Origin of the sequence: Binatus soli (SeqCode), assembly GCF_050015535.1 — a bacterium.
GTDB lineage: Bacteria > Desulfobacterota > Binatia > Binatales > Binataceae > Binatus > Binatus soli.
On the sequence record NZ_JBEKBF010000010.1, the window covers coordinates 56,369 to 114,039 of the forward strand.

51 protein-coding genes (2 of these 51 running past the window's edge) are annotated in these 57,671 nt (G+C 62.6%); 27 read left to right on the forward strand and 24 right to left on the reverse strand.

Annotated features, from left to right (window positions below; genetic code table 11):
- The 7 genes from ABR989_RS09320 to ABR989_RS09350 all read left to right on the forward strand — a co-directional run.
- A protein-coding gene (locus ABR989_RS09320; RefSeq protein ID WP_428127810.1) for a PD-(D/E)XK nuclease family protein crosses the window boundary here: on the forward strand, window positions 1–2,719 show its 3' portion. 557 nt of this gene lie to the left of the window's left edge; 2,719 of the gene's 3,276 nt are visible here — the last part of the coding sequence; its start codon lies off the left edge, out of view; the stop codon is at window positions 2,717–2,719.
- Between the two features lie 4 nt (window positions 2,720–2,723).
- A complete protein-coding gene (locus ABR989_RS09325; RefSeq protein WP_428127812.1) occupies window positions 2,724–6,200 on the forward strand; it encodes a UvrD-helicase domain-containing protein in 3,477 nt (1,158 codons plus the stop codon).
- 86 nt (window positions 6,201–6,286) lie between these two features.
- A complete protein-coding gene (locus tag ABR989_RS09330) occupies window positions 6,287–7,192 on the forward strand; it encodes a hypothetical protein (RefSeq protein ID WP_428127814.1) in 906 nt (301 codons plus the stop codon).
- Window positions 7,193–7,208: 16 nt separating this feature from the next.
- Window positions 7,209–7,715, forward strand: coding sequence for a 6-pyruvoyl trahydropterin synthase family protein (locus ABR989_RS09335; RefSeq protein ID WP_428127816.1), 507 nt, complete (start codon window positions 7,209–7,211; stop codon window positions 7,713–7,715).
- Window positions 7,716–7,863: 148 nt separating this feature from the next.
- Window positions 7,864–8,901, forward strand: a complete 1,038-nt coding sequence (locus ABR989_RS09340) for a sigma-54 interaction domain-containing protein (RefSeq protein ID WP_428127818.1) — start codon at window positions 7,864–7,866, stop codon at window positions 8,899–8,901.
- Between the two features lie 16 nt (window positions 8,902–8,917).
- The gene (locus ABR989_RS09345) at window positions 8,918–9,370 is read left to right on the forward strand and encodes a response regulator (protein ID WP_428127820.1); all 453 of its coding nucleotides are present in this window, start codon (window positions 8,918–8,920) and stop codon (window positions 9,368–9,370) included.
- A 173-nt stretch (window positions 9,371–9,543) separates the two neighbouring features.
- Window positions 9,544–9,912 carry a DUF4870 domain-containing protein gene (locus tag ABR989_RS09350; protein ID WP_428127822.1) on the forward strand — a complete coding sequence of 123 codons (369 nt, stop codon included), beginning with the start codon at window positions 9,544–9,546 and terminating at the stop codon, window positions 9,910–9,912.
- Window positions 9,913–9,954: 42 nt separating this feature from the next.
- Here ABR989_RS09350 and ABR989_RS09355 read toward each other — a convergent pair whose 3' ends face one another.
- The 3 genes from ABR989_RS09355 to ABR989_RS09365 all read right to left on the reverse strand — a co-directional run bounded on the left by ABR989_RS09355 (window position 9,955) and on the right by ABR989_RS09365 (window position 13,993).
- Window positions 9,955–12,096, reverse strand: coding sequence for a hypothetical protein (locus ABR989_RS09355; protein WP_428127824.1), 2,142 nt, complete (start codon window positions 12,094–12,096; stop codon window positions 9,955–9,957).
- A gap of 107 nt (window positions 12,097–12,203) precedes the next feature.
- The gene (locus tag ABR989_RS09360) at window positions 12,204–13,283 is read right to left on the reverse strand and encodes a hypothetical protein (protein ID WP_428127825.1); all 1,080 of its coding nucleotides are present in this window, start codon (window positions 13,281–13,283) and stop codon (window positions 12,204–12,206) included.
- 305 nt (window positions 13,284–13,588) lie between these two features.
- Window positions 13,589–13,993 (reverse strand): hypothetical protein, encoded by a 405-nt coding sequence (locus ABR989_RS09365; RefSeq protein ID WP_428127827.1) that lies wholly within the window; start codon window positions 13,991–13,993, stop codon window positions 13,589–13,591.
- A gap of 64 nt (window positions 13,994–14,057) precedes the next feature.
- On the opposite strand from ABR989_RS09365, the gene ABR989_RS09370 reads away from it, so the two are divergent.
- Window positions 14,058–14,756: a hypothetical protein gene (locus ABR989_RS09370; RefSeq protein ID WP_428127829.1), complete on the forward strand. Its 699-nt coding sequence runs from the start codon at window positions 14,058–14,060 to the stop codon at window positions 14,754–14,756.
- 85 nt (window positions 14,757–14,841) lie between these two features.
- Here the strand turns inward: ABR989_RS09370 and rpsU are convergent, their stop codons facing one another.
- Window positions 14,842–15,039, reverse strand: a complete 198-nt coding sequence (gene rpsU, locus ABR989_RS09375; protein WP_304820716.1) for a 30S ribosomal protein S21 — start codon at window positions 15,037–15,039, stop codon at window positions 14,842–14,844.
- A gap of 292 nt (window positions 15,040–15,331) precedes the next feature.
- On the opposite strand from rpsU, the gene ABR989_RS09380 reads away from it, so the two are divergent.
- From ABR989_RS09380 to thiE, 5 genes are all read left to right on the forward strand, one after another.
- Window positions 15,332–16,111 (forward strand): SDR family NAD(P)-dependent oxidoreductase, encoded by a 780-nt coding sequence (locus ABR989_RS09380; RefSeq protein WP_428127831.1) that lies wholly within the window; start codon window positions 15,332–15,334, stop codon window positions 16,109–16,111.
- Complete coding sequence (locus ABR989_RS09385; RefSeq protein WP_428127832.1) at window positions 16,111–17,229, forward strand: CehA/McbA family metallohydrolase domain-containing protein; 1,119 nt, start codon at window positions 16,111–16,113, stop codon at window positions 17,227–17,229. Before ABR989_RS09380 ends, ABR989_RS09385 begins: the two co-directional genes overlap by 1 nt.
- A gap of 464 nt (window positions 17,230–17,693) precedes the next feature.
- A complete protein-coding gene (gene thiS, locus ABR989_RS09390) occupies window positions 17,694–17,912 on the forward strand; it encodes a sulfur carrier protein ThiS (protein ID WP_428127834.1) in 219 nt (72 codons plus the stop codon).
- A gap of 40 nt (window positions 17,913–17,952) precedes the next feature.
- On the forward strand, window positions 17,953–18,729 hold the full coding sequence (locus ABR989_RS09395) for a thiazole synthase (RefSeq protein ID WP_428127835.1): 777 nt from the start codon (window positions 17,953–17,955) through the stop codon (window positions 18,727–18,729).
- A 6-nt stretch (window positions 18,730–18,735) separates the two neighbouring features.
- Complete coding sequence (gene thiE, locus ABR989_RS09400) at window positions 18,736–19,425, forward strand: thiamine phosphate synthase (RefSeq protein WP_428127837.1); 690 nt, start codon at window positions 18,736–18,738, stop codon at window positions 19,423–19,425.
- On the opposite strand, the gene ABR989_RS09405 is transcribed toward thiE, so the two are convergent.
- From ABR989_RS09405 to ABR989_RS09445, 9 genes are all read right to left on the reverse strand, one after another.
- Window positions 19,373–20,284 (reverse strand): redoxin domain-containing protein, encoded by a 912-nt coding sequence (locus ABR989_RS09405; RefSeq protein ID WP_428127838.1) that lies wholly within the window; start codon window positions 20,282–20,284, stop codon window positions 19,373–19,375. The two genes, thiE and ABR989_RS09405, sit on opposite strands and share 53 nt — an antisense overlap.
- Window positions 20,285–20,316: 32 nt before the next feature.
- On the reverse strand, window positions 20,317–21,222 hold the full coding sequence (locus ABR989_RS09410; protein ID WP_428127840.1) for a cation diffusion facilitator family transporter: 906 nt from the start codon (window positions 21,220–21,222) through the stop codon (window positions 20,317–20,319).
- 15 nt (window positions 21,223–21,237) lie between these two features.
- Window positions 21,238–21,759 (reverse strand): adenine phosphoribosyltransferase, encoded by a 522-nt coding sequence (locus ABR989_RS09415; RefSeq protein WP_428127842.1) that lies wholly within the window; start codon window positions 21,757–21,759, stop codon window positions 21,238–21,240.
- 54 nt (window positions 21,760–21,813) lie between these two features.
- Entirely contained in the window at window positions 21,814–22,533 is a 720-nt protein-coding gene (locus ABR989_RS09420) for a peptidoglycan DD-metalloendopeptidase family protein (protein ID WP_428127843.1), read from the reverse strand.
- 116 nt (window positions 22,534–22,649) lie between these two features.
- Window positions 22,650–23,309, reverse strand: a complete 660-nt coding sequence (locus tag ABR989_RS09425; protein WP_428127845.1) for a protein-L-isoaspartate(D-aspartate) O-methyltransferase — start codon at window positions 23,307–23,309, stop codon at window positions 22,650–22,652.
- A 207-nt stretch (window positions 23,310–23,516) separates the two neighbouring features.
- Complete coding sequence (locus ABR989_RS09430; protein WP_428127847.1) at window positions 23,517–24,518, reverse strand: phosphatase PAP2 family protein; 1,002 nt, start codon at window positions 24,516–24,518, stop codon at window positions 23,517–23,519.
- Window positions 24,519–24,769: 251 nt separating this feature from the next.
- Window positions 24,770–24,925 (reverse strand): DUF3309 family protein, encoded by a 156-nt coding sequence (locus ABR989_RS09435; protein ID WP_428127959.1) that lies wholly within the window; start codon window positions 24,923–24,925, stop codon window positions 24,770–24,772.
- A 21-nt stretch (window positions 24,926–24,946) separates the two neighbouring features.
- Entirely contained in the window at window positions 24,947–25,126 is a 180-nt protein-coding gene (locus ABR989_RS09440) for a CsbD family protein (protein WP_428127849.1), read from the reverse strand.
- A 48-nt stretch (window positions 25,127–25,174) separates the two neighbouring features.
- Window positions 25,175–25,576: a hypothetical protein gene (locus ABR989_RS09445; protein ID WP_428127851.1), complete on the reverse strand. Its 402-nt coding sequence runs from the start codon at window positions 25,574–25,576 to the stop codon at window positions 25,175–25,177.
- Window positions 25,577–25,920: 344 nt separating this feature from the next.
- Here ABR989_RS09445 and alr point away from each other — a divergent pair, with 344 nt between their 5' ends.
- From alr to ABR989_RS09475, 6 genes are read left to right on the forward strand one after another with little or no spacing between them, the layout of a single operon-like run.
- Entirely contained in the window at window positions 25,921–27,048 is a 1,128-nt protein-coding gene (gene alr, locus ABR989_RS09450; protein ID WP_428127853.1) for an alanine racemase, read from the forward strand.
- Window positions 27,049–27,054: 6 nt separating this feature from the next.
- Window positions 27,055–28,623: a bifunctional phosphoribosylaminoimidazolecarboxamide formyltransferase/IMP cyclohydrolase gene (purH, locus tag ABR989_RS09455; protein ID WP_428127855.1), complete on the forward strand. Its 1,569-nt coding sequence runs from the start codon at window positions 27,055–27,057 to the stop codon at window positions 28,621–28,623.
- 14 nt (window positions 28,624–28,637) lie between these two features.
- Entirely contained in the window at window positions 28,638–29,975 is a 1,338-nt protein-coding gene (gene purD / locus ABR989_RS09460) for a phosphoribosylamine--glycine ligase (protein ID WP_428127857.1), read from the forward strand.
- Between the two features lie 27 nt (window positions 29,976–30,002).
- Entirely contained in the window at window positions 30,003–30,659 is a 657-nt protein-coding gene (locus ABR989_RS09465; RefSeq protein WP_428127859.1) for an L-threonylcarbamoyladenylate synthase, read from the forward strand.
- A complete protein-coding gene (locus tag ABR989_RS09470) occupies window positions 30,656–31,951 on the forward strand; it encodes a DUF1015 domain-containing protein (RefSeq protein WP_428127861.1) in 1,296 nt (431 codons plus the stop codon). The genes ABR989_RS09465 and ABR989_RS09470 overlap by 4 nt, the downstream gene beginning before the upstream one ends.
- A gap of 26 nt (window positions 31,952–31,977) precedes the next feature.
- Window positions 31,978–32,625, forward strand: coding sequence for a histidine phosphatase family protein (locus ABR989_RS09475; RefSeq protein WP_428127863.1), 648 nt, complete (start codon window positions 31,978–31,980; stop codon window positions 32,623–32,625).
- 3 nt (window positions 32,626–32,628) lie between these two features.
- Here the strand turns inward: ABR989_RS09475 and ABR989_RS09480 are convergent, their stop codons facing one another.
- Window positions 32,629–33,417, reverse strand: coding sequence for a class I SAM-dependent methyltransferase (locus ABR989_RS09480; RefSeq protein WP_428127865.1), 789 nt, complete (start codon window positions 33,415–33,417; stop codon window positions 32,629–32,631).
- A gap of 318 nt (window positions 33,418–33,735) precedes the next feature.
- Between ABR989_RS09480 and eno the strand changes: the two genes are divergently transcribed.
- Together eno and gpmI are read left to right on the forward strand one after the other, a co-directional pair.
- Window positions 33,736–35,043 (forward strand): phosphopyruvate hydratase, encoded by a 1,308-nt coding sequence (eno, locus tag ABR989_RS09485; RefSeq protein WP_428127867.1) that lies wholly within the window; start codon window positions 33,736–33,738, stop codon window positions 35,041–35,043.
- On the forward strand, window positions 35,043–36,581 hold the full coding sequence (gene gpmI / locus ABR989_RS09490; protein WP_428127869.1) for a 2,3-bisphosphoglycerate-independent phosphoglycerate mutase: 1,539 nt from the start codon (window positions 35,043–35,045) through the stop codon (window positions 36,579–36,581). The genes eno and gpmI overlap by 1 nt, the downstream gene beginning before the upstream one ends.
- 131 nt (window positions 36,582–36,712) lie before the next feature.
- Here the strand turns inward: gpmI and ABR989_RS09495 are convergent, their stop codons facing one another.
- Window positions 36,713–38,797 carry a nitric oxide reductase activation protein NorD gene (locus ABR989_RS09495; protein ID WP_428127870.1) on the reverse strand — a complete coding sequence of 695 codons (2,085 nt, stop codon included), beginning with the start codon at window positions 38,795–38,797 and terminating at the stop codon, window positions 36,713–36,715.
- Window positions 38,798–39,200: 403 nt separating this feature from the next.
- Here ABR989_RS09495 and ABR989_RS09500 point away from each other — a divergent pair, with 403 nt between their 5' ends.
- Entirely contained in the window at window positions 39,201–40,322 is a 1,122-nt protein-coding gene (locus ABR989_RS09500) for a beta propeller repeat protein (RefSeq protein WP_428127872.1), read from the forward strand.
- Window positions 40,323–40,452: 130 nt separating this feature from the next.
- Here the strand turns inward: ABR989_RS09500 and ABR989_RS09505 are convergent, their stop codons facing one another.
- The 4 genes from ABR989_RS09505 to ABR989_RS09520 all read right to left on the reverse strand — a co-directional run bounded on the left by ABR989_RS09505 (window position 40,453) and on the right by ABR989_RS09520 (window position 42,847).
- Complete coding sequence (locus ABR989_RS09505; RefSeq protein ID WP_428127874.1) at window positions 40,453–40,866, reverse strand: nitroreductase family deazaflavin-dependent oxidoreductase; 414 nt, start codon at window positions 40,864–40,866, stop codon at window positions 40,453–40,455.
- Window positions 40,867–41,845: 979 nt separating this feature from the next.
- Complete coding sequence (locus ABR989_RS09510; protein ID WP_428127876.1) at window positions 41,846–42,274, reverse strand: helix-turn-helix domain-containing protein; 429 nt, start codon at window positions 42,272–42,274, stop codon at window positions 41,846–41,848.
- Entirely contained in the window at window positions 42,264–42,539 is a 276-nt protein-coding gene (locus ABR989_RS09515; protein WP_428127877.1) for a hypothetical protein, read from the reverse strand. Before ABR989_RS09515 ends, ABR989_RS09510 begins: the two co-directional genes overlap by 11 nt.
- 161 nt (window positions 42,540–42,700) lie before the next feature.
- The gene (locus tag ABR989_RS09520) at window positions 42,701–42,847 is read right to left on the reverse strand and encodes a hypothetical protein (RefSeq protein ID WP_428127879.1); all 147 of its coding nucleotides are present in this window, start codon (window positions 42,845–42,847) and stop codon (window positions 42,701–42,703) included.
- A gap of 114 nt (window positions 42,848–42,961) precedes the next feature.
- Here ABR989_RS09520 and ABR989_RS09525 point away from each other — a divergent pair, with 114 nt between their 5' ends.
- Window positions 42,962–44,386 carry a M16 family metallopeptidase gene (locus ABR989_RS09525; RefSeq protein ID WP_428127880.1) on the forward strand — a complete coding sequence of 475 codons (1,425 nt, stop codon included), beginning with the start codon at window positions 42,962–42,964 and terminating at the stop codon, window positions 44,384–44,386.
- Window positions 44,383–45,777, forward strand: coding sequence for a M16 family metallopeptidase (locus tag ABR989_RS09530; protein ID WP_428127882.1), 1,395 nt, complete (start codon window positions 44,383–44,385; stop codon window positions 45,775–45,777). The genes ABR989_RS09525 and ABR989_RS09530 overlap by 4 nt, the downstream gene beginning before the upstream one ends.
- Window positions 45,778–45,884: 107 nt before the next feature.
- On the opposite strand, the gene uvrA is transcribed toward ABR989_RS09530, so the two are convergent.
- The 5 genes from uvrA to ABR989_RS09555 form a co-directional block, all read right to left on the reverse strand.
- A complete protein-coding gene (gene uvrA, locus ABR989_RS09535; RefSeq protein ID WP_428127884.1) occupies window positions 45,885–48,719 on the reverse strand; it encodes an excinuclease ABC subunit UvrA in 2,835 nt (944 codons plus the stop codon).
- 6 nt (window positions 48,720–48,725) lie between these two features.
- Window positions 48,726–49,775, reverse strand: a complete 1,050-nt coding sequence (gene pdxA, locus ABR989_RS09540; protein ID WP_428127885.1) for a 4-hydroxythreonine-4-phosphate dehydrogenase PdxA — start codon at window positions 49,773–49,775, stop codon at window positions 48,726–48,728.
- A complete protein-coding gene (locus ABR989_RS09545; protein WP_428127886.1) occupies window positions 49,776–50,984 on the reverse strand; it encodes a peptidylprolyl isomerase in 1,209 nt (402 codons plus the stop codon). It abuts the gene before it with no gap.
- 4 nt (window positions 50,985–50,988) lie between these two features.
- Window positions 50,989–54,564, reverse strand: a complete 3,576-nt coding sequence (gene mfd / locus ABR989_RS09550; RefSeq protein ID WP_428127888.1) for a transcription-repair coupling factor — start codon at window positions 54,562–54,564, stop codon at window positions 50,989–50,991.
- 150 nt (window positions 54,565–54,714) lie between these two features.
- Window positions 54,715–55,506 carry a PDZ domain-containing protein gene (locus tag ABR989_RS09555; protein ID WP_428127890.1) on the reverse strand — a complete coding sequence of 264 codons (792 nt, stop codon included), beginning with the start codon at window positions 55,504–55,506 and terminating at the stop codon, window positions 54,715–54,717.
- A gap of 131 nt (window positions 55,507–55,637) precedes the next feature.
- Here ABR989_RS09555 and ABR989_RS09560 point away from each other — a divergent pair, with 131 nt between their 5' ends.
- The 3 genes from ABR989_RS09560 to ABR989_RS09570 form a co-directional block, all read left to right on the forward strand.
- Window positions 55,638–56,645 carry a D-2-hydroxyacid dehydrogenase gene (locus ABR989_RS09560; RefSeq protein ID WP_428127891.1) on the forward strand — a complete coding sequence of 336 codons (1,008 nt, stop codon included), beginning with the start codon at window positions 55,638–55,640 and terminating at the stop codon, window positions 56,643–56,645.
- A 114-nt stretch (window positions 56,646–56,759) separates the two neighbouring features.
- The gene (locus ABR989_RS09565) at window positions 56,760–57,104 is read left to right on the forward strand and encodes a hypothetical protein (RefSeq protein WP_428127893.1); all 345 of its coding nucleotides are present in this window, start codon (window positions 56,760–56,762) and stop codon (window positions 57,102–57,104) included.
- Window positions 57,105–57,351: 247 nt separating this feature from the next.
- A protein-coding gene (locus ABR989_RS09570; RefSeq protein ID WP_428127895.1) for a TonB-dependent receptor crosses the window boundary here: on the forward strand, window positions 57,352–57,671 show its beginning. The gene runs 2,011 nt beyond the window's last position; only the first 320 of its 2,331 coding nucleotides appear in the window; it begins with the start codon at window positions 57,352–57,354; the stop codon falls past the right edge of the window.

The window sequence follows — 57,671 nt, forward strand, 5'->3', positions numbered from 1 at the left end:
GCGCTTCGTTGGACTGCCGGTTCTGCTGCTCGATCCATCTGTGGACAGCGTGCTCGACCGCGACTTTATTGCGGCCCTTGCCGCGCGTTCGCCGTCAATTCTCGCGACGATTCCCGCCGGCGACTCTCCCGTTCAAATGCTCCTTGAAGATGCGCTCGGCGTGCGCGCAACTGCATTGTCGCCGACGGTGAACGAAAACATCGCGCCCTCGCTCAAGCGTCTGCAGGCGCATTTGTTTGCCGACACCGCACCGCCTAAGCGCGACGTGGACGAAACCGTGACGGTGGTTTCGGCCCCGGGCGAGATGCACGAGTGCGTCGAGATCGCGCGGCGAATCGCCGCCGAGGCCAGGCGCGGCGTGCCGTTCGATCAAGTCGCCGTGCTGCTGCATGACCCGCTCCGCTACGCGCCGTACTTGCAGGAAGCGCTCGCCCGCGCGGGCATCCCGGCTTACTTTGCGCGAGGTACGCGGCGGCCTGAGCCGGGAGGACGCGCCCTGCTCGCGCTGCTCGCGTGCGCCGCTGAAAATCTTTTGGCCCGCCGCTTCGCGGAATATCTCTCGCTGGCTCAAGTGCCCGACCCTGATCGCCCGCGTGAGGATGAGCCGGCGATCAGTGCGGACGCGGAACTCGCGCCGGCCTCGCTGGAGTCGGATCTTGAAGCTGAAGGCAACGCCACTTTGGTTGACAACATTGACGCCTCCGATCCCGTTCCGATCATCGATGGAACTGCGCGGGCGCCGTGGCGATGGGAACGGTTGCTCGTCGATGCGGCGGTTATCGGCAGCGCGCAGAGATGGAAGAAACGGCTGGCGGGGTTGGGCAACGAGCTCAGGGCGCGGCGCTCGGAAATTGCCGACGACGACGCGCGCGCGGCGGGTCTGGAGCGGCAAATTCTCGACCTTGCGCATCTCGGCGAGGTGGCGATGCCGATTCTTTCGATGCTCGACGCGGCGCCGCGCGATGCGGCCTGGGGCGACTGGCTCAAATTTCTTCGCGCGCTGGTTGAGCTGGCGATTCGCGATCGCGAACCGGTTCTAGCCGCGCTGGCGGAGCTTGAACCGATGGCGCCGGTCGGTCCGGTCGGACTCGACGAGGTGCGTTTGGTGCTGAACGATCGGCTCGGGCGGCTGGAAGCTCCGCGGCGCGTTCGCCGCTATGGCGCGGTGTTCGTCGCGCCGCCCAGTCGCGCGCGCGGCATGGAGTTCGACGTCGTTATCGTCCCGGGTCTTGCCGAGCGCATGTTTCCGCGCAAGCTGACCGAAGATCCGATCCTTTCCGATTCAGCGCGCGCGCGGCTGAGTCCGTATCTCGCGCGGATTGAGCGGCGGGTCGGCGCGGAGCGGCTCGCATTGAGAATCGCGGCGGGCGCGGCGCGCGAGCGTGCGATGTTTTCCTATTCGCGGGTGGACCTTGACCAGGGCCGTCCGCGAGTGCCGTCGTTTTACGCGCTTGAAATTCTGCGTGCTGCGGAGGGTCGCCTGCCCGGCTTCGATGAGCTGGCCGGTCGCGCGGCGTCGCAGCCGGTGACAACGGCACGGCTTTCGTGGCCGGCGCCGGCGAATCCGGCCGACGCGATCGATGACGCGGAATTCGATCTGGCGGTGCTGGACAAACTGGTGGACTCCGATCCCCAGACGACGATCGGCGCGGCGAACTATCTGCTCGGCGCCAACGTGCATCTCGCCCGCGCGCTGCGCGCGCGGGCGCGGCGCTGGCGCAAGCTTTGGACCCCCGTGGACGGGCTGGTCGATCCGGACCCGGCGGCGCTGGCGGCGTTGAGCAAGCATCAGCTCTCCGCGCGTTCATACTCGCCGACCGCGCTGCAGAATTTCGCCGCATGTCCGTATCGTTTTTTTCTGCAAGCGGTCCATCGGCTGGAGCCGCGCGAGGAACCCGAGGCGATCGAGACGCTCGATCCGCTCACCCGCGGCAGTCTGTTTGCGGAGGTCCAATACGAAATCCTGACGGCCCTCAGAGAGCTCGACGTGCTGCCGGTCACGCCGGAAGACCTGGAGGACGCCTCTGCGCTGCTCGACGAGCGGCTCGACGAAGTGGCCGCGCGATGGCATGAGGATCTCGCGCCGGCGATCGAGCGCGTGTGGCGCGACGGAATCGACGGTATCCGCGCCGACTTGCGCGAATGGATGCGGCGCGCGGCCGAGGATCCGCAGCACTGGCGCCCCGAATGGTTCGAACTCGGCTTCGGGCTGAGCGATCGCGCGCAGGCGGATCCGCACAGCTCGGCACAGCCGGTGGCGATCGACGGCGGGCTGAGCCTGCGCGGGTCGATCGACCTGCTCGAGCGCGATCCGGCCGGGCGAATTCGCGTGACCGATCACAAGACCGGGAAAGTGCGCGCCGCCAAGGACTTCGTGATCGGCGGCGGCAAGACGCTGCAGCCGGTTTTATATGCGCTCGCGGCTGAACGCGTGCTGGGCGAGCCGATCTACGCCGGCCGGCTTTACTACTGCACCGCGACCGGCGGCTACGAAGAGCGCGTGGTTGAAATCAACGACGAGGCGCGGCGCTCGGCGCGCGAATTCGTCTCGATCATCAAGGAGTCGCTGGAAGCGGGGTTTTTGCCCGCCGCACCGGACGATCGCGAATGCGATTGGTGCGACTACAAGCGCGTCTGCGGCCCGTACGAGGAGCGGCGCTCCCGAATCAAACCGAAAGCCCGGCTTAAATCGCTGAACCGGCTGCGCGAGATGCGATAACGCCGTGGCCGATACCGTCATATCCGACCAGGCGATCCGCGATCGGATTCGCGACGACCTCGGCGTCACGCTCGTAATCGAGGCCGCCGCCGGTACCGGCAAGACCATGGCGCTGGTGAATCGAATCGTGTCGGTGATCGGGTCGGGGCGCGGCGAGCTGGCGCGGATCGTCGCGGTGACGTTCACCGAGAAGGCTGCCGGCGAGCTGAAGCTGCGGCTGCGCGGCGAAATTGAACGTGCGCGCCATAACACCGAACTTTTAAGCGAAGCGCGCTCGCGCTTCGACGAGGCGCTCAAGCAACTCGAAGAAGCACGAATCGGAACGATTCATTCGTTTTGCGCCGACCTGCTGCGCGAGCGGCCCGTGGAAGCGCGGGTCGATCCGATGTTCGAAGTCGCGCCCGAGGACGTTGCGGGCGAGATGTTCGACGCCGCGTTCGAACGATGGTTCGAGCGAGTGCTGGACAATCCGGGCGAGGGGATGCGCCGCCTGCTGCGGCGGCGCGATCTGTCGGAGCGCACGGGGCCGCGCGCGATCGCGCGCCGCGCGGCGCTCGAGCTGCTGAACTGGCGGGACTTCGATTCGCCGTGGCGCCATTCGCCGTTCCAGCGCGACGCCGAGATCGACGCGATCGTCGCGGAGATCGAAGCGCTGGGCAAACTTTCCGAACTCGGCGAGCCTGACGACTGGCTGGCCAAGGGCCTCGACGCGATCGCGCGCCCTGTTGCCGAGGCGACGCGGCTGGAGGCGGTGCGCGGACGCGACTACGACGCGCTCGAGTCGGTGCTGATCGGGCTTTGCGGCGGGCGGCGCTGGGACTGGAAAGGATACGGCGGCGGCTTTGGCGAGGCGACGCGCGACGAAGTTTTTCGGCGCCGCGCCGAGCTGCACGCGCGGCTGAAGAAGTTTCGCGACGATGCGGGTGCGAATCTCGCGCCTATCCTGCGCGACGAACTGTGGCCGATCGTTGGTATCTACGAGGACCTGAAGCGCCGCGCGGGGCGTTTGGACTTCCTGGACCTGCTGCTGGTCGCGCGCAACCTGGTCCGCGACAATCCGGCGGTGCGCGCCGAGCTGCAAAATCGCTTCACGCATATTTTCATCGATGAGTTCCAGGATACCGATCCGCTGCAGGCGGAAATTCTGCTGCTCCTTTCGTCGGCCGATCCCGCCGAATCGAACTGGCTGAAGGTCAAGCCGATCGCCGGGAAATTATTTATCGTCGGCGATCCGAAACAATCGATTTACCGTTTCAGGCGCGCCGACGTTTCTCTTTACCAGGACGTGAAAAAAAGGCTCTTGGAGAATGGCGCGCAGCTCGAATATCTGACGGTGAGCTTTCGCGCGACTCCCGCGATTCAAACAATGGTCAATGCCGCGTTCGCGCCGCTGATGAGCAAGGAATCGGGCACGCAGCCGGCGTACGCGCCGTTGATGCCGTATCGCGCCGAGCTCGGGACACAGCCTTCGATCGTCGTGTTGCCGGTGCCGGAGCCGTACGGCGACTACGGGCGAGTGGTCGATTGGAAAATCGACGAGTCGATTCCCGATGCGATTGCCGCGTACGCGCGATGGCTGGTTTACGAAAGCGGATGGACGGTGACCGAGCGCGAGGCGCCCGAAGTGCGTGTGCCGATTCGTCCGCGCCATATATGCATTCTGTTTCGCCGCATGAATTCGTTCGGGCGCGACGTAACGAGGCCGTATTTGCGCGCGCTCGAAGCGCGGCATCTCCCGCACGTGTTGGTCAAGGGCGGCTCCTTCAACGAGCGCGAAGAAGTGATCGCGATCCGCAATATCCTGGGTGCAATCGAGCGGCCCGATGACGAGTTGACGGTGTTCGCTGCCCTGCGCGGGCCCGTGTTCGCGCTGACGGATGCGGCGCTGCTCGAATTTCGCATGACGCAGGGGCGCCTGCATCCGTTTCGCAAGCTGCCCGACGATATCCCCGACAGTCTCAAGGAAGTGAAGGCCGCGCTCGACGTGATCAAGGGATTGCATCGCGGGCGGAATCGAAGGCCGATTGCGGAGACGATTGCGACGCTGCTGGCTGTCACTCGCGCGCATGCGGGAATCGCCATTTGGCCGACCGGTGAGCAGGCGCTGGCCAATATCATGCGAATCATGGACCAGGCGCGGCGTTACGAAGCGCGCGGCGGGATGACATCGTTTCGGGCTTTCGTCGATGAGCTCGAAGCGCGCGCCGATCGCGACCAGGCGAGCGAGACGCCGATCGTCGAGGAAGGCACCGAGGGCGTGCGGATAATGACGGTGCATCGCGCGAAGGGCCTCGAATTTCCGATCGTCATCCTGGCCGATATCACCTGCAACGAAACTCGCGCCGACGCGTCGCGATATATCGAGCCCGCGTCGAAGCTGGCCGCGATGGAGCTTGCGGGATGCGCACCGCGCGAACTGCAGGAACATGCCGCGAAAGAGCATGACCGCGACGAAGAGGAGGCAATCCGCCTGCTGTACGTGGCTGCCACTCGCGCGCGCGATCTCATAGTGGTGCCGGCGGTTGGCGACGAAGAGTGCGACGGATGGCTCGCGCGGCTGAATCCCGTCGTCTATCCGGCGGAGCCGGATCGGCGGTCGCCAATTGCCCGACAGCCGCCGGGATGCCCCGAGTTCGGCGACGACAGTGTCCTGACCCGCCCCGCGAAAGCGCCGACCAAAATAAAATCGGTCGCGCCGGGATTACATCGGGCGCAGCAGGGAGAGCATCGGCCAGAGCATCAGCAAGAGCATCAGATAGTTTGGTGGGATCCCCGGCTGCTCATCCTGAACGTTGAGGAGAAGATGGGGCTTCGGCAGGACAAGCTGCTGCAAGCCGACGACAACAAACTCGTATCAGACCGCGGGATCAAGCTGCACGAAAAGTGGAGCGCGAGCAGGGCGGCGATGCTCGAAGCCGGAATGGCGCCGAGGATAAACGTCGCGACGGCGACCGAACTTGCGCTTGCAGCGCCGGCGGCCGGACCGGCGTACCCCGAAGCGATCGCGATCGAAGAGACGCGTCGCGATCGCGGACGGCCGCATGGCAAGCGATTCGGCACGCTCGTGCATCTTACGATGCTGCGTGCGCCAATCGACGCGGACGCGCGCAAGATCGGCAAGATCGCGGCGAGCGCGGCCAAGATGATCGGCGCGCCGCAGCAGGAGGTTGCCGCTGCTGCGTCTGCGGTAAAAGCTGCGCTTATGTCTCCGCTGATGCTTCGGGTGAAGGCCGCGGATACGGTAATGCGTGAATGTCCGCTGATGATCCGGCTCGAAGACGGCACCGCAGTTGAAGGGATCGCGGATCTCGCGTTCGCAGAGAACAGCGTCGCTGGCGCGGTTTGGACGGTGGTCGATTTCAAGACCGACGTAGATGTAGCGTCGCGGCTCGACGAATATCGCGCGCAAATCAGGTTCTATGTGCGGGCGGTCAGGGAGAGCACGGGGCGTCCGGCGAGCGGCGCGATTTTGTGGATCTAGGGGGATAAAGATGCGGGAGGTCATCCCTGTTAGAATAGGTAAAAGGGAGAGAGGTGGTTCATCTCCCTTGGTTGGATTGGACGATTTTGGACAATCGCGAAATTTTAGTTGTCGGATACGGATCGTTGCTTAGCGGCTATGGGTTGCTGGCCGAGCGGCGCGGCGGCGCGAGCCGGCTGGTGGCGCGTGACGTGCATCCGGTTTCGATTCGAAATGCGCGGCGTGGACTGGCCAAGCCTTCGAGCCATGGCAGGTACCTGGCGATGGATATCGAGGCTGTCGATAGCAGCCTGCCAATTGCTGCATCAACAGCGGCGGACCACCATGACGGCGGGATCGGCGGGCTGCTGCTGACGTTCGATCGCGAATACGCGCCGACGATCGCGCGGCGCGAGGACTACGATGCTTATGCGTTCGAGCGGTTGATCGGGCTTGCGGATCGCGCGGGCAAAGCGCTCGGCGAGTACCTGATGAAGATCGCGAGCGGGACGAATTTCGACCTGCTCACATACCGGATGGCGCTGCGCTCGATGCTCGACTACACGTCGCCGGGATATATATTCCATCCGATCGAAATCGACGACGGCCGTATCGCGATAATTGCGATCGGTTCGGGATTCGAAGGCAGCGGAGATCCGAGGATTGTCTCGCGACGCCGGCAATTCGGGATGGACCGGCTGCTGTCGCTCGAGGAATCGGTGCGGGTCGAAATTCCCGGTTTCGATCGCGCGGGACAGATAGGATATTACGCGGAGTGCATTCTCGGCGGATTGCATGGGCTGGAGGTAGGCGACCTGGAGCCGCGATTCGATCCGGATGCCGGATTGGTGCGCGAACTCGCAGCGCATCTCGGGCCGATCGCCGTCGGCGAGCGGGAGCGGTTTATCGAGGCGACCTCGCTCGACGCGGCGCGCTACGGCGAGCGGTTTTCGTTCTTATCGCGGCGCACGTCGAGCTTGACGGCGATCCTGGCGCTGGCTGGCGTCGTATAGTGACAGGGACGAGTCGATGGCCGCGAGAGCGAATTTTTCAATTCATGTAGCGAAAGAGAATCTGAAATTTTCGGCCGCGCATTTTATCGCCTACCCGGGGTTTCGCGAACCGCTGCATGGCCATAACTACCAGGTCGGCGTGTACGTCGAGGGGCGGCTGGCGAAGACCGGCTACGTGATCGATTTCGGGCTGATCAAAAAGCTCACCAAGGAGATCGTCGATCGGCTCGACGAGCGTACGATCGTTCCGGCCAACAGCGATTGCCTGACGATCGACGGACCCAAGGACGGGGTGGTGCGAATCCGCTACGAGAACGACGAGTTCGTGTTGCCGGCGGCCGACGTGTGTATCGTGCCTATCGTGCATAGCTCGGCGGAAGAACTCGCGCGCTACATTTGGGAGGAGTTGGCGGCGGCGCTGGGCGCGCGCGGTGCGCTGAAACTCGTGACGACGATGGAAATCTCGGTGGCCGAGGGGCCGGGTCAGTCGGCGCACTATCGCAACTCGACGGGCGGCATCTGATCGCGTTCTTTCCGTAACAATTTCCGCGATTTTAGGGCGTCTGATCCGCTCACTTGCAGTCATCGTCCTGTCAACTGTGTGCCCGGCGTGAGAGGATTTCGTAAGTAAGGGGAGATCTCTCATCGTCGGTTACGGAGCGAAAACAGGGGTGGCGTCGCAAGCGAAATTCGCGGAGCCGGAGGCACCTTTTGCGGTCGAGCGGGTACTGCTCGGGGCGCATCCGGCGATCGTGAAACTGCGCGCGTTGGTCGAGCGCGTCGCGCCGACCGAGGTGACGGTGCTGATCACGGGCGAGAGCGGCACCGGCAAGGAAGTGGTTGCGCAGGCGATTCATGCGCTGTCGCCGCGCAGCCGTCAGCCGTTCGTGCCGGTGAACTGCGCGGCGATTCCGCACGAGCTGCTCGAGTCCGAGATGTTTGGCCATGAGCGGGGCGCATTCACGGGCGCCGCAGCGTCGCGTCACGGGCTGCTGACGACGGCCGATCGCGGCACGATCTTCCTGGACGAAATCGGCGAGATGGTCAACGGGTTGCAGGCGAAACTTCTGCGCGTGCTCGAAGACGGCGTGGTGCGGCCGGTTGGCGCGGACCGGGCGACGCGGATCGATGTGCGCGTGATCGCGGCGAGCAACGTCGATCTGGCCGAGGCGGTGGCGAAGGGCGCGTTTCGCAAGGATCTTTTCTATCGTCTGCAGGTGGTACCGATCGTGATTGCGCCGTTGCGCGAGCGGCGTTCGGATATCCCGCTGCTGACGGAACACTTTCTCGGGCGCATCCGCGATCGCACTCCCGGGCGCGAAATCGCAATCAGCCGGGAGGCGATGGTGGCGCTATGGTCGTACGATTGGCCGGGCAATGTGCGCGAGCTCGAGAATATGGTCGAGCGGCTGGCGATTCTGTGCGAGGGCTCGATTATCGACACGTCGATTCTGCCAGAGTACCTGGTGGCAGGCGCGCGGCCTGCGACGGCTCCGATTGCAGTCAAGCTGAGTGACGGCCCAGTGAACCTGAACAACTTGGTACGGGAATTGGAAGGTAGATTGATAAACGATGCGCTAAAGCAAACCGGAGGGAACAAACAGGCGGCGTCGCGGTTGCTGGGACTCAAGCGGACGACATTTTCCGCGAAGCTAAGGCGCTGCGGTGTGATAGCTCCGGCAGCTTTGGACGACGGCGAGGAAGACTAGACGAGCAAGGAATTCTATGGATGAAGCAAACAGAGCGCCTCAGATAATGGTGGTTGACGACGATCAAGACACCGTCGTAATCCTTGCCCACCATTTGCGGCGCGAAGGCTTTGTCGCGATAGAGGCCAACTCTGGAGCACAGTGTCTCAAACTGGTTCATGAAAACGAAGTTGACGTAATTCTGCTCGACCTGATGATGCCCGAAATGGACGGCTTCGAGGTCGTGAAGGCGCTTCGGGACGATCCCATGACCGCGGAAATCCCAATCATCATGATTACTGCGCGCGACGATTTGGATGCGCGGGCCGAGGGGATGCGCCTGGGAGTCAGCGACTTCCTGGCCAAGCCGGTATTCCGGCGCCAGCTCGCCAGCCGCGTCCGTGCACAGCTCGAAGTGGTCGAGACGGCGCGCAATGCGAGCGCGGCGATGGATCGCCTCGAAGCGGTGAGGAATCGGCCGCAGCATTAGGCTGGTTGGCGAGATCGATTGGAGTGCCGGGGTCACGGTTCGGTAGTTCCGTCTTGCCGCAGTGCGCGGGCTGCACGCGAGCGCATTGCGATCCCCTGACGCGTTCGACTACAAATTAGTGGGCAAGGATCGCTTCCAGGATCATCGTTCGAGATGAGAAGGAGAAATTCGCGATGAACGGTGAGAGCCGAAAACCGCAAGCTAACATAATTGCGGCGCTGACATACCTGCTGGGCTTCGTCACCGGCCTGATTTTTCTTTATCTCGAACCGTACAATCGGGACGAATTCGTCCGCTTTCACGCGCGTCAGTCGATTGGCTTCTCGGTTGCGTGGTTCGCTATCGGCGTCGTGTTCGGCGTATTTATCGCGGTACTGCCCCATGGATTGGGAGCGCTGCTTAATTTTCTTCTGACGCTAATCGACATCGCACTCGCGGTGTTCTGGCTTTTCCTCATGTACAAGGCCTACAACGGCGAGCGCTACCGGATTCCCGAGCTGGCCGACATCGTCGATAGCATCGCGGGAACTCCGACCGCGTAGCATCGCGCATCGCGCTCACGGCGCGCGGCCAATTTCCGAAATCTACTTATCCGCGGCGTCGTCGGGCGGCTGATCGGTCCCGTCTTCGTTTTCGGCCGTCGCAGGCGGTGGAACCTGCGACTCGATGTTCGCGGTACCCTGCGGCGCCATGCGCAAGCTCGGCTCGCGATCAATCGCGTCGAGCACGCGGCGCGAAATTTCGTCGGTGATCTGCGGCGCGGAGTAAGTTTCGGCGGGATAGCGAATGACTATTTCCAGGCCGGCCTTGCTCAGATACAAGCGGCTTTGGGGCTTGGGCGTCTCGAGCATGATGTTGAGGTCGCGCTCCAGATGCCGATAGTCGCGCATCACGCGGTCGCGATAGCGTGCGAACACTTCATCGACAACCTCGAGCAGGCGTTTCTCGGCCAGCCGGTAGTCGATATTGGGGGCGAGCGTGAGCCGCACCTCGTTCCATACGAAGCTGGTGCCGGGCGCCTGCTTGAAGAAGTTGCCCGACGGCTGAAACACGATCGCGTTGGAAAACACTGCCACGCGGCCGGTGGGCTCGTGATGCGTCCCGGCGCCGCCGAGCTCCATCAGCGAAAGTTTCACCAGCCCGATATCGATCACGTCGCCGGTCACGCCGCCGATTTGGACGCGGTCGCCGGCCTTGATTCCGAATCGCCCGATTAGAAAGAAGTAGCCGGCGATCGACAAAATCACATTCTGCAGAGCGACGGCGATACCGGCGGCCGCGAATCCCACCACGGTGGCGGCCGATCCGATCTCATCGGAGAAATTGATCAGCACGACGACCAGGACGATCAGCCCGAGCACGAGACGGCGCGCCGCCATCACCTGCCCGCGGCGGCGAATATCGGTCACGTAGCGGTTGGTGATCCATCGCCACGCCATCGCACCGAGAAAGATCAGCATGAAAGCGGCGCCCAGCCCGATCATGCGGATGACGAGGCTTCTGAATTCCTTGTTCCAGCGCTGTTCGATCGCGGCGTGCCACCTGCCGACGTTGTTGGTGTAAATCCCCAGCAGCACGATCTGCTTGCTGAGCGGCAGCGCGGCGTCTCTTGCGAGTTGGTACTCTTCGAGCAGGCTCTCGAATGATTTCGTGCGGTCTTTGAGTGTTGCGACGTCGGCGGTGGCGGTGCCCTGCGAGAGTGCGTTTCCGCGCGCGTTGAGGTCGGCGATCAAGCTGATGATCGACTGGCGGACACCGGCGGCGCGCACGGCCAGCGCTTGCGCGAGCGCGCTGTTCTGATCGAGGGCCTCGAGTTTGTTGCTGAGCGCGATCAGTTCGGTGGTGAGGCCGAAAATCCCGGTGGGCTCGGCTCTCGCCACGAAGGTGCTCTCGGCCGGGAGGGCAGTCGGCCGTTTGCCGCTGCTATCGGAAATCGAATGCTCGAGCTCGTCTATTTGCGCGGCCAGTCCGCCGCTCTGATCGGGCGACGAGCTGCCGCTTTTGAACTGCGCGAGTGCCTTGAGCGTATTGACGCGCTCCTGTTTGAGATCGAGTTCGCTCTGCGATTCTTGAATTTCGGATGCGATCGCCGCGCGCTGGCGGGCAGGCGCTTTGGCGAGCCGCGCCTGCAAATCCTTGATGCGCGCGCGGATCGCATTCGCGGCGGCGTCGAGCGCCTGGTAAGTTTGCGTGACGTTGCCCAGCCCGGCAGTGTCCGCGCCCGTGGCGACCGACGGTGAACCGGCGGATCCAGCGGCGGCGCGGGCGTTTGGGTTGGTCTTGGCAATGAACTTCGCTTGCTTGCGCGCGTAGTCGAAAGCCAGCCGCAGGACTTCGCCGGCTACCTGGCGGTCATCGGCGAAAAAAAGTGTTTCGTCAGGATCGCGCACCAGCTGCGCTTCGACGCTTAGATGCCCGTACCAGCTGATCACGTCGCTCAGATACGAAATCACGGTCTGCGCGTCGGGAGGCGACGCGGCCGCCGATGTGTTGCGTGATGCGGGACTCGACGCGGATGCCGGCTGGGGCGCGGCGGTTACCAGGACGGTCGGCGCCACCGATGCGGTTTGGGAATCGGTCGCGGGCTTCGGACTCTGGGCGAATGCGGGCGCGGTAGTCCCGCCGGGAAATCCGGCAATCGCGATCGAAAGTGCAATCGCGAACGCGCCTTCAATTCGAAGGCGCATGCCGGCTGACGGAATCGAAGTCTTACCGTGGGGACGCATCGCGATTAGTCCGGACCCGGGATGCGCACGCCCGCGCCGAGTCAAAACAAACCCTACCACTGAGGCGAGAAGAAATCCTGACTCGGGTGCAGGGGCTGGCCCCTGTCTCAGTTGCCGACGCGGGCGGCGCCGCGCTCGGGCGCGAGATCTGCGTAGCGCGCGGGAGGCGTCCAAGGCGTGTCGAGCGCGTCGAACTCACGCATCAACCCGTCGATGTCTTTGACGTTGGCGGTTTTGCGGATCAAATCACGGACCATCACGGGCCGCTCGTTCAGCCGGTGACGAAGCATCCCGCGAATCGCGCGTTCCGCCAGATCGTTCACGACCTTGCGGCCGGATACGGGCTTGCCGTCAACGGTGAGCAGCGTGCGCGCCTGAATTTCAGAGAGCGCGGTGCGCAGGTACTCGACGTGCGGCGATTCGTCGGAGCGGATGAAGCGCACGAGGTTGGCGGCGTCGATCGGAGCGTCGGAAACTTCGGGGTCGGACAGGATTTCCTCGGCCCACGCGAACGTCGAGGTGGCGAAGACTTCGATCGCGAGCACGTTGGCCATGAAGCGAATCAGTCGCTCTACCTGCTGGCCAAGCTCCGGGAAAAGGGCGACGGGCTGGGAGGATCCGCGCTGTGCGATGAGGTTCGCGTAAATTTCAGATGAGATCGCGGGATTGGACAGCGCCGCATCGCGGGCTGCGTCCCACATCTGGCGATGGCCGCCCTCTTCGGTCCATCCCGCTTCGTCGCGCGCGTGCGCTTCGAACAGGCCGCCGGTGAGATGGGCGATCGCGGTGCCGGCGGTGTTCTCGCGGATGAAGGTGGCGAGAGGCGGCACGGGCAGCTCGCGAATCATCGCGCCGAAGCCCTCGACGATCGCGATTTCGGACAGCCATCGCACCATCGGCTCGCGCACGCCCGAGCGGAGGATGAATTTTACCTGCGCGACGTTGGGCGCCTGCGGCGAGATAGTGTCGGCGGGAATCTCGAAGAGCGGAGTTCCCGAGGTCGCGACGTGCTGCTCCTGCCAAGCCTTGATAGCCGGCACGCGGAACGCGGTCCGCGGGGAGCGGTAGTGACCGTCGGCGTCGAAACCGCCGTGGCATTTCACGCCCTTGACGATAAGCGGCTCACGGGTGGGAACGTTGGCGAGAATTTCTTCTTTCGAGAAGTTCAGTTGCGATTCATGAGGCATCGAAAGGTCCCCTGGATTCCTGCGTAAATGCGCCGCCGCAAGCGTTCAGGAGCACGCGACTACTTGCCTAACATACGTTAGGGTCTCCAAATGAGTCAACGCCGTCGAGTGTGACTAAAAATCGCCATCATTGATCCCCGCCGCCGCAAGCGCGCCTCATTTTGCGGCTGTGGGCGCGTGCGGATCGCGCGTAAAGAGGGCACGGGGGCCATCGGTTGTCAAGTTTCGATTCGGATCTTAATCGATCGCTCAATGTTGCCCGGCCTCTGTACGCGCGCTAGTTAAGATCCCGTCTGTATTGATCGTTACTCTTGATGGCCTGAAAACGTCGCGCGGATTGCAACGGCAAAGTCGGGGGATTTGACCACCGAGCCAACGCGCGCATATCCATCGAGCCGCTGCTTGGATTGAGAAGTGGTGTGGGCAGGCGGGTGGGCATCGCGGATGCTGAGCGGGCTGATGGTCCGATGAAAAGAGCCGGTGCGCATGGCGCAAGTTTGTTTTGGCGCTTTTCGATCTCGGAGCCCTGAAGTCCGCGCCGTCGGGCGCTGCGGCTGGCGTTGTTGGCGCGACGCGACGGCTATACGACGCATTCCCGGCATCTCCCGAATCGATTTTTCCCCCATCACTCGCAGTTCCAATTCGAATTTTGAAATATCTGTCCAACGGCCCCTGACGGTGTCCGGCGGTAAGGCCTCGCGCCGATGCACGTGCGTTCGCACGTCCTCGACCGCGGCACGCCGACCGGAACTCGAAGCCTTGGGAGGTTGAGTTGTGCGAAACGGACGCCTGGTTCATCGACGCGCCCACGCATCGCGATTTGCTTACGGCGCGCCGTCGCCGTTGGAGCGTCTGCAATCGTTGTCAGCATTCGGCAGCCCGCGGGCGTTTTCACGCGTGGCGCGCAGCGCGCAAGTCGAGGCCGCGCCGTGGAAGATGCAGCGTTTGCAGCTCGGCAGCCGCCTGCCGATCAATCTGCGTCATTTCCTGGCCGAGCACCTGGGGTCCTCGATGCGTGTCGAGGACGACTCGATCGTCGCGCTCGAACCGCGCTCGAATGAAACCCTGATGCGCGAGCTGGCTCGGGCGATTCGGCGCTTTTCCGCCGAGCGCGCGCGCGAAGCATGGTGTGAATGCGCGATGGGACTGGATCGGCTCGAGCGCGAGTTCTTCGCCGCGCCCAGCGACGACCGCGGACCCGTCGTGTTGTGCCTGCGATGCTCGTGCGTGGGCGCCGGTCCTCTCGATCAGCATTGCGGGAGCCGATGCATCCCCGTCCACCTGGGCGCCGAGGTGCGCGCGCAGCAACTCGAGGGCGAGTGCGTGGATGGGGCGCTGAGGCCCGACGCGCTGCGTCGCGCGGTCGAGAATTTCCGCCTCCGCCGGACCGAAGGCGGCCTGCCTCATTATGATTTGGACTGCTACGTGGCGGGCGGACAGGTGATTTTCACCTGGCGTCCGTTGCAGGCATAGGGCAACGAAAACGATTCACTGAAAGAAAACGGGCGCCGGATTTCTCCGTCGCCCGATTGGCAATCAGAATTTCAGTTCTTGGGATTTACATCGCGGACGCCCGACGGCGGCGCTGTTCCTTACGGCGGCGGCGCTGGGCCTCGGAACGCTTGCGCTTGCGACGGACGCTGGGCTTCTCGTAAAAAGCCCGCTTCTTCATCTCCTTGAATACGCCCTCCTTGGCCAGCTTGCGTTTGAGTACTCGCATCGCCTGGTCAAGAGAGCCTTCGACCCGAATTTCCATAGTCCTCCGTCCGTCCGGTGATTAGCCTATCGAGCTTAGGTCCGCCCTTGGTCTGAGTCAACCAGCGCAGGTGCATCGGTGCATCCAGGTGTTCTCCGCGGATCCCATAATTGCTCTTCATGCGCACAACCCGCGTCTGGTAAAGGAATGGAATCGGCAGGGGTGACCCCTGCACCCAGTATTAGGAGGGACGGATGCGGCGCTTCGTGCCTGTTCGAAAGGTTAGGGCGCGGAGGAGCGTCAGCTTGTTCGCGGGACTGCGAAGCGCGATGCGTACAAAAGGAGCTTCGAGATGGATTTGGGTTTGACGGGAAAAGTCGCGATGGTGACGGGCGCCAGCCGCGGTCTGGGCCGCGCGATGGCTCACGCGCTCGCGGACGAGGGGATGTACCTCAGCGTTTGCGCGCGAACCCAGGATACGCTGACCGAAGCAGTCGCCGCGCTGACGCAGACCGGGTCGGCGCCGCGACCGGCGATGGGGTTGGTCGCCGACGTGACGAAGCCCGAGGACGCGCAAAAGTGGGTGGATGAAACCGTCAGGAGATTCGGCGGAATCGACGTGCTCGTCAACAATGCCGGCGCGGCGCGGCCGGGGGCGCTCGCGGAAATCCCCGAGTCGGCGTGGCAGGAGCAATTCGATCTGAACCTGTTCGCGCCGGTGCGGTTGGCGCGGCTGTGCGCCCCGCACATGGAAAAGCGCGGCGGCGGTTCGATCATCAATATCGGTTCGATCTACGGGCGCGAGTCGGGCGGGCCGCTCACCTACAACGCGTCGAAAGCAGCGCTGCATTCGTTCACCAAGATGCTCGCGCGCGAGTACGCGCCGAAAAATATCCGCGTCAACACGATCGCTCCCGGCTCGATACTCACGGCCGGCGGAAACTGGGAGCAGCGCTTTCGCGAGAATCCAGCCTTCGAGAAGGATTTCATCGGCCATGAGATGCCGGCCGGGCGCCTGGGCCGTCCCGAGGAAGTCGCGTACGCGGTCGTGATGCTCGCGTCGCCGCGCGCGAGCTGGATTATGGGCGCCAGTATCCCGGTGGACGGCGCGCAGGGACGATCGATCCTGTGATGATGCGGCTGCGCTTTTTCTTCCGATTCTGCTTCCCGATTGTCGCGGCGCTTATCCTCGCGGGATGCAGTGCGCCGCTGCCGAGCACCGAGCTTCCGCCGGCACGGTTCGTCTCGGCAGCGCCGGAGTTTCCCGGCTTTGAGGACTACCGCGGAATCATCAATCTGCCGATCAAAACGTCGGGGATGGATCAATCGGAAATCGCGGACCTGGCCAAGGCTGCGCAAATCGATTTCATTTTTCTTGCCGATCGCGTCCAACCCGGTGAAAGCGAAAGCGACTCCGACTTCGGAATCGCAGGATTCTCGAACGGCATTCTTTTCATTCCGGGCGGCGCGTTCGAAATCGGCGGCAGCGAGATAATCGGCGTGAACATCCACGAACCGATCAAACCCAACCTCGCGCCCAACGATTTGATTTCGGCGATTCACGACCAGGGCGGACTTGCGATTGCGGCCGACCCCGCGAAGTTTGCGTCGTCGGCAGACTATGCACTGGCGGACGCGATGGAGGTTTACAACCAGCGCTCGGCCTGGACGGCGCAAAATCCCGCCGCGCTCTACTTTCGCGCGATTTTTCTCGGCATCGATCATTTCCTGTCCGGGCTGGACCTTCGCCCCGATGCGAACCTCGCGCTTTACGACCGAATGACGGCCGGCGCGCGGGTCCCGATGCTCGCGGGAATGGGCGCGCCCGACAACATGAACGTGCTCGGCGCGAAGGTCGGCACGTTGCCGCAGCTTTTTCTGTTCTGCACCACCCATCTGATTGCGCGCGAGCGCGATTCGGCGCCGATGCTCGAGGCTCTCCGGCTCGGACATTCGTATGCGAGCTTCGACTATCTGGGCTACGTCGGCGCGTTCGCGTTCTTCGCACGCGTGGCAGACACAACGACAATGATGGGCGATGAAGTGCGCCTCGCGCCGGGACTGGCGCTCAAGACCGAACTGCCCGGCGCGGCCGATCGAATCGCGATGTATCAGAACGGCGCTGAAGTGGCGTCGGCCGAGAATGCGTCGATGCTCGAGTTCGCGCCGAAGTCGCCGGGCGCGTACCGAATCGAGGCCTATCGCAGCGGCAAGCTATGGATCCTGTCGAATCCTGTGTACGTGCGCTGAAGCAGGGGTGAGCAGGGCTGAGCCCTGCACCCAGTGTTAAGGCCGCGCTCCGTTGTCGCGCGCAGTCTCTTAATACCGGCCTCCCGTGCCAACGGGTCTCAATACTGCGCTGCAGTCGCCACGGCCAGGGGTGACTCCTGCACCCAACCTTGCTGCCTCCGCCACATTGGCTCCAATGAACGGCCGTCGTGGCCGGGCAGGGCGTCTAGTTTATACGGCGATTCCCGAACTCATACCGGCTCGCGCAGCGCGCGCATTTTTGACAGGCTCCCGGTCGTGATCGTATAGTCAGATCGGGCTGTGGGCGTGCATAGTGCGCACTGAGAGAGCTCCTGCGGCAGAACAAAAAACAAAAACCCCGCGAACCTGATCCGGATAATGCCGGCGTAGGGAAAAAAACCGACGGCGCGACGTTCGCGGCTGCGCCCGGGCCGCTTCCCCAATACCAGGGAAGCGGCTCAAAAATGCTGGACTCCATCGCAACCTCAATTACACTCAACGGCGACCCGTACCCGCTCGACCGTGACACGGCGCTGACTGCGCTGTTGGAACGCCTGAACATGCGCCGCGGCCGCGTGGCCGTCGAGATCAATCACGAGATCGTGCCCAAGGCCAGATACGACGAGACGATGGTAAGGGCGGGCGACCATGTCGAGATAATCAACTTCGTCGGCGGCGGATAGCCGCCCGCCCGCAAGGCGGTGAAAAGGTGAAAAGTAAAATATGCAGGACACGTCATTTGAATTAGGCGGAATAAAATTCCACTCGCGTCTGATCGTCGGCACCGGCAAGTATCGCGACTTCGCCGAGACCAAGGCTGCCGTCGAAGCAAGCGGCGCCGAAATAGTGACGGTCGCGGTGCGACGCGTGAACATCACCGATCGCGGCAAGGAAAATCTGCTCGACTATCTCGATCCCAAGCGCTACCAGATTCTTCCCAACACCGCGGGATGCTTCACCGCCGACGAGGCGATTCGGACCTGCCGCCTCGCGCGCGAGGTCGGCGTGGGCGAGCTGGTGAAGCTCGAGGTGATCGGCGACAACCGGACGCTGTTTCCCGATGTCGCCGCGACGATCGAAGCGGCCAGGGTGCTCGTCAAGGAGGGATTCAAGGTGATGCCGTATGTCACCGACGATCCGGTGACTTGCCTGAGGCTCCAGGAGATCGGATGCGTGGCGGTCATGCCGCTGGCGGCGCCGATTGGCTCAGGCCTGGGAATCCGCAATCCATACAATCTCGCGATCATCATCGAGCAGGCGAAGGTCCCGGTGATCGTCGATGCGGGCGTGGGGACCGCGTCCGATGCCGCCGAGGCGATGGAATTCGGATGCGACGGCGTGCTGATGAACACCGCGATCGCGGGCGCGAAGGACCCGATTGCGATGGCGCGTGCGATGAAGCTTGCGGTCGAGGCGGGGCGCCTGGCGTATCGCGCGGGCCGGATCGAGCGCAAGCTCTACGCGACCGCCTCCAGCCCGCTGAGCGGCCTGATAGGGTAGGCCGCCTTGTCGCCGCGGCCGCGCGTCAGCTTTAGACTTTATCTGATCACCGATCGCCGCGTCGTAAAGAACGGCGATCTCATCTCCGCGTGCGAAACCGCGCTGACGGTGGCGCGGGAAGCCGCGCCGCCCGGAACCGTCGCGTTGCAACTCCGCGAAAAAGATTTATCCGCGCGCGCGCTCTACGAACTGGCGCTCCGCCTTCGGGAAATTTGCACGCGCGCCGGTGCGCCGCTGATAGTGAACGATCGCGTCGATGTAGCAATTGCCGCGGATGCCGACGGTGTTCATCTTCCCTTCGATTCCATCGGCGTCAGCATGGCGCGCAAGCTGCTCGGGCCCGATCGACTCATCGGAGTGTCGAGTCACTCGCCCCCCGATGTAGCCGGCGCCGCGCGCGAGGGCGCCGACTTCGCGGTTTTCGGTCCCGTCTTCGATCCGCTATCCAAGCCGGCCACCGCGTCCGCGCGGGGTGCGAGCGGCCTTCGGGCGGCGTGCGGCGCGGGCGCGATCCCGGTCTTCGCACTCGGCGGCATCACGCCCGATCGCACGCGCGAACTGTTCGCATCTACCGACCCGGCCGCGCGACCGGCAGGAGTCGCGTCGATCGGAGCGATATTTGCCGCCGACTCGCCGGCCATGGCTACCGCGGCGATGCTGTCGGCGCTCGACCCGTCGTGGACTCGCCGGCGATGACTGACTTTGCCGCGTCGAGGAGAGTATCCGGCCGCGGCAGTTCACGATAATAGGGCGACGTAAAAACCCATCGCACGACACCATCTCGATCGACGACAAAAAACGCCGGTATCGCGTTGTCGGGCTCGGCATTGCGATGATGTTGCACAAGACCGAGCGGTGCGAGGACGGTCTCGGCGGTATCGCTCAGCAGCGGGATTTTCGTGCGGAGAAATCCCGCGAGCATCTTCGATCTTTCGATGGGATCGGTGCTGATCGCAACCGTATCAATGCCGGCGCGGCGAAAATCGCCGGCACGCGCGGTCAGTTCAGCGAGCTCGAACCGCGCGAACGGGCAATAGTCTCCGCGATAGATGTAAACTAAAGTTGCGCTCGCATCGGAAGGCGCCGGTCCACGGCGGATCGAGTCGTTCTGATCGACGAGCGCGAAGCTTGGGAATCGCTGTCCCACCGCGAGCTTCAGCTTAAACGGCGGATTCATCGTCCCGCGCATCGCGTAGCTGACGAATCGGCCGCCGCCCGCTCCAACGACGATGCACGCCATGAATGCGAGCAGACCGAATCCGAGTTTGGCGTGCGGCGAATCGAGTCCCAGTGCGAGTCGCAACCCCACAATCGAGAACACAATCGCAGCTGCCGCGATCGCGAACGCGGGCCACGGAATTCGTTCGTGAATGCCCATCCACGGCGCCGACCAGAACGACACCAGAACATATTCATAGAGCGCGAAGCCGCACGCGATCAGGATGACAGCACCGATCGCTCGGATTGGCTGAAATGGCGGAATAAGCCAGGGCTCGTCGTACAACTCCGGCGCGCCCTCGTCCAAGCCCGGACCGTCCGGTTCCGAGGTGGCCATCAGTTGAGCATGCCGGCATTCATCGGGTTGAATCAGAAATGTTCCGGCTCGCGTTCGCGGCGATTGTCGCATTCAAGCTGCAAGGTTAGATGGTGGATGTCGAACTTGGTCTGGAGCAGATGGCACATCTCGGCGAGCACTCGATCGCGATCCACATCCGGGGCGACCACCGCGTGCGCCGAAAGCGCGATCTGCCGGGTCGTCAGACACCAAACGTGAAGGTCGTGAATCTCTTCGGTGCCGCTGACGGCCAGCAGGTCGTTGCGCATTTCGTCCAGGTCAATATGCGACGGCACCGATTCCATCAGGACGTCCACGCCCTCGCGCACCAGACCCCACGAACCGTACAGCACCAGGCCTCCGATCAATATGCTCACGGCGGGATCGGCCTGCATCCATCCGGTGAAATAATTAAGCGCGCCGGAAGCGAGCACGCCCACCGAGCCAACGAGATCGGAGATGACGTGCACGAACACCGCGCGCATCGCCATCCCACGCCTTGGGCCGCCGGCCGTGTCGGTCGAGGTCATCCACGCGGAGAAGGTGTTCACGCCGATTCCGACGATCGCGACAGCCATCACGCCCAGCCCTGAAACCGAACGGGGGTTTCGCAGCCGGCCGACCGCTTCGATCCAGATGAAGACCACCAGCAGCCAGAGGAAAAGGCCGTTGAGCAACGCGCCGAGGATTTCCGCGCGAAGGTAGCCGTAGGTTTTCAACGACGATGCGGGCCGCGTCGATATCCACAGCGTCAGCAGGCCCAGGCACAACGCTGCGATGTCGGTGAGCATGTGGACGGCGTCGGAAAGCAGAGCCAGGCTGCCCGTCAGATAGCCGCCGACGAGTTCGGTGACGAGATAGACCGACGTGACGCCGAGGACGGCTAGCAGGCGGCGCCGATCCGAATCCGCAGTCGCACGCGGTTCGCGATTGTCCATCGGGCTCCGCATCGCTTAATCATAGTGGATTAGCGAGAAGCAGTTGACCGGCGCCAGGCGCTCGCGTCCCTTGAGCGCGTCGAGCTCGACCACGAACGCGCATCCGATCACATTGCCACCGATCTTTTGCACCAGTTGCAGCGCCGCGGCAGCCGTGCCGCCCGTCGCCAGCAGGTCGTCGACCAGGAGCACGCGACCCAAGCCTTCGAGCGCGTCCCGATGCATCTGCAGCGACGCGCTGCCGTACTCGAGGTCGTAGGCCTGATCTACAGTATTGGACGGGAGCTTGCCGGGCTTGCGAGCAATCGCGAAGCCGACGCCCAATCGATACGCCACGGGCGCTCCGACGATAAAGCCGCGCGACTCTATTCCGAGCACGACGTCCACTTTACCGAGGTAAGGCTGCGCCAACTGATCGACCACCGCGGCGAAACCGCGCGCGTCGGCGATTAGCGGCGTGAAGTCCCTGAATACTATTCCGGGCTTGGGAAAGTCCGGGACGTCACGAATCAGTTTTTTAATTTCTTCGGTGGTCATCGTTGATTCCATCGCACAGGTTTCGGGCAATCCCGCGGGCGACGGTCAAAGATACTAGCTGCCGCCGGCCGCGGCAAAGCTAATCGCGCCGGAGGATGTCGGCTCGGGCAGATAGGCGAGCGGGTCTTTGGCGACGTTGTCGCGGCGCACCTCGAAGTGGAGATTCGCTCCGGTGGTGCGCCCGGAGCGCCCGATCTCTCCGATCTCCTGTCCGCGCGCGACCCGATTGCCCTCGCTGACCAGGTTGCGCTCATTGTGGCCGTAAACCGTCGCGTAATCGTCGTCGTGCCGAATGATCACGGTGTTGCCGTAGCCGTGAAGCGTGCCCGAAAAAATCACGACGCCGCTGTCGGCGGCATAAACCGGAGTGCCGGCCGGCGCCGCGATATCGACGCCGTCGTGCATCGCGCCGTTGCGGATTCCGAATCCCGACGACACCACTCCTTTTGACACCGGCCACTGGAATTGGCGCGACGCCCGCTCGCCGGTGTACGGATGCACACCGCTCGAGGCAGTCCCGATCGACGCGGCCCGATACGCGCCCGGAATCGTCAGGACCTGGCCGACGCGCAGCTCACGCGGATCGCTGAGCCCGTTCGCCACCATCAAGCGTCCGACGCTGACGCCGTATTCATTTGCTATATGGTAAACGGTCTCGCCCGCGACGACGACGTGAGTGACCGGGCGTTGCGCACCGACGCGAGAGTTGGCCAAAAGTGGCGCGCCGCTACCGCATCCCGCCAGCGCGAGCGACGCGGCGAGCGCGATTGCCACGCTCGCGCGCGAAATCCACCGCGTCCCTGTCATCCACTCCCCGATCACATCATCCGCCGTCCGTCACCACCGCTACCCGCCGCACCGCATCCTGCGAGCCGCGCGAAATCAGCGCGCTAATCCTGAAAGCCGTGCTTGCCCGTCATCTTTACGAATCGGCACTCGCCGAAATATTCCTCGCTCCAGTGCCCGGTCTTGCGGCTGATACGCACCAGGGTCTGGAGTTCATCTTCGCCAATTGGCGCGATCAATCGCCCATCCGGCGTCAATTGATTCAGCAGCGGAAGAGCAATTCCGGGCATCGCCGCCGTCACCATCACGACGTCGAAGGGCGCCTCCTCGGGCCATCCATCCGAACCGTCGGCGCATCGAAGATAGACGTTGCTGAAGCCCATCGAGTTGAGAAGCGCACGGGCGCTATCGTGAAGATGCGCGTTGAGCTCGACGGAATAGACTGCACGCGCGAGACGCGCGAGCACTGCGGTCTGATAACCCGAACCGGTGCCGATTTCGAGAACTTTCTCCGTGCCTTGGAGCTCGGCGACCTCGCTCATCAGCGCGACCATGTAGGGTTGCGAAATAGTCTGCGAGTCGCCGATTGGCAGAGGGCCGTCATCGTAGGCGTGCTCGTGAAGTTCCACGGGAAGGAACCGATGACGGGCGACCGTGCGCATCGCAGCGAGCACGCGCGGATCTTTTATCCCGCGGCGTTCGAGTTGCTCGAGCACCATCCGCTCGCGCGCGTTTTCGAGATCGATCGCCATAGCCGATACCATTATACAGATACGCCGGCCAACGATTAAGGTATCCCGGGCAGGCTTGCCGAGGTGGAGAATTCCGTCATTTCCGGCGCGTGGGAGATAGCAGAATGCCGTTTTTCGATTCGGCGGGAATCAAGATTCATTACCGTGACGGCGGCTCCGCCGGGGCCGTGTGCGCTTGATCTGTCTCCCTGCGAACGCGGGGCGGCCTGGACGAAAGGCTTAAAGGACCAAGTGCAAACGGGAAGCGGCCTCGGCTGGTCCCATAGTGTTAGTTTCAGCCAATCTGAGTTTTGTGAAAAGTAGAGGCGCGACGAATATGCTTATGACACCGGCAATTGTGTAGCGGATGTACTGCAACATATATCCCAGGACCGAGAAGTCACCGGCTATTGCTCTAAAGACCTTATCGAGAACGAGCAGCGCCACCAGCACCATGGCAACGGACATGGCGAATCGCAGCATTTTTGCCAGTGGCTTGGAGCTTCTGGGATCGAAGTCCACAGTGCTCAACTCAATGGGGCGGCCAATGACGATGCCCGTCAAAAATCCTGCATAGCCCAAAAATGCGCGGGGCTGACCGTCGATGCGCCAACCGTTGATTGCGATGGTGGCGAGCCAGAGAATCACGCTTGAGGCAACAACGATCGCCACTTGATGCTTATATGACAGCTTATTCCATCCGTCGCTGATTTTATCAGCACGTTTTATGGCTACGAAGGCGACAAGCAGTCCAATCACCCAACCAATGAGAACATCCCCGGGATAGTGGACACCGAGGTAGGGGCGCGAAAATCCTGTGGCAAGAATCGCCAGGACTGCGATGATTCTTACGAAGGGATATTCGACAAAGGCGTAGAGATAAGAGTAGAAAGCCGAACCGGACATGGCGTGACCAGAGGGCGTTGAATACTCGGTCGCAAGTGCTTTTGCATTCTCCCTTGATACCGCCCACTTCTGGAGATAGGTGCCTTCATGGATGAAGGGCCGAGGATTCTTGATGATTATCTTAAGGACGTGATTGAGACACATCGTCAGCAATACCAATACCGCAAGCCGGACAGCCAGCGTCTTGTCGAACATGACGTAGATTAGTGTCACGACAAGAATGTATCCCTCGACTTGGCCGACGAAACTGGCGAGTAGAAAGAATTTCGTGAGAAGAAGATTCCTGTGGTCTGCCAGGGATTCCATGACAGCCATGTTGAATGTCAATTGAGCCATGATTCTTGCTTCATGGGCCTGGCTGCGCGATGGCGATGACGGGCATCACGGTGAGCACGCGCGGTCTTTTATCCCGCGGCGTTCGAGCTGCTCGAGCACCATCCGCTCGCGCGCGTTTTCGAGGTCAATTGCCATTGCCGGCGCCATTATACAGATACGCCAGCCAACGATTAAGGTATCCCGAGCAGGCTGTGCTCGAATTCCTGTCAGCTCGGAAATCAGGCGCCCGGTCGAAGGGCGGCGCGGAGGACTCAGGCCTGGCGCAGGACGAACAGCACGAGCCACACGAGCAGGATCGTGCCGATCAGCCCGCTGGGCGTGTAACCCCATTGGTTACTGAAAGAATGAATCGGAAGTACGCCGAATAGCGCGAGTACAATCACTACGAGCAGAATTGTATATAATATTTCCCAGGCCTCGCGAAATTACTAGCGCTTGTTGTCGTGCTTGACCGCCGCAACCGCCTTGTCGATCGTCTTTCCGATCGCATCCTTGACGTTGCCGGCAGCTTGATCCATCTTGCCGCGATTTTTCAGCTTGCTATCGTTGGTCAATACACCAACCGCTTCTTCGACGCGTCCCTTAACTTTGTCAGTTGTTCCACTCATTAGTTGTTTCTTCCTTTTATTGAACTCAGATTTCGTTGTCGTGCAAAGTTATTTACTTGCCGCAGACGCCAGCGGCGCAATTATCACCGGTATGAGCAACGGTCCGTCTGACAAGCTTCGGTCTATTGAACCGATGCGCCCCCAATCCTCGCGCTGCCAGTGCTCCAGAATCACGCGCATCGACCACCAAACCAGGACGAAAACGACCAGCGATGCCAGCAAGGTGGGAATGGCGCCGTCGAGGCTGAGCACTTCCTGATAGCGGCCGGATGCGGCGCGGCGAAAGGAATCCGCTTCGACGAGATATCCGGTGACGGGAGTGAGCGCATTCGCAACAAAGCTGGCGAAGGCCGAGTACGCGACGCCGGCGGTTAGTCCGGCGAGCAAGCTCAATTTTTCCGCGCTGGCCGATAGATTGGCGCAGACAGGGTGGCGACGAGGTTGTGCCATGCGGGCCTCCTCAAGCCTTGCGATCGTACTAATGGCGTGGTCTAGCGGAACGTGGTCAAAGGCGAGCGGAAGGGCCACTGTAGGGCTGGATCAAGTCGGGACTCAACTCTTATATCGATTCCGGCTTTTTATAGCTTAAACTGATATTTTACTAATGTCAAGTCGGTGAAAATATAATCAACTGAGAAATAGATTGGATATATATTCCCCGGCACCCTCACCTACCTCGCTGGAGATGAGTGCGCGCCAACCCAACCCCTAACCCCTTCCCTTGAGGGAAGGGGAACAATCGAGGGAGGTGCGGGCTTGCGTCCGTGCGCGGGGAGAGAGAGATTCAGCCTTCGATGGCAATTGAAACGCAACGCCCCACTATCGCCGAGATCGATCTCGGCGCGCTCCGCTCCAATTTCCGCGCGCTGCGGGCCGTGGCCGCGCACGGCGAATTGATGGTCGTGGTCAAGGCCGACGCTTATGGGCATGGCGCGGTGACGGTGACGCGCACGTTGATCGACGAAGGATGCCGTCATTTCGGGGTTGCGACGCTCGACGAGGCGCGCGAGCTGCGAGAGGCGGGAATTCGCACGCGCGTGTACCTGCAGGCGGGCTTCTTCGCCGAGCAGGCAGCCGAGATTGTCGCGCTCGACTTGACGCCATTCGTCTTCGACGCCGCAATGATCGGACTGCTCGACCGCGCGGCCGCATCGGCCGGCCGCAGGGATTTTCCGATTCACCTCAAGATTGACAGCGGCGCGACGCGGCTTGGAGTGATGCCGGCGGATATTCCCGATGTCATCGAGGCGGTCCGGAGCGCGTCGGCGGTGCGCCTGGAGGGCGTCTGCACGCTGCTGGCCAACGCCGGCGATCCGCAGAGTCCGATCACCGACGCGCAACTGCGGGTCTTCAATAGGGCAATCGACACGCTGAACGCGGCCGGGATGAAGCCTTCGGTCATCCACGTTGCAAATTCGGCGGCGCTGGTGCTGCGGCACGACTCGCATTTCAACCTGGCGCGGCCCGGACTGGCGATCTACGGCCTGCCGCCGGTGGCCGCGGTGCGCGAGCGCGTCGAGCTGCGGCCGGTCATGACGTTCAAGACCCGGCTGATGCAGATCAAGCGCGCGCCGGCTGGAAGCGGCGTGGGCTACGGACATACCTTCGTCGCGCCGCGCGAAAGCCTGATCGGCGTGCTGCCGGTCGGTTACGCCGACGGCTACCGCAGAGGGCTGCAACACGGCGGCGAAGTGATAGTGCGCGGCGCGCGCGCACCCGTGGTCGGCGCGGTCTCGATGGACTTGACGACGATCGACGTCACCGACATCGCGGGCGCGTCGGTTGGCGATGAGGTAATCTTGTGGGGCGAATCGGGCGGGGAGACGATCAGCGTGAACGATGTCGCGCGGCTGGCGCAAACGATTTCGTACGAGATGCTTTGCACGGTCGGTAAGCGGGTGCCGCGCGTAATTCGGAGCTAGATGGCAATGAACAGCGACAGGGTCGTGATCAGACGCGCGCTGATCGGCGTAGCGGACAAGGCAGGGGTGGCGGATTTTGCCAAGGCGCTGGAACGGCACGGCGTGGAAATCGTATCGACCGGTGGCACGATGGCGGCTCTGGAAGCGGCCGGCGTGAAAGTCAGATCGGTCGAGAGTTTCACCGGCTCGCCCGAGATGTTCGACGGACGCGTGAAGACACTGCATCCGAAGATTCACGGCGCAATCCTGGCGCGGCGCGGCGACGAGAGCCATCAGCGCCAGATGCTGCAGCATCGGATCGAGCCGATCGACCTGGTGGTCGTGAATTTCTATCCATTCGAAAAAACGGTCGCGAAACCCGGCGTGAGTCTTGACGAAGCGATCGAAAATATCGACATCGGCGGACCCACGCTGGTGCGCGCGGCGGCGAAGAATCACGGCGACGTCGCGGTCGTGGTCGATGGTGCGGACTACGCCGCGATCGCCGCCGAACTCGACTCGCACCAGGGCGGGATCACCGCGGACACGCGATGGCGCCTGGCGCGCAAGGCATTCGCGCGCGTGACTGCTTACGACGCGGCAATCTCAAATTATCTCGGCACGCATACCGGCGACGGCGGCGATTCGGCGCTCGGCGAGACCTTCAACCTTGCGCTCGAGCGCGAACAGGCGCTGCGCTACGGCGAGAATCCGCATCAGACCGGCGCGCTGTACGGCCGCTTCCTCGAGATCGCGCATCAGCTTCACGGCAAGGAATTGTCGTTCAACAACGTGGTCGATATCAGCTCGGCGATGAACCTGATGCTCGAGTTCGAGGGCGAGCCGGGCGCGGTGGTGGCGATCCTGAAGCACAACACGCCGTGCGGCGTGGGCATCGGCGAAACGCTCAAGGGGGCGTGGGACAAGGCGTTCGCGACCGATCCGGACTCGCCGTTCGGCGGCATAATCATCGCGAATCGGCCGTGGGACATGGAGTTCGCACGCGCGGTCGATGAATTATTTACCGAGGTGCTGATCGGCCCCGCGTATCCGGACGAGGTAATCTCGTTCCTGCGCAAGAAAAAGAACCGGCGCGTGATGACGTTCAATCCGGGCGCGGTGGACCGCAAAGAACTTGACGTCAAGAAGGTGCTCGGCGGATTGCTGGTGCAGACGCCGGACCTGGCGATCGAAGACCCGCGCGAAGGCAAAATCGTGACGCGGCGGCGGCCCACCGACGCCGAGATGCGCGCGCTCACGTTCGGAATCAAGGTCTGCAAGCATATCAAGTCCAACGCGATCGCGTTCGTCGCGGAAGATCGCACGCTGGCGGTTGGCGGCGGCGCGACCTCGCGGATCGATCCGGTATACGCCGCGCGCGAGAAAGCGGCGCGGCTCAAAGTCGCGCTCGAGGGTTCCGTGCTCGTCTCCGAAGCGCTGTTTCCATTTCCCGACGGCCCGACGCTCGCGGCCGAGGCAGGCGCGACGGCGATCGCGCAACCCGGAGGCGCCGTGCGCGACGATGAAGTGATCGCGGCGGCGGACAAGTACGGGCTCGCGATGGTCTTCACGGGGGTGCGCCACTTCAGGCATTAGCTGCGCGCCGGGCGATGAAAGTACTGGTTATAGGCAAAGGCGGGCGCGAGCACTCGCTGGTCTGGCGGCTTCATCAGAGCGAGACCGTGTCCGAGATTTTTTGCGCGAGCGGAAATCCGGGGATCGATCAGATCGCGCAAGCGGCGCCGATCGCGCCGACCGATGTTGCCGCGCTGGTGGAATTCGCGAAGTCAAAGGCGGTCGATCTGACAGTGGTTGGTCCCGAGGATCCGCTCGCCGCCGGCATCGTCGATCAGTTCACGCGCGAGGGACTTAAAATATTCGGGCCGACCGCGGCCGCGGCGCAGCTTGAAACCAGCAAATCGTTTGCGAAAACGATCATGCGCGAGGCGGGCGTGCCGACCGCCGGCTTCGCCGCATTCGACGACGCGCAGTCCGCGCGGCGCTACGTGAAGGCGCGGACGGGATCGATGGTCGTCAAGGCGGACGGGCTCGCGCTTGGAAAAGGCGTGGTCATCTGCCACGACGCGAAGGCGGCGCTGGATGCGATCGCGGATGCGATGGAGCGGCGGCGCTTCGGAGCGGCGGGCAATCGCGTAATCGTAGAGGAGTTTCTGAGCGGCGAGGAAGTTTCATTTTTCGCGCTGTGCGACGGCGAAAACGCGGTCCCACTCGGCACGTTTCAGGATCACAAGGCGGTCTTCGACGGCGATCGAGGCCCCAACACCGGCGGCATGGGCGCGTATTCGCCGGTGCCGCAATTCGGGCCCGAGCTCGAAGCGCGCGTGATGCGCGAGGTGGTCGGGCCGACGCTGGCGGCGATGAGCGCGCGCGGGACTCCGTTTCGCGGGCTGCTGTTCGTGGGCTTGATGATGGACGGCCAACGAATCAACGTGCTCGAGTTCAACGTCCGCTTTGGCGATCCGGAATGCGAAGCGCTGATGATGCGGCTGGACAGCGACTTGGCGGAGAACCTGCTCGCGGCCGCCGACGGGAAAGTCGCCAATGCGGCGATCAGGCTCTCGCCGCGCAGCTCGGTCGCGATCGTGCTCGCATCGGGCGGATACCCCGGCGACTACAAAAAGGGAATTGCGATCAGCGGGCTGGATCGGCTCGAAGGCAACCTCCCGTCGGACATCAAGATCAAATGGGCGATGGGCAAGATTCGGGTGAAGGTTTTCCATGCGGGCACCGCGATGCGCGGCGCACAGTTGGTGACGGACGGCGGGCGCGTGTTGACGGTGACCGCGATGGCGCCGGAGTTGGCGACGGCGGTCGATGCCGCGTACCAGGCGGCCGAAATGATCGAGTTCGAGGGACGTCATTTCCGGCGCGATATTGCGCGGCGCGCACTCGCGCACGCTTCGAGCGGCGGCGTCGGTTCCGTATAATCGCTGTCGCAGGAGTCTGATCGTCATTTGCCGCGCTCATCGCCAATCAAGCCAAAAAAGCAGCGCGCCCGCGCCGCGGTGTTTGGGCTCGAGGATGGAATAGCGGCGTTGAAGGCCGGCGAGCTGGTCGTTTATCCGACCGAGACGTTCTATGCGCTCGGCGCCGACGCGTTTTCGTCCACCGCGCTGCGCCGCCTGTTTCGAGCGAAGGGCCGCGAGCCGGGACGTCCGGTCGGATTGATCGCGGCGGACACTGCGATGGCATTTTCGGTGGCGCGCGAAATACCGATCGATGCACGGCGGCTCGCCGGCGCATTCTGGCCGGGACCGCTGACGATCGTTTTGCCGGCTCGCGACGGCCTGGCGCCGGAGCTGATCGGACCCGACGGCGTCAGCGTGCGCGTATCGCCAAATCCGGTGGCACGCGCACTCAGCGCGGGAATCGGACGGCCAATCACGGCGACCAGCGCGAACCTGAGCGGGAAGGCGCCGGCAAGCACGCTCGACGAAGCGCGCGCGCGGCTGCGCGAAAACGTCAAAGTTTACCTGGAAGGCGGAAAACTGGCGGCGTCGGCGCCTAGCACGGTCGTCGCGGTCAACGGACGCGGGTGGAAAATGGTGAGAGTGGGAGCGATCTCAGAAGATCAGATCGCGGCCGCGCTGGCGGGAGACGCACTGAAATGAGCGCGCTCGGCAAACGGATCGAGCCATTTCGCGCGCTGATGTATAATCGTCAGATTGCCGGCGAACCCGCGCTCGTCGTGGCGCCGCCGTACGATTTGATCGGCGCGGCGCGTCAGGAACAACTGTACGAACGCAGTCCCTACAACGTCGTGCGGCTCGAATTTGGCCGCGAAGCGGACCGTTACGGCGCAGCGGAAAAAACCCTCGCGGAGTGGCTGGCCGCGGGCGTCGTCGAGCGGCCGGCGCGTCCGGCGATCTATCATTACAGGCAGACTTTCGATGTCGAGGGGCGGCTGCTTCATCGCACGGGATTTATCGCGCGAATTCGGCTCGAGGAATTCGATCGCGGGCGCATCGTGCCGCACGAGCGAACATTTCCAGCCGCGAAGGAGGACCGTCTGCGGCTGCTGACGGCGCTCGAGGTCAACACGAGCTCGATCTTCGCGCTGTACTCGGGCGCGCATCCCGAACTCGACCGATTGCGCGATCAGGTGGCCTCGCGCGAGCCGCTGATCGATCTCGTCGATGACTTGGGAATCCGCAACGAGCTGCGGCCGATCGAGGCAGCCGGTGAAATCGCGGTCATTCAGCGCGAACTCGAATCGCCGCGCTTGATGATCGCCGACGGACACCATCGCTACGAAACCGCGCTGAACTATCGACGCGCCCGGCGCCACGAGAACGCCTCGCGTGAGCCGCAGCCGTATGACTACACGATGATGACGCTGGTGGCATGCGACGATCCGGGGCTGGTGATTCTGCCGACGCATCGGGTGGTGAAATCGCTGCGCGCCGACGCGATCGCGTCGTTCACGCAACGCGCGCGCGAAGAGTTTAACGTCGAGGAAATCGCGCATCGCGACGCATTTCGCTCGCGCCTGAACGATTTGGGCAGCGGCGCGATCGGCGTGACGTTGAAGGGAAGCCCCAACTATCTGATTCTGCGGCTGCGCAGCCGCAGCGCGATGAAGGCCGCGATGCCCGATGCGGCGGCCGAGGTTCGGCGCCTCGACGTGTCGGTTCTGCACGCGCTGGTGTTCGATCGAATATTCGGCCTCGGCGCCGACGAGATTCGAAGAGGCGGAAATATCGAATACACGATCGAAATCGGCGGCGCGCTCGGCGCAGTCGCGCAGGGACATGCCGACGGTGCGTTCCTGATGAACCCGCCGTCGATCCAGGATGTCGAGCGGGTGAGCGACGCGGGCGCGACGATGCCTGAGAAATCGACTTACTTCCACCCCAAGCTGTTGACCGGCCTGGTGATGAATCCGCTGTTCGACGGCGAATGATTTCTGCCGGGCGCCATCGCGGTTAAATGATCAAGCGCCGAAGTCGCGGGTCGCAGTTGATCCTGGTTCGCCACGGCGAGACCGAAGGCGAGTCGAGCATCAGGTATCATGGCCGCACCGACGTGGCGCTGTCGGAACTCGGGCGCGCGCAGATGCGCCTTGCGGGCCGGGCGATCGGAACGCATCGCGGGGGCGGCGGAAATTTCGCGCGCATTTTTTCGAGTCCGCTCGTTCGTGCGTCCGAAGGCGCGCGAATCGTAGCCGGCGACTGGGCGCCGTTGATCACGATCGATGAATTCGCCGAAGTTCACTTCGGGTTGTTCGAAGGACTCACCGCCGATGAGATTCGCGAGCGTTATCCCGACGAGTTCGCGCGATGGAACGACGATCGACTCGCGCCGAGCTACACCTATCCCGCGGGCGAGAGCCGCGCCGACTTTGCCAATCGCGTCGAGCGCGGCCTGGAACGCATGCTGGCTCTATGGACGCCGCGCGGCGACGCGGGAGCTGACGACGCGCTGCTGATTGCGCATCGTGGAGTGATTCGCGCGATCGTGCGAAAGCTGACGAGTCAGGAGCCGGTCGTCGAGCTGGGGTCGATTCAGGTCATCCGCTTCGACGGCGCCTGGCATGCCGAGCTGCTCGATCTGATCGATCATCTGGGCGGCTCCTGAAGCTCACACCCGGCGCAGCACTCCCGTCCAGCGGTAGCGGCATTTGTCCAGCGGCTTGGCGAATGACAGGTCGCAGTAGGCGGCGACCATTTTGAACATCCCCGACGCCAGCGCCGCGAGTTCCAGCGTGGATGGGAGCGTGTAGCGCACCGGAATCAAATCGCGCGTAGTCACCGCGCCGGCGGGAAAGTTGATGGTGCATTCGAGTTCGTAGATCGAATGCAGCGGCGAGTGCCACACAACCGGGCGATTGAACTCGCGGATGTCGAGTGCGACACCGGCGGCGCGCGCGGTGCGTTCGCGCCACATGGTCCGCCGCGAGACGCGCGGAATCGGATCCTGGCGATCGATGTCTATGCAGTACAAGCCGCCGCGCTTGAGCGCACGGCCGACGGATTTGAGATGCGAGAGCAGGCGGGAGTTCTCGACGATCACCGGAAATGTTTCGGACATCAAAATTGCGGCGTCGAAGGGGCGCTCGGGGAGAGTGAACTTTTCGATCGGCCGGCGGTAGAAGCGAAGATTCGCAATTGCCTTCGCTTTGCGCCGCCCCGCCGCGATCATCGCCGGTGAACGATCGATTCCGACGACCTCGAATCCGTTGCCGTTGCCCGCCAGCAGACGCCCGTGGGGTGAGTCGCCGCAAGCGATGTCAAGGATGCGGTGCACCGGGCGCTTGCGATGGCGTTTCCATACCTGTTGCAGGAAAAGCACTTCGGCCGGAATTTCGCCGGGACTTTCCAAATGCGCGCGGCGGAAGACATCGGGATATTGATAGATGCTCGGTTCCATCGGCGATGAGCGTACAAGCGGCGCGCCCGCAGGCCAATGGCGGTGCGCGGATGAATCGAGACTTGAGATTTCGCGGCCAGCGGCGGGATAATGCCCGCGCGTCCGAGTTCCTGAACCACCGTTTACGGGAAAGCCACGATGAGCAAGCCGCTCGGCTACACGTGGGAAGAGATCGGCGCGCTGCGCGACAGCGGCGCCGTGTAGGTGTGTAGCGTTTGTCGGCATTCGCAGGGTTGTCTCTCCCGGAGCTGCGCGTGACAAGCTGACCCGGCCTGCTCTAGAATGCGGGACTTCCACTAATACGGTGAGGCTGAGTCAATGGCGGCATCCACAGAAATCGCAGAGATCAAGGCGCGCGAGATTCTCGACTCGCGCGGAAACCCCACAATCGAAGTTGACGTGCGGCTTCGCGGCGGCGCGCTCGGCCGCGCCGCGGTACCGTCGGGCGCATCGACCGGGGTTCACGAAGCGCTCGAGCTTCGCGACGGCGACGCGAAACGCTACGGCGGCAAGGGCGTGCTGAAAGCGGTCGCCAACGTCAACCGGACGATCGCGGACAAGCTCAAGGGCGCAGACGCGGCGAATCAGAGCGCTCTTGACCGGGCGCTGATCGAACTGGACGGCACCGCGAACAAATCGAAGCTGGGCGCTAACGCGATGCTCGGCGTATCGCTCGCGGCCGCGTACGCATCTGCCGCAGCCAACGGAGTGCCGCTGTATCGGTATCTCAATCCTGACGCGCGCGTGATGCCGGTGCCGCAGATGAACGTGGTCAACGGCGGGCGTCATGCGGACTCGAGCGTCGATATGCAGGAGTTCATGATCGTGCCGGCGGGGGCGGGAAATTTCGCCGAGGCAATCCGGATGGGCGCGGAAGTGTTTCATGCACTGGCCGCCGTGCTCAAGAAACGCGGTCATTCGACCAACGTCGGCGATGAGGGCGGATTCGCGCCGAATCTCAAAAGCAACGAGGAGCCGATCGAGGTGATCCTCGAAGCGATCGCGAAGGCCGGCTACCGCCCCGGTATCGACGTGTCGCTCGCGCTCGATCCGGCGTCGAGCGAATTTTACGAAGATGGCAAGTACGTGTTCGCGCGCTCGGACAAAGGCGCGCGCAGCGCGGAGCAGATGGTCGAGTTTTACGCGGGATGGCTGAAGAAATATCCGATCGTCTCGCTCGAGGACGGGCTGGCCGAAGACGATTGGGCGGGATGGAAAATCCTGACGCGCGAGCTCGGTGCGAAGACGCAACTGGTCGGCGATGACATCTTCGTCACCAATCCGAAATTTCTCAAACGCGGAATCGACGAGCACGTCGCGAATTCGATTCTGATCAAGCTCAACCAGATAGGCACGCTGACCGAGACGCTCGCCACGATCGAGATGGCGCGCACGGCGGGATACACCAGTGTGATTTCGCATCGCTCGGGCGAGACCGAAGACACGACGATCGCGGATCTGGTGGTCGCCACCGGCGCGGGACAAATCAAAACCGGATCGATGAGCCGGGGCGAGCGCACCGCGAAATACAACCGGCTTTTGAGAATTGCGGAGGAGCTTGGCGCAAAGGCGCAGTATCCCGGCGCCGCGGCATTCAAGCGCGGTACGGCGGGCGGGAAATCGTGATGGCCACGCGGCCGCCGGTTGCAGCGCTGGTGATTTTCGACGGATGGGGAATCAGCAAGAGCAGCGCGTCAAATGCGATCGCCGCGGCGAAGACTCCCGTGATGAACCGACTCTACGCGACGCAGGCGCACACCGAACTCGACGCGTCGGGCGAGGCGGTAGGCCTGCCGCCCGGCGTGATGGGCAATTCCGAAGTCGGGCATCTCACCATCGGCGCGGGCCGCGTGATCTACCAGGATTTGATGCGAATCACGAAAGCGATCGAGAGCGGGGCTTTCGCGCGCAACCCGACGATTGTCGATGCGATAAAAAAGACCGTCGCGAACGGCACGACGCTGCACATCTGGGGACTGCTTTCCGACGGGAGCGTGCACAGTCATATCGATCATTTGATGGCGTTGCTCGACCTCGCTGCTGCCAATGGCGCGGGCAGGATTGCGGTTCACGCTGTGCTCGACGGGCGCGACAAACCGCCGCGCTCGGCGCTCAAGTTTATCGACCAGCTCGAAGCGAAGCTGAAACAGCTTGGGCGCGGGCGAATCGCGACGGTCACGGGACGCTACTACGCGATGGATCGCGACAAGCGATGGGAGCGAATCGAGCAAGCGTGGCGCGCGATCGTTGAAGGGGATGGATTGGCCGCGCCGAGTGCGCGCGAGGCGGTGGAGAATTCGTACGCCGCAGGCAAGAGCGATGAGTTCGTCGAGCCGCACGTGATCGGAGAGCGATCGCCGATGGCGGACGGCGACCAGGTCATCTGCTTCAACTTCCGCGCCGACCGGGCGCGCGAACTGACGGCCGCGGTCGCGCTGGGCGGATTTTCCGGGTTCCGGCGATCGCGCACTCCAAAAGTCGGCTACGTGTGTTTGACCGAATATGACCGTTCGTTCGCACTGCCGTTGGCGTTTGCACCCGAAGACGTGCGCAACACGCTCGCCGAAGTGCTGGCGCATGCGGGGCTCAGGAATTTGCGCGTCGCGGAGACGGAGAAATATGCGCACGTCACGTATTTCCTCAACGGCGGCGTCGAGAAGGCGTTCCCGCTCGAAGAGCGCGCGCTGATTCCGTCATCGAAGGTCGCGACCTACGACCTGGAGCCGGCGATGAGGGCGGCGGCAATCGCAACCCGGGCCGCCGAGGAAATCGAAGGCGGCAAATTCGACGTGATCGTGATGAACTTCGCCAATCCCGACATGGTCGGGCATACCGGCAAGTTCGAGGCGACGGTGTTGGCGGTCGAGGCGGCGGACGCGGCGTTGGGCGTCGTGATCGAGGCGCTGGCAAAGCGCGGTGGCGCCGCGCTGGTGACGGCGGATCACGGCAACGCGGAGTTCATGGCCGATCCCGCGACCGGACAGGCGCATACCGCGCATACGACGAATCCGGTGCCGCTGATTCTTTACGATCCGAAATTCAAAGGGCGGCTCAAGGACGGCGGGACGCTGGCGGATGTGGCGCCGACGCTGCTCGGGATGCTCGAAGTGAAAGCGCCGGCCGAGATGACGGGGCGCGATTTGCGGATCGATACGGCGCGCTGATCGGGTCGCGCCGAGCAGCGCGAATTACGGCTGATTTCTCAAAAACGTGCTTATTTCCGAGGATCCAGACACGAATGTTTCACGTGGAACATTTTTAGTTCAGGAGAACAAAACGCGAACAGCGAACGCGCTTACCAGCGGATGACCTGTTCGTAGATCTTCGGCAACTGGCGCGGCAGCGATGCGATGTCCTCGATCACCAGGTAGCGCGACGATTGGCACATCTGGCGCAAGTAGTCGTGGCCGGTTTTGTCGACGGTGATGCAGAACGGCAGCACGCCGGCCAACTCGAGTTCCTTCAACGCGACCATCGTGTCCTGAATGCCGTAGGCGTTCGAGCGGCGATCGTGGCCGTAGTCGAAATCCTGCGGGAAGCCGTCGCTGAGCAGGATCATGTGCCTGGCGCGCGAGGACACGTCCTTGAATTTCTCGCGCACGTGGCGAATCGCGGCGCCCATCCGGGTTGAGCGCTTGGGTTCGACGGCGCCGACGCGGGCCTTCACCTCGTCGGTGAGTTCCTGATCGAATTCCTTGATCACGTAGAACTCGACGTTGTCGCGGCCGTGTCCGGAGAAGCCCATGATCGCGTACTGGTCGCCGATTTCCTCGAGCGCTTGCGCCATGATGACGAGCGCTTCCTTGTTCACGTCGATGATACGACGGGGACGATTGGCGGTTTGCGGGCGGCGCTCCCACGCCTTCATCCAGTCGTCGGTGTCGTCATCGTTGGTATGCTTGCGCGGCTCGCGATGGACGGGCTCGTCGGTCGAAGCCGACATGTCGAGCAGGAACAGGGTGGCGACGTCGCGCGCCTCTTTCTTGCGCGCCTTGTAAAAGCGGCCATCGGGCGTCTCGCCCATCAGGCGCGCGACGCGAGCCTCGATGGTGCGATCGAGGTCGATTTCCTCGCCGTCCTCGAGTCCACGGACCATCCGGTACGAGGCGGGGCGGATGCGCTGGAAGTTGCGCCGCACGCCGGGCAGCATCTCGGCGTAGCGAATGAGCGTGTTCTCGAAGAAATCGCCCTCGTCGCCGGTCATCGGAATTTCGCGCAGCCGGCACCAGTTGCGGCGGTAATCGTTCAGCACGTAATCCCATTCGTCGTAGGCGTAGTAGGAATCCTGGCGGCCGCGGCCGATCATCAAGCGTCCCTGCCCGGTGACGGAACCGATCTCGCCGAGCTGCTCGCGCATCTGGTCGATCTCGCTGAGCTGCTTGCCCGTCAGTTGTGTCAGGTACATGCCGTCGCCGTCGGCGCTGCCGTCGCCTTGCGACGGTTTGATCTCGGCGCCCTGCTCGATGAGCTTGCGCAATTCCTCGGGCGAGAGCGCCCTGCCCTTGCCGCCCCTGGATTGCTTGCCCGAGACGTCCATCCGAACGTTCTGATCGGGCTCGCCGCCGCCGTCGCCATCCTCGCCGTCTTCGCCTTCGCCGGCGGTCTGCGTTTCCGAGCCCTTGATTCCCTTGATCAGGTCGTTACGCATCATCTCGGCTTCTTCTTCGCTGAGCGGATCGCCCTCGCCGCGTTCGTGCGCCTCCCGAATCAGCTCCTGGAGCCAATTATAGAGGGAGCTGACCTGGCGGACGCTGGTCATGACGTCGGCGCCGCGCTCGCGAACGGGAGCGAAGTGTCTCGAAGCCATCCACACCAGCGGGGAATCCATCCCTTCGCCCGTCGCCTCGAGATCGAGCGCCGCGCGCACCAGCATCGTACTCAAGGACTCGGGATGAAGCCTTTGCAGCAGCGAGCGATTGAGGCCCGCGATGCGCGGTGCGAGTCCGCGATAACGGCGCGCCAGTTCGGCGTCGATTCGCGCCGACTCCGCCAGCCGCATCAGAGCGCCGGCCAGGCCCGGGTCGTCGAACGACGCGACGAAGCTGTCGATGGCCTCGACGCCGGTCTCGCCGCGCTCTTCGAAGCCCGCGATGTCCGCGAGTTTCAGCTTGAACGTGCCGAAGTCATGACGCGCCGCCAGATGGGCGGTGGTGACGAAATAATAGATGTAAGCGTCGCCGCGAGCGCCGAAGGGTTCCAGCCGCTCGGGCAGATAGATCATTTCGCCCGGCAGGAGCGGATAGTGAAACGGCAGCATCGGGCCGCTGTTCGCAAGCGAGTCGATGCGGAACTCAAGCGGAAACAGCATCCGCATGAACTTCGTCAGCACGCCCTTGATTTCGAACAGGTCCTGCGCTTTCTCGGCAATTTCAGTCATCATCGCAATGATAATCTAATCATTGTTACAAACAGCGATATATGGATGCAATTTGGCTCCGGCTGCGGCAGCCACGGGGCAAAGATTCGGCGCGCGATGTGTCGGTTACGGCGGGATTGCGCGTGGCAAGGCGGCGTCGATGACGCTCAAATTGTGGGCGGAAATTGGGCTGGGGACACTGGTTTCGTGCTTGTCCCAGAGTACTACTGGTAGGGGAGCATCTATGCGAATGCGAATTTGGCGGGCGCTGTGTGTAGCAGGGTTGCTGCTTGGGCTTACGGCGATGGCGCGGGCTCAACCGCCCGGGCCTGGACGCGGGCTGCCGCCAAACCCAGTCGGCGCAGCACCTGCGCTTAAGCAGCTCCTCGAGGCACCGAGACCGTCTCGGGGAGGATCGGTCGGATCCATGCAGCTGCTCGCGCCGAATGTGGGCTGGGCAACGAGTATGCAGGGGCTGCTGTGGACCTCCAACGGTGGGGCCGAATGGGAGGACATCACTCCGCCCGCTCCAAAGGATGCGCTGATCTGTGGGATTTTCTTTCTCGACACCAACCGGGGCTGGGTACTGTTCGAGCACGGAGAGCCGGACATCCCTGGCGGGTTACAGTTCGACCTAGCCTCCACGGACAACGCCGGGGCCACCTGGTCGATGAGACACGTGACAGTCCCGGAGAGGAAATACCCGGGTATTTTGAATGGCGGGATCCTTGCATTTGCGGACTCGGTTCATGGCTGGCTGGGCTTGGGGGAAGGATTGAGCGCGGCTTCTCGCGGCACGGGCGTGCTGCTGGCGACCGGGGACGGAGGTGAAACCTGGAAACTGGCAACCGCTACCGGATGGGACAAGTTCGATTCGGTTGGCCCGATGCTTATGCTGACGCCGGAACAGGGATGGATGGTGGGCGACGATGTCTATAACGAACTCCTTGTCACCCGCGACGGCGGCAGAACCTGGCAGAGTATCGAGCTCGAATCGCCGGTGAAAACCGACCTAATGCGGGAATATGATCGAAACGCGGAGCAGTTCGAACGATCGTTCTACCAAAAACTGCCCCCTGCTGCGGCAAAGCTTGCAGGGAAGGAGCCGCAACACCGCTCGTATGCCGCCTACGGTCTCCCCACATTCAAGGATCCCAAGCACGGCTATGTATGCGTTACCTATCCTGGAGTAGTGGTGTTGTTCGCCACCGAGGACGGCGGAGTCACTTGGAAGCCGGACAGGGTATTGGCCGGATTGCACGAAGCTCAGACGGGAGCGGTGGTGGTGTCCGCCATAGTGGACTCGACGTGGATCACCGGCAGAGTTCCGAAAGGCGGCATGCCCCAGCTCACCAAACTTGGCCCGGGCGCTAGCGCTACCGACACCACGATGCCAGCTCCTGAGGAATCGGGGGTTTTTCAAATGAGTTTCGCCACGGCGAGCCAGGGATGGGTCGTGACTAACGAGTCCAAATTACTGTCGACCAACGACGGCGGTGCGACCTGGACCGACATCACCCCAGGCTGGCCCACAGGCGCTACCCCTTAGCCCGCATTCGGGAGGGCGTACAAGAAAAGTTCTAATGCGGAGCGCGGCACGATGCCGCGGCTTCGGCTATGTGGTGCTCGGAAAGGATTCGGCGCTCGCCGCTGCGAGAGCGGAGACTCCCGTCAAGCCGCTAGCGCGGCGTGAGAAACACCACGGGGATGTCGCGTTTCGTTCCGGCCTGGTACTTATCATACTCGGGCCACTGAGCTGTCATGATCGGCCACAGGCGCTTCTTTTCTTCGGCCGTCGCAGTCCGCGCCCGGACCGGAATCACTTTGTCCCACACCTGGATTTTCACATCGGGGTGGGCGAGCAGGTTTTTGTACCACCCAGGATGGTCGGGCGCGCCACCTTTCGAAGCGACAATCAGATAGTTGTTGCCGTCGCGCCCATAGATCAGCGGGAACTTTTTCGTCTCGCCAGATTTCCGCCCGATCGTGTGCAGCACCAGAACACTGGTGTTGTTCCAATCGTGGCCAGTCTTACCGCCGGTCGCCTCGTACTGGCGGACGTGCTCGTCTCCGAACAGGCTGTAGTCAGGCATACGCATAGACTGCCACGTTGGCAGCCCTCTGGCCACCGCTGTCGTTACCGAGAATCAACTCCAAACGTATTGATTTGAATAGCTGGAATCGGAGCGGCAGGTGCCGGTGCACGACGCTAATCCTCTGGACTAACTGCCGGAATCCCCCAACCTGATCACCTCTGTTAGGCGGGACAGATCGCGGACACAATCCTGAAATAACGCCCGCAGGTTCGCGGCAAAATTGGGGGCACCGGTTCGGCTATCTGGTGCTCGGCAAAGATTCGGCGCACGATGCGTCGGTCACGGCGAGATTGGGGGGCAGATGGCGGGCGCGAAGGCCGCGCCCCTTCTTCGGGCGGCATATGGTCGGCACCGCAAGGGTACATCCGGTTCGTGAACTCTTTTCGTGTCGCCCGTCATGCCCGGTGTCGCTCTGGGGTACCGACACGCGCACGTGGTAAACGCTTCGGCTTACGCGTTCGATCCGATGTGGATCAGCGTTTCTCTTGACGAGCACTCGTTGTCCGGAGACCCCCGTTTTGATTGCGAGGCCGTGAAATACGGAATACCGGCAATATCAGTGGAGGCAACCCCATTCGCACTGAGACGTTCTGAATTAACTCCCGCCAATATGGCCAAGCGTTATATACTCCGTTAACATTGGAGAACCGCGATAAGTCTCGCATGGAGAACTGGTCAATCTTGGGCAGGCGATAGTGCAGTTCGAACGTCGCCCGTACTGAGAGCATGGTCAGAGGTCGGCGAGAACCTCCTCCGCTTCGAGGCCCTGCGGCCGAAACTGCACGCACCCTTACCTCGGCCGCAACATCAAATCCTTCTGCGGTCTTATCAATGACCCGGGCTGAATGCCCCACATCTACCGACGTTATCGGCACCTTTCCTTTGGGCGGGCTGCCAGAGGCCACTAATTCCCGGAGACGCACGCCTGATAGTTCGACGGAGTCAATGATTTCTCTCAGCCGCTGCGGAGAATTGCTCATGCGGCGTATCGCTCACCGTCGGCCGGGACACTCTCCCAGATTTGGCCACGAATCGAATAGCGTGGCTTGCCAGTTGGCCACGAGTGCAGCCGCAGAGGGCGGACCTGCCGTGCTCGTTTACTCTTCGTCACTTGATCGCTTTCAACCCCAATCGTCAGCGAAACACCAACAGCGTCGGCAACGTCGGCGACCGTGCGTAGCGTGAGATTGCGCCCGCCGGCCAAAAGCTGCGAAATAAAGCCCTTAGTCTTCCCAAGGCGCTTCGCGACTTCCGATCTCGTCAGCCCAGATTCTTGGATAGCGGCTGACAAAGCTTCCGTCACTTCCAGAATCAATTCTTCTTGTCTGAGGAGTCGTCGATTTTCGGTCGAAGACCGTTCGAAGCGCTCGACTTCGGTCGGACCAGGCAATCTTTCAATGTCCATGCTGCGCCTCATAATCGTCATTTTCTGCCAATACGCGAACCGCCCGTTCGATCACGGCCGGGTCGAGGCGATCTTTTTTCTTTTGTTCGTACGCCGCAATTAAAAATCTCCCGCCCGGACGGAAATCGTCCAGAAAGCGATCCTGGAACCGCTTAAACTCTCGCAACTCTGAGCCGCGCTGTCCTCCCTTGTCGCCAAGCTTATGAAATAAGTCACCGTTGTTGATCAGTCCGGTTTCTGCGAGTCGCTGAAAAAGGGCGCCCATCTTAGCTCTTCTCTCGGCGGTCAGTCGTTCGTAGTCTGTGCGTGCTGGCAGGTAACCTCCCTGTCCACGGCCCACTCCACCGTTCCCCAGGTTCCCCTCGCTACTACGCGGTCCACGCCTTGACCTTGGATTCATCCCTCGTCCAGTAAGTTTACATATAACTAAACCACAGTCAACCGGCGGCCGGGGCAGGCGGGGCGGGCCAGATCGGACGGCGTGAGATGAATATTCACCCGCGCGGCCTGGAAGGCGACTTTCAGCGAGCTATTGAACGATAGCTGAAAAGGGCCGCTTTTGTCCTCACCCACTGGCCGTCCTCCGCGCAACCGAGGCAATTTGGCTCGGCGCGCGGCGCGATGGGGCGGCTTCGAGTTTAATTCCTTGACTTGCTTGCGGGCGGCGGACTTAGATGATCGCAAGCTATGCGCATCACGATCGTTGGCAATCATCGCCGTCTGGTTCCGATGGCGGCGCTCGGTACCCTTCTATGCCTGGCCGCTTCGGCGCCGGCGCGCGCGGGAATCGCGGACGCGGTCAAGGCCCAGACGCTTCCCAACGGGCTCAGAGTGCTGGTGCTGGAAAATCACAAGGCGCCGCTGGCGATCTTCAACGTCTTCTACCGCGTCGGCTCGCGCAACGAGCAGATGGGCAAGACGGGGCTGTCGCATCTGTGCGAGCATCTGATGTTCAAGGGCACCAAGAAGCTGGGTCCCGAAGAGTTCTCGCAGATCATCCAGCAAAACGGCGGGATGGATAACGCGTTCACGGAAACGGACTTCACGGACTATTTCGAGAAGATCACCAAGGATCACCTCGACGTGCCTATCACGCTCGAAGCCGATCGGATGGCCAACTTCGAGCCCAAAGATTTCGACAAAGAGAAGCACGTCGTGCTCGAAGAGCGGCGGCTGCGCACCGATGACAATCCGGAGGACGCGCTCGACGAGATGGTCCGCGCGCAAGCGTACCTGGCGCATCCGTACCACTGGCCGGTGATCGGATGGTTCCACGACGTTGACGGGCTGACGCTGGCGGACGCGATGGCGTATCACAAAATCTATTACTCGCCGCAAAACGCGCTGATCGTGGCCGTCGGCGACTTCAACGCCGACCAGGTGCTCAAGCAAATCAGCGAGGCGTTCGCGGGGATCAAGAACGGTCCCAAGCCGCCGCCGGTCGCGGAACTCGAGCCGCCGCAAGAAGGAACCCGGCACGTCGAACTGAAGCACGCGGCCAATCTTCCGGCGTTCGAAGAGGCATATCACGTGCCGAATATTTTCAGCCCCGACAGTTACGCGCTCGAAGTGGCTTCGGAAATTCTGAGCGATGGCCAGAGCTCGCGGCTCTACAAGAAGCTGGTCGTCGAAAAGCAGATGGTGGTCGATATCGGCGCCGGCTACGAGATGACCTCGTTCGATCCGGGATTGTTCATCGTGTCGGCGCAGATGCGTCCCGGCGTGAAGGCGGCGGACACCCAGGCCGAAGTCGAAAAGGAGATCGCCGCGCTGCGCGACACTCCGGTCGGCGCGGAGGAATTGCAGAAGGCCAAGAACCTCGAGCAGGCGCAATACGTGTTCGGGCAGGACTCGATCATGCGCGAGGCCGAAATGCTCGGAATGTACGAAATGCTCGGCGACTACCATCTCGTCGACAAGTACCTGGACGGAATCGACAAGGTGACCGCGGCTCAAGTCCAGCGGGTCGCGAAAACTTATTTGGTCGCGGCCAACATGACCGAAGGCGTGCTGGTACCGACCGGCGTTCTGCCGCATGGGGGCGGAGGATTGAGTGGCGGAGAGTTGCGCCATGCTCCCGACGCGGGCGAGACCGCCGAGGCGATCCGATGAGCGGCGCGGCAGACCGGATGAAGATGTTTGCTTTGGCTTTCGTTGGCGTCACGGCAATCGCGGCGTTGGTCTTCGCGGCCTCGCCGGTGCATGCACTCGAAATCAAGCGGATGACGCTCAGCAACGGCGCGGTCCTGCTCGTCTCGGAAGAGCATCGACTGCCGATGGTGACGATGATGATCGAGTTTGACGCGGGCACGCGGCGCGACCCCAAGGGCAAGGAAGGGTTGGCCGCGCTGACGGCGGAATGCCTTTCGCAGGGCACCAAGGAACTCACCGCGCCGGAGTTCGATCAGAAAGTCGATTTCATGGGCAGTTCGGTCGGGGTGTCGGCCGGCCGCGATTATTCGACCGCCGGGATGACGACGCTGAAGAAGTACCAAGGCGATACGCTCAAGCTGCTGGCGGGAATCCTGACGGATCCCGGACTTCGGCAGGCCGATATCGAACGCAAACGCGCCGAGCAGGTCGCGGAAATCAAAGCGGCGGAAGAACAACCAGGCTACGCCGCGGACGTGGAATTCATAAAAGACTTGTTCGGCGACTCGCCGTACGGGCATCCGGGCGAAGGCTCGCCGGAATCGGCCGGCAAACTCAGCGCTGACGACGTGCGCGGCTTCTACCGCGACAATTACAAGCTTGGCAGCGCGATCATCGCGGTGGCCGGCGATGTGACCGCCGACGAAGTTAAAATATCACTTGAAAAAGAGCTGGCCGGCCTCTCCGGTTCCGTCGCGCCGCAAGCTGAACCGCCGCCAATCAAGGTCGCACCGGGTCTTCATGTGAAACTGATCGATCGAAACGTCGTGCAAGCCAACATCATAATGGGTTCCGGCGGCGTGGCGCGGTCGAATCCCGATTTTTACCGGCTCAAGGTGATGAACTACATACTTGGCGGCGGCGGATTTTCCTCGCGCCTGGTGAAGATCGTTCGCAGCCAGCACGGACTCGCCTACTCGGTCGACAGCGGTTTCGAGCCGGGCAAGTACCAGGGCGCATTCACAATCAGCCTTCAAACCAAGAACCAGAGTTCGAACCAGGCAATCGATTTGATCCTGCAGCAGCTTCGCGAGATCCAGGAAAAACCGGTCAGCGACGCCGAACTGGATGGCGCGAAAAAGTTTCTTATCGGCAGCTTCCCGCTGGGGCTCGAGCGGCAGAGCGCGATTGCGTCCTTCATGGTGCAGGTCGAGTTCTACGGCCTGGGGCTCGACTACGCGGAGCAGTATCCAAAGCTGATCGGATCGGTCACCAAGGATGAAGTACTGGCGGTTGCAAAAAAATATCTGCACCCCGATTCGATGATCGTCGTCGCGGCCGCGAACCAGAGCGAAGCGAAGATCAAAACCCCGCAGATGGAGAAGGCCGCCGACGCCGCCAGCGCGCAATAGGGCCGCCAGCGAGCAGGATCCGCACGCGCTTGCGCCGTTTGCGCGCGTCGCGGACGGACGGATAATCCTACGACAGTGCGGCCGGGACGGAATCGTGAGTGCGCGGACTATGCGGCGGCGCGATGGTTGAGCACCTGGCGCAGAAAGCCGGCGGTGTATGAAGCCTTCACGCCGGCGACTTCCTCGGGCGTGCCTTTTGCGACTACATTGCCGCCGCGATCGCCGCCCTCGGGCCCGAGATCGATCAGGTAGTCGGCCGTCTTGATAACGTCGAGGTTGTGCTCGATCACGACGATGGTGTTGCCCGCGTCGGCGAGGCGGCCGAGCACACCGAGCAACTTTTTGATGTCGTCGAAATGCAGTCCGGTCGTTGGCTCATCGAGGATATAAAATGTGCGGCCGGTCGCGCGCCGCGCGAGTTCCTTGGCGAGCTTGATGCGCTGGGCCTCGCCACCCGACAGGGTCGTCGCGGACTGGCCGAGATGAATGTAATCGAGGCCAACGTCGCGCAGCGTTTCGAGCTTCTGGCGAATTGGAGGAACTGAGCCGAGGAATTCGACCGCGTCGAGCACGGTCATGTTGAGAACCTCGGCGATATTCTTGCCCTTGTATTGAATTTCCAGCGTGTCGCGATTGTAGCGCTTGCCCGCGCATACCTCGCAGGTAACGTAAACGTCCGGCAGAAAGTGCATCTCGATTCGAATGATGCCGTCGCCTTCGCACGCTTCGCATCGTCCGCCCTTGATGTTGAACGAAAATCGCCCCGGCCCGTAACCGCGCATGCGCGCCTCCGGCAATTGCGCAAACAGCTCGCGGATATGGGTGAACAGGCCGGTGTAGGTCGCGGGATTCGAGCGCGGCGTGCGTCCGATCGGGCTTTGATCGACGTGAATAACCTTGTCGAGATGCTCGACGCCGTCGAGCGTCTTGTACGCGCCGGCACGTTCGCGGCTGTGATTCAGTTTCTGCGAGAGCGCGCGATACACGGTGTCGAGCACGAGCGTGGATTTCCCGGAACCTGAAACGCCGGTGACGCAGGTGATGACGCCGAGCGGAATCGCGACCGTAAGATCGCGCAGATTGTTTTCGTGCGCGCCTTTGACCGTCAGCCATCGGCCCGAGAGCTTCCGGCGCCGGGACGGCACGGGAATCTCGATTTGCCCCGAGAGATACTTGCCGGTGAGTGAGTTTTCATCGCGCATCACATCCTCGGGAGTGCCCTGCGAAACGACGTAGCCGCCGTGAATTCCGGCGCCCGGTCCCATGTCGATCAGATGATCGGCCTCGAGCATCGTTTCGCGATCGTGCTCGACCACCAGCACGGTGTTGCCGAGTTCCTTGAGGCGCTTGAGCGTCGCCAGCAGGCGCTGATTGTCGCGCTGATGAAGTCCGATCGACGGTTCGTCGAGGATGTAAAGCACGCCGACGAGGCTCGATCCGATTTGAGTGGCGAGACGGATGCGCTGGCCCTCGCCACCGGAGAGACTTCCCGACGGGCGATCGAGCGTCAGGTACTCGAGTCCGACGTCGGCAAGAAAATTCAGCCGCTCGCGGATTTCCTTCAAAATGAGCTTCGCGATTTCCGCTTCCTGCGCACTCAGCTTCGGTGCGGCGAAAAACGCGAGTGCCTGCTTGATCGACATCGCCGTCACTTCCGAAATCGACTTGCCGTTGAAGCGGACGTACAGGCTTTCCTTCTTGAGCCGCGCGCCGTTGCAGGTCGGACACGGCCGCATGTTCATGTACGCCTCGAGAAACTCGCGCACGCCTTCGGACTCGGTTTCCTTGTAGCGGCGATCCAGCCACTGCAGCACTCCCTCGAACGTTTTCGAGTACTCGGCGCGATGATGCCCGCGCTGGTAGGCGAACTCGATCTCCTCGGTCCCCGAGCCGTACATGATCGCCTTGCTCACCTTGAGCGGTATTTCCTTCCACGGCTGATCGAGGCTGAACTTGTAATGCCTGGCGAGCGCGTCGAGCACCGGCTGCAGATAGTTCATCGTCGCCCACGGAGCGATCGCGCCATCGGAGATGCTCAAGTCCTCGTTTTGCACGACCAGCTCGGGATCGAAATACATGATCGATCCGATTCCCGAGCATTCCACGCAGGCGCCGTGGGGGCTGTTGAACGAGAACATCCGGGGCGCGATTTCCGGATACGAGATTCCGCAATCGACGCAGGCGAAGCGCTGGCTGAAATAGATCTCGCTCTCGTTCTTGGGCCCGTCCAGGCGCTCGACCTTGAGCAGGTCCTGCCCATACTTGAAGGCAACTTCAAGCGAGTCCGACAAGCGCTTCTCGATTCCCTTGCGGATCGCGAGCCGATCGACCATCACTTCGATGGTGTGGCGCTGGTTCTTGTTCAGCGCCGGCTCCTCGCCGAGTTCATAGAGCTTGCCGTCGATCTTCACGCGCACGAAACCCGCGCGCTTCATCTCGGACAATTCCTTGCGATACTCGCCCTTGCGATCGCGGACAATCGGCGCGAGCACGTGAATCCTCGCCCCGTCGGACCATCCCATGATCCGGTCAACGATCTGCTGCACGCTCTGCTGAGTGATTTCGCGGCCGCAGTTGTAGCAGAACGCGTGTCCCACCCGCGCGAATAGCAGGCGCAGGTAGTCGTAGATTTCGGTGATAGTGGCCACCGTCGAGCGCGGATTGCGCGAGGTGGTCTTCTGCTCGATCGAGATTGCGGGCGACAATCCTTCGATCGAATCGACGTCGGGCTTTTCCATCTGTTCGAGGAACTGGCGCGCGTAGGCCGACAGCGATTCGACGTAGCGGCGCTGACCCTCGGCGTAAATCGTGTCGAAGGCGAGCGATGATTTTCCCGAACCGGAGAGTCCGGTGATCACGACCAGTCGATCGCGCGGAATCTCGAGATCGATGTTCTTGAGATTGTGCTCGCGCGCGCCCTTGATGACGATTCGATCGGCCATCGTTGCTTACGCCGAAGCCCGCCGCCCGGTCTTTTCGCGTCCCGTCACGGCCCGCCACGCATATTCGATCGCGGCAATCATGCTCGACGGATTTGCAATTCCCTTTCCTGCTATGTCGAACGCCGTTCCGTGGTCGGGCGAGGTGCGGACGAACGGCAATCCGAGCGTGACGTTCACCGCACGATCAAACTCCAGCGTCTTGACCGCAATCAAGCCCTGGTCGTGATACATCGCAACCGCAGCGTCGAAGTTAAACGAACCCGCCTTGCGGATGAACGCGGTGTCCGGTGCGAGCGGACCGAATGCGTCGATGCCGTCACGCTGCGCGCGTCGAATCGCCGGTGCGATCACGCGGATTTCCTCATCACCGAACATCCCGCCTTCACCCGCATGAGGATTCAATCCGAGCACCGCGATTCGCGGTCGTGCAACGCCAACCGCGCCGCGCAAATGCGCAGAGAGCAGACGAATCGTGTCCAGGACATTGCGCTGCGTCAGTGCGGACGCCACTTTTGCAAATCCCATATGCGCAGTCACCAGCGCTACCGTCAGCTCGCCGCCCACGAACATCATGCGCCACAGCCGGGTTCGCGCCAGATGTGCAAGCAGTTCCGAATGCCCGGGGAAATGATGCCCCGCGCGGTTCATCCAATCCTTGCTGATCGGCGCGGTCACCAGCGCGTCAGCGTCGCCGCTCATCGCCATCCGCGCGCCGGTTACGATGTAGTCATACGCGGCGCCGCCGCCCTCAACCGTGGGATGCCCCGGGCGAATTGCGCGCGCCGGCAAACTCGATATGGAAAGTACGCCGAGGCCTTTGGTCAGACGAATCGGCGGCTGACCAGGATGCCATTGGGATGGAGCCGGCACGTCGGTCAGGCGGGCGGCGGCCGCGCGCATCGCGGACAAATCGCCGACTACCGCAATCGACGGCGCGCTGCGGCGGCTCGAAAGCGCCGCTGCCGCCTTGAGGATCACCTCGGGCCCGACGCCCGCCGGATCGCCCATGCTGATCGCCAACCGCGGCGGCGTCTTTCGTCTGAGCGCCGTCATCATCTAGTACATGGTCTCGACGTAATGCTGCTTGACAAGATCGGAGTCAACCCACTTCTGGAGCTGCGCGCCGGATTGCTGATCGATCAGCTGAGCGCGAATCGGCGCCTTGACATCGTTGAGCGGCTGCACGCCCGGCACTTCGTGTTCTTCGAGCTTGACGACATGAATGCCGTGGCTGGTGCGAACCGGCGCCGAAATTTCGCCGGGCTTGAGCGGCTTTACCGCGGCCAGAATCTGGTCCATGACGTCGGACGGCGCGAACCATCCGAGTTCGCCGCCGTTGGACTTTGATTCGTCGTCCGAATACAGGCGCGCGAGATCGCCGAAGTCGTCGCCCTTGGCTGCGCGCGCGCGAATCATGTCGGCTTTCTTTTGCGCGGCGGACACTTGCGCGGCGGTCGGGTTGGGCGGCAGCGCGATCAGAATCTGCGCGAGCTTGAGACGCTCCCTGGTAATCGTGAAGTCTTCCTTGTGGGCATCATAGTAGGCCTTGATGTCGGCGTCGGGCACGTCGATTTTCGCGCGGACTTCCTGCTCGATCATCATTGCTCTTTCGATATCGAGGCGCGCCCGCTTGCGCACTTCGTCGTAGCTCAGCCCGCTCGCCCGTAGTTGCGCGCGGAATTCCGCATCGCTCATGTGCTTGTCCTGCCGCAACTGCTGGATGTACCTGTCGATCTGCGCCTCATCGACCTTGTCATCGTACTTCTTCACTTCCTGTTCGAGCAATTTCTCTCCGATCAAGGCCTTCACCGCGACCTTGGCGGTGTCCGAAGAAGCGAAATCGTCGGTCTGAATCGGCTGGCCGCGCTGAGCCGCGAAATCTTTGACCTCCCGCATCGTGATCGGCTCGCCGTCGACGCTGGCGACGACACGATCCAACGCCGGCGTGCTCGGTTCCGCCGGCTCATCCGAGGCAACGGGCGCTGGCGGGGGCGGCGGTTCGTCCGATTGCGCCTCGGCGACCGGATTCGGAGCCGGCTTCCCCGTCCGCGAAGGGTTGGCCGCTCCAGGCGACGCCGACGCCGATGGCGCCGTCACTGTGGAAGAAGCGGCCGCCTGTTTGAAAATATCGAAAGCGCCGGGTTTGAGGAGATCCAGCGAGCAACCCGAAACCGCGCCCGCCAGGACAATTCCCAGCGACGCCGCCAACGCCGTCGTCACGGCGCATCGCGCGCCGGCACGCGGGGACAATCTTCCGTTCTGCATCAGTCTAATTGACGGCCGGCCCGACTTTCGCGGCCGGCCAGTTTTCCAACTTTTCACAGCCCGCCAGGGCCTGCAAGACGCCGTCGAGTTGCGCGAACAGTTGCTCGTATTCTCCGGGTTCGATTCGCGCGATCAGCTGGTACGACGGCGTCAGCCGCATCGTATGGCGATTCTGGTCCGCGAGCTTCACCAGCCGCGCGGTTTCCACGGGCGCATCGGGATGGAATCTGATTTCGAGCTGCGAGCCCTTGAGAATCGCGCTGAGGATCATCAGCTGTTTCATCTGGCGCCGAACATTCATCGCCGCGATCAAATTTTCGATCAGCGTCGGCACCGGGCCGAACCGATCGCGCATCTCGTCGCGAATCTCGCCGAGATCCTCCTCGCGCTGCGCACGCGCGAGCCGCCGATAGAGCACCAACCGCTCGTTCTCGTCGGAGACGTAAGCCTCGGGGATGTACGCGGGCACTGCGATTCGAAGCTCGGGCTCGAAGTCGGGCCGCTGCGGCTGGCCGCGCAGTTCGGCAATCGCCTCTTCCATCATCTCGGTATAGAGCTCAAACCCAACCGCCGCGATCTGTCCGTGTTGCTCGTGGCCAAGCAGGTTGCCGGCGCCGCGATGCTCGAGGTCGGCCATCGCGAGCTTGAAACCGCCGCCGCTCTCGGACTCGACCAGTTCACGGAGCGCATCGATTCGCCGCTTGGCGTCGCGCGTGATGATGTGTTCGCCGGGAATCAGCAGGTATGCGTACGCTTTTTGGCGCGAACGGCCGACGCGGCCGCGCAACTGGTATAGCTGCGCGAGACCAAAATGATCGGCGCGATTGATGATCATCGTGTTCGCGTTGGGAATATCGAGGCCCGATTCGATGATAGCGCTGCAGACCAGCACATTGACGCGCTTTTCGATAAAGTCGCGCATCACGTCCTCGAGCTGTCGCTCTTTCATCTGGCCATGCGCGATTGCGGTCTTGGCCTCGGGCACCAGCGCGCGCAGATGACTGGCCATGTAGTCGATATTCTCGACGCGATTGTGAACGAAGAAAACCTGGCCGCCACGGTTTAACTCGCGGAGGATTGAATCGCGGATGGTGGCGTCGTCGAAATGCGCGACGAAGGTGCGAATCGCCTGGCGGTCCGGCGGCGGCGTCTGAATCACGGAGAGATCGCGGATGCCGAGCATCGCCATGTGCAGCGTGCGCGGAATCGGCGTCGCGGTCATCGTCAACACCGGCACCAACTTCTTGAGCTTCTTGATTCGCTCCTTGTCCACCACGCCGAATCGGTGCTCCTCGTCGATTACCAGCAAGCCCAGGCGCGGGAACTGAACGTCGCTCGAGAGCAGCCGATGGGTCCCGACGATGATGTCGACCTTGCCGCGGCCAGCCTCGTCGATCACGGCCCGATTTTCCTTGTGGCTGCGAAACCGCGAGACCATCTCGACGCGAACCGGATAATCCTTGAAGCGCTCGCGAAACGTATTCCAGTGCTGCTCGGCGAGGATCGTCGTTGGCACCAGCACGGCGACCTGCCGGCCGTCCATCACGGCGATGAACGCGGCGCGCAGCGCAACTTCGGTTTTGCCGAAGCCGGCGTCGCCGCAGATCAGCCGATCCATCGGCTTGGCGCGCGTCAGATCGCGGATGACGTCGTCGATCGCCGACTGCTGGTCCGGCGTCTCCTCGAACTCGAAGCGCGACGCGAACTCCTCGTAGTCCGCGCCCGGTAGCGGATACGCGTGCCCCTCCATCACCTCCCGCGCCGCATACACGTCGAGCAGCTCGGCCGCCATCGCGAGCACCGCCTGCCTGGTGCGCCGCTTCACCTTCTCCCACGAGCCGCTGCCCAGCTTGTCGAGCTTGGGTTCCGCGTCGTCGCCGCCGATGTATCGTTGGACTAGATTTATCCGCTCGACCGGCACGTACATCGTGTCGTTGCCTGAGTATTCGAGATTCAGAAAGTCGCCCTCGACGTCGGCGACCTTCATGTGCCGCAGGCCGCGGTACTTCGCGATGCCGTGATCGATATGTACGACGAAATCGTCGGGCTTCAGCTCTTCGAGATTGAGCAGCGCACCCTTGGCGCTCGGTCGCCTGCGCCGATGCGCTCGCGGCTCGCCGAAAATTTCCTCTTCGCTGTAGATGTAGAGACCGTCGGCCTGCAAAACGACGCCGGCGGAAATCTCCCCTTCCATGATCGCGGGGCGGTAGTCCGGCCATTCCAGCAGCGCCGACAAACTTTTGCATTCGACGTTGATCTCGAGGTCCCACGCCTCCAGATGACGGCGCAGGCGCGCCACCTGATGCGGCCCGTCAACGATCATCAGCGAACGTCCCTGCCCGCGCCGGACTTCGCGCAGTTCCGTCGCCAGCGGCTCGAAGCTCGGCGGCGTCCGTACTCCGCTCAGTTGGTTCGATCCCAGCCGCAAACTGGCCTGCGATTTGACCTCAACCGGCACTGCCCATCCCTCGCGCGGCGCGGCCATCGTCACCAGCGACCCGGCCTCGACGGCGGTGAAGTTTCCGAGCGCGCGCTCGAAGGCGTCCGCCCCGATGAACAGCGAATCCGGCGCAGGATGAAACGCGGGCTTGCGCGCCGCCGCTGCCGTCTCGACGGATACGGTATCGGCGAAGCGATTTGCCTCGGCGAGAATGCGCCCCGGATCGACCAGCCACAGCAACGCGCCCGCCGGCATGTAATCGAACACGCTGTCGAGCGCGCGCCCGTACGCATACGGCATCAGCAGTTCCGCGCCCGGAAACAGCAGCCCGTTCTCGAGCGTCTCGGCCAGTTCCGCGGCCTCCTTGCGCACCATGCCGATTTCCGCCGCCCGCAACGCGACCTGCTCGCGCAGCTTCGGGTCCTTCAGGGCAGACGGCGGCACGTAGCGAGTGCGCGTTATCGTCGCCTCGAGCAGCTCGCCGCCCGAGCGCTGGCTGTCCGCGTCGAAATGGCGAATCGAGGTGATCAGGTCGTCTTCGAGCTCGATGCGAATCGGGTCGCGGTACAATGGCGAGAATGCATCGATGATTCCGCCGCGCACGCTGAAGTCTCCCGCCTCTTCGCTCTGCGGCACGCGCTGATAGCCGCACGCCACGAGCGCTTCAATCAGCGCTTCGAGGTCCAGCCGATCGCCAATCGCCACTTTAACGATCGATTCGTTGAAGACCGTGCGCGGAATCGTGCGCGTCATCAGCGCTTCGGCCGACGTAACGACCAGCGGCGACTCATGCCGAAGCATCGCGAACAGCGCCGCCAGTTGCGACGCCTGCGCGTCGGTCGGTGGCGACAATTGCGCCATCGGTTTCACTTCCCACGAGCGGATCAGATGCACCCGGCGCGTGGCGGCGTCGGCGTCTGCCTCCTCACCTAGAAAAAACGCAACCTCTCCGGCCAGCGCCTCGGCTTCCGACGGCGTTGACGTGACCGCGACGATTGGACGCCGCAGCCGCAGTCCCATCTCGCGGATCATCAGCGCGCCGGCCGCGCCGCGCAGTCCCATCACCGGGAATCGGCGTTCGGTATTTGCCGCGAGCCGCGCTTCGAGTTCGCCGGCCGCTTCTTTGAGGCTCCGTTGCAAGTTTTTCCGGTCCGAATACGCAAAAATTCGCCTTGCGGCGATGCGCGCGAGGAGCGCACATGCCGCTGGCGTCTCAAGAATGATAGCAGAAAATCGCGCGCGAACGCGTCGGCCGTATCGGAGGAACAATCGTGAAATGAAATCGCGAGGCTACTGCCGGTTGCCGCCCGTCGGCGCCGCATTCGCGATTGGCTCGCCCACCGCGCCGACTCGCACCGCAATTTTGATCGTCTTGTGCGAGTTACCTTCCGGCCTGATTACCGTCAGGTACATCGTGTCTCCCGGCTTGAGCCGCGACATCGCGCTTTCCAGATCGCTCTGGTCGCGCACGCGCCGATCGTCAACCGCGACAATCAGATCTCCCTCATGGCCCATCGCTCCCGAACTCTGCAGCGCCTTATTAGCCAGGATTGAGCCGCCGGGCAGTATTCCCGTCAGCGTGGAAACCGCCGCGCCGATTGGGCTCATTCCAGAGCGCGCCTGCAGTCCCGCCTGCGCGGCCGGACTGCGGGGATCGATGGTCAGCACTTCGAGCCCATGCTCCTCCCCTCCGAGGTAGCACTTGGTCGCGTATTGCACGGTGATGCCGAGGTAGGGCCGCGGATGCGGCCGGTTGCTATCGCCGTTGCCGTTGATGTCGCCGGTGCCGTTCTCGGTTTTCGGGCGGAAGTTGGGTTCGATCGACGCGTTGTTCTCGCCCGGATTGAAATTCCGGCCGCCGGGGATTTCCTGAACACCGGGTTTCGGCGCCGCCAAGCCGGGCTGCGGAGCTATCTCGAGCGTCGCGTCGCTGCCGCCCTGCCCCTCAATTCCGGGATTGGCCGGATTCCCGCCGCCCTGGGAGCCAGTCTGCGAACCGGCCGTCTGCGCGACTGCAAGATGAGACAGCGCGAACAATGCGGCTGCCGCCACGCCCAGCGTGAGCATCTTTTGCAGCTTCATTTCATGGTGCTCGACGATCGGTCCGTTGATGCGGGAGACTCTCCAAATATAAGCCCGCCGCGCGATCTGCTCAACCTGCACGATTTCTCCTTGAAGGGCGCGCGAACCCGTGCGAAAGTTTTGATGCGTCCATGAAAATAATATCGACGGTTGCGCTGCAACCCGCGCATCGCGCCGCAATTACCAGCGCGGTGCCCGGAGCCGAGTTGGCCGATCGCCAATGCCGAACGGCCGAGGAAGTCAGCGAGTTGGTCAGCGGCGGATGCGATGTGCTGCTCACCTTTCGGGTGCCGCTGGACATCACGAATCGGGCGCACGGCCTCAAATGGATTCAACTGCTCAGCGCCGGCGCAGACCACGCACTCGGCGGACCGCTCAAGGGGGTCGCGATTCCAGTCACGACCGCGAGCGGAATTCATGCGACGCCGATCGGGGAATACACGATAGCCTCGATGCTCTCGTATGCGCATCGGCTTCATCTCGCGATTCGGGCGCAGATTCGCCGCGAGTGGATGCGCTCGGGCGCTTTCATGGCGAGCGTGGACGAAATCCGTGGGCGGACCCTTGGCATCATCGGCTACGGATCGATTGGCAGGGAAACGGCGCGGCTCGCGGCCGCATTTGGGATGACCGTGCTTGCGCTCAAGCGCAACCCGGCCGAGCGCGCCGATCCCGGATGGTGTCCGGCGGGTCTCGGCGATCCCGAAGGCAAGCTTCCCGCACGCTTCTTCGGTCCCGGCGATCGCGAAGCGATCCTCCGCGACAGCGATTACGTGTCCGTCACTCTCCCGCTCACCGACCACACGCGCAAGTTCATCGGCGAGCGGGAATTCGCCGCGATGAAGCCCGGCGCGTATCTGGTAAATATCGGGCGCGGCGAAGTGATCGACGAGCGCGCGATGGCCACGGCGTTGACCGCGGGAAAGATTGGCGGCGCGGGCCTCGACGTGTTCGAGCATGAACCGCTCGAAGCCAAAAGCCCGCTTTGGGATCTCGAAAATGTAATCCTGACGCCGCACATTTCCGGCGCCAATCGCGGCTACATGGACAAGGCATGCCAACTGTTCGCGGAGAATCTGAAAAGGTTCGCCGCGAATCGCCCGCTGCTGAATCTGGTCGATCCAATCCTCGGCTATTAGGGCGTTCAAAACCTTGCCACAGGAGACTGTTTGGTCTATGTGGCGAGTCGGAATCGTAGAGTCAAAACGGAAATCCCGGATCGATAGGCACGGATCTGGGGTAGGTCTGGCGTCGTGGGCTTGATTCATCATCGGCACAGCGGAGGAAACTATCCGCACGCCCATCATCACGATGCGGCGGATAAATCGCACCATCACGATCACGAACACCACAACGCAAGTCACGATTCGCACGGTCACGGCGATCACGCTTATGACGTACATGGCAATGAAGCCGCGATCGTCGTCAGCGATCCTCATCGGCTTGAGCATTGGCACTTCGATCGTCCTTTCGAGCGCGTCGCAATAGCGGCAAACCGTGATGTCGGAAACGATTCGTCACCGACCGTCGTTGTAGTCGCCAATCATGATCTGAACCGCTTGCCGCTGGCGGCCCGTCCGCCGCCCGCGCTCATCTAGCTTTCTTCCAAAATCGTTCCTTTCGAGATTTCCCCCGGCCTTGAGCCAGGAGGAGCACCGTCGTTGTGCGCAACGAAAGTGGCTTCCAGCCGAGTGCGCTCAGAGGCAGGGGCCGTGCAGGCATTCGTCAGCGAGTGCCGATTTGAGAGAGGGTTTTCTCATGGCGATTTCACCTTCGCGTATATCGAGGGCGACGCGATGCTGCGTACGGATCTGTGCCGCGCTGGCACTAGCGCCTCTGATTGTATTGCTGACGGTCAGCGGCTCAGCCGCCGCTATGAAGCAACTCATGTCCGAGTCTGCGGCGGGAACGGTAAAGGACGCCTTGGGCCGGCCGGTGACGGATGCCGTGGTGATGTTGCGAGCGGCAGACGGTCGCACAGTCGCTCGGACCTCGAGTGGCAAGCAGGGACAATTCAAGTTGCCGGCAACTGGACCCGGGACTTACGACCTAGTCATTCAAAAATCCGGCTTCAAGGCTGCCAGAGCAGCGCTGGTCTTGCCCACCAGCGCCAAAACTCCCCTCGACCTCGTGCTGGAATCCGAACAGGCATTGACCCTGCCGGT

Coding starts and splice junctions, on each gene's coding strand:
- ABR989_RS09335 (WP_428127816.1), top strand. CDS start 7,209: ATGGCCGCGAGAGCGAATTTTTCAATTCATGTAGCGAAAGAGAATCTG.
- ABR989_RS09345 (WP_428127820.1), top strand. CDS start 8,918: ATGGATGAAGCAAACAGAGCGCCTCAGATAATGGTGGTTGACGACGAT.
- ABR989_RS09350 (WP_428127822.1), top strand. CDS start 9,544: ATGAACGGTGAGAGCCGAAAACCGCAAGCTAACATAATTGCGGCGCTG.
- ABR989_RS09355 (WP_428127824.1), bottom strand. CDS start 12,096: ATGCGTCCCCACGGTAAGACTTCGATTCCGTCAGCCGGCATGCGCCTT.
- ABR989_RS09360 (WP_428127825.1), bottom strand. CDS start 13,283: ATGCCTCATGAATCGCAACTGAACTTCTCGAAAGAAGAAATTCTCGCC.
- rpsU (WP_304820716.1), bottom strand. CDS start 15,039: ATGGAAATTCGGGTCGAAGGCTCTCTTGACCAGGCGATGCGAGTACTC.
- ABR989_RS09380 (WP_428127831.1), top strand. CDS start 15,332: ATGGATTTGGGTTTGACGGGAAAAGTCGCGATGGTGACGGGCGCCAGC.
- ABR989_RS09385 (WP_428127832.1), top strand. CDS start 16,111: ATGATGCGGCTGCGCTTTTTCTTCCGATTCTGCTTCCCGATTGTCGCG.
- thiS (WP_428127834.1), top strand. CDS start 17,694: ATGCTGGACTCCATCGCAACCTCAATTACACTCAACGGCGACCCGTAC.
- ABR989_RS09395 (WP_428127835.1), top strand. CDS start 17,953: ATGCAGGACACGTCATTTGAATTAGGCGGAATAAAATTCCACTCGCGT.
- ABR989_RS09405 (WP_428127838.1), bottom strand. CDS start 20,284: ATGGCCACCTCGGAACCGGACGGTCCGGGCTTGGACGAGGGCGCGCCG.
- ABR989_RS09410 (WP_428127840.1), bottom strand. CDS start 21,222: ATGGACAATCGCGAACCGCGTGCGACTGCGGATTCGGATCGGCGCCGC.
- ABR989_RS09415 (WP_428127842.1), bottom strand. CDS start 21,759: ATGACCACCGAAGAAATTAAAAAACTGATTCGTGACGTCCCGGACTTT.
- ABR989_RS09425 (WP_428127845.1), bottom strand. CDS start 23,309: ATGGTATCGGCTATGGCGATCGATCTCGAAAACGCGCGCGAGCGGATG.
- ABR989_RS09430 (WP_428127847.1), bottom strand. CDS start 24,518: ATGGCTCAATTGACATTCAACATGGCTGTCATGGAATCCCTGGCAGAC.
- ABR989_RS09440 (WP_428127849.1), bottom strand. CDS start 25,126: ATGAGTGGAACAACTGACAAAGTTAAGGGACGCGTCGAAGAAGCGGTT.
- ABR989_RS09445 (WP_428127851.1), bottom strand. CDS start 25,576: ATGGCACAACCTCGTCGCCACCCTGTCTGCGCCAATCTATCGGCCAGC.
- alr (WP_428127853.1), top strand. CDS start 25,921: ATGGCAATTGAAACGCAACGCCCCACTATCGCCGAGATCGATCTCGGC.
- purH (WP_428127855.1), top strand. CDS start 27,055: ATGAACAGCGACAGGGTCGTGATCAGACGCGCGCTGATCGGCGTAGCG.
- purD (WP_428127857.1), top strand. CDS start 28,638: ATGAAAGTACTGGTTATAGGCAAAGGCGGGCGCGAGCACTCGCTGGTC.
- ABR989_RS09470 (WP_428127861.1), top strand. CDS start 30,656: ATGAGCGCGCTCGGCAAACGGATCGAGCCATTTCGCGCGCTGATGTAT.
- ABR989_RS09475 (WP_428127863.1), top strand. CDS start 31,978: ATGATCAAGCGCCGAAGTCGCGGGTCGCAGTTGATCCTGGTTCGCCAC.
- ABR989_RS09480 (WP_428127865.1), bottom strand. CDS start 33,417: ATGGAACCGAGCATCTATCAATATCCCGATGTCTTCCGCCGCGCGCAT.
- eno (WP_428127867.1), top strand. CDS start 33,736: ATGGCGGCATCCACAGAAATCGCAGAGATCAAGGCGCGCGAGATTCTC.
- gpmI (WP_428127869.1), top strand. CDS start 35,043: ATGGCCACGCGGCCGCCGGTTGCAGCGCTGGTGATTTTCGACGGATGG.
- ABR989_RS09495 (WP_428127870.1), bottom strand. CDS start 38,797: ATGATGACTGAAATTGCCGAGAAAGCGCAGGACCTGTTCGAAATCAAG.
- ABR989_RS09500 (WP_428127872.1), top strand. CDS start 39,201: ATGCAGCTGCTCGCGCCGAATGTGGGCTGGGCAACGAGTATGCAGGGG.
- ABR989_RS09505 (WP_428127874.1), bottom strand. CDS start 40,866: ATGCCTGACTACAGCCTGTTCGGAGACGAGCACGTCCGCCAGTACGAG.
- ABR989_RS09510 (WP_428127876.1), bottom strand. CDS start 42,274: ATGGACATTGAAAGATTGCCTGGTCCGACCGAAGTCGAGCGCTTCGAA.
- ABR989_RS09515 (WP_428127877.1), bottom strand. CDS start 42,539: ATGGGCGCCCTTTTTCAGCGACTCGCAGAAACCGGACTGATCAACAAC.
- ABR989_RS09525 (WP_428127880.1), top strand. CDS start 42,962: ATGCGCATCACGATCGTTGGCAATCATCGCCGTCTGGTTCCGATGGCG.
- ABR989_RS09530 (WP_428127882.1), top strand. CDS start 44,383: ATGAGCGGCGCGGCAGACCGGATGAAGATGTTTGCTTTGGCTTTCGTT.
- uvrA (WP_428127884.1), bottom strand. CDS start 48,719: ATGGCCGATCGAATCGTCATCAAGGGCGCGCGCGAGCACAATCTCAAG.
- pdxA (WP_428127885.1), bottom strand. CDS start 49,775: ATGATGACGGCGCTCAGACGAAAGACGCCGCCGCGGTTGGCGATCAGC.
- ABR989_RS09545 (WP_428127886.1), bottom strand. CDS start 50,984: ATGCAGAACGGAAGATTGTCCCCGCGTGCCGGCGCGCGATGCGCCGTG.
- ABR989_RS09555 (WP_428127890.1), bottom strand. CDS start 55,506: ATGAAGCTGCAAAAGATGCTCACGCTGGGCGTGGCGGCAGCCGCATTG.
- ABR989_RS09560 (WP_428127891.1), top strand. CDS start 55,638: ATGAAAATAATATCGACGGTTGCGCTGCAACCCGCGCATCGCGCCGCA.